This window comes from Streptomyces sp. NPDC039430, assembly GCF_055639435.1.
Genome location: NZ_JBVKAK010000009.1, coordinates 169,825 through 221,777 on the forward strand (window position 1 = coordinate 169,825; position 51,953 = coordinate 221,777).

The following is a 51,953-nucleotide window of genomic DNA, read 5'->3' on the forward strand; positions in this document are numbered from 1 at the left end:
TCAGACAACGCCCGCCGCCCGGGCACGCCGTGACACGCACTGCCGGAGCGCTCGCGTCACCCCGGGCCGTACGCGCGGACGCCGGGCATCCGGGTCAGCGGGCCTCCGGGTCAGGCCTCCCGGGTCAGCGGCACGGACCGTACGCGCCGACGGGGCCGTCCGGTACGGAGTCATGGCAGAGGACGAGCACGGCGGCGTCGTCCGAGTGACCGGTCAGCTCGGCCACCTTCAGCACCTCGGCGGCCAGCTCGCCGGGGTCCACCCCGGTGCGGGCGTCCTCGGCGGCCAGGACCGCTTCGGCCGTCAGCCGGGCCACCTGCCCGAGACCGTGCTCGACCGGGAACGACGGCCCCTCCACCACACCGTCCGTGACCAGCACGAACGCCCCGGTGTCCGTCAGCCGGCGGCGGATCACCGGATACGTCTCTCCTGGCAGGATGCCCAGCGGCAGACCGCCCGGGTCCTCATCGACGCCCGAGCTGCCGTCCGCCGCGGCCCACACCGAGGCCACATGGCCGGCGCGGGCGCTCTCCAGCACCCGGGTGACGGGGTCGAAGCGGAGAAACGTGCAGGTCGCGAAGAGGGTGGAGTCCACCGACAGCATCAGATCGTTGGCCCGGCTCAACACCTGCCCGGGGTCACCGGCCGCCGCGGCGACCGCCCGCAGACCGATCCGTACCTGCCCCATGATGACGGCCGCCTCGACATCGTGCCCCTGCACATCGCCCACACAGAACGCGAGCGCGCCGTCGGGCAGCACGAAACCGTCGTACCAGTCACCGCCGATGTCGAGACCATCCCGCGCGGGCGCGTACCTGGCGGCCGTCCGCAGCCCCGGTACCGCGGGCAGAAAGGGCGGCAGCATCGCCCGCTGCAGGGCCTCAGCCAGCTCCACCCGGGCATGCTGCAGCTCCACCCGCCGCCGCGCCTGGGCGGTGAGCCGGCCGAGTGTGGTCAGCAGGTCGTCGGCGCTCGCCGACCGGACGGGACGACGCCGGGTCATGCACCGCTCCGAGGTACGTCCGTTGGTGGACCGCTGTGAGTTGTTCCTCGCAACGGAGTACAGAGGGGCTCTCGCTCAAGCCTCACTTCCATCATATTTCCGACACGCGGCTTCCGCCGGATGAGCCGGACGTTCCGCGAAATACATACATGCGCGCCCCACGCAATGCGCAGCACGAACATGTGCCGGTCCGAGGGGACAGTCGCGACGGTCCCCCGCGGGGGCGGGGAATTCGGCCCCGCGCGCCCGTAAGCGGCAGCCGACAACCGGCAACCGGGCGGGACTGGCCGGGTCGGTTGGCCGGGTTGTCGAGCGATCCGGTGGGCAATTGATCCAGCTACGACGCCAAGGCGGCCCCACCGACCGCATGCCTCTGACAGCATGGAGGCGTGAGGACGCCTGATGGTCAAGCAACGGCAAAGCCCACCTAACACCGCAGGTCGAGAAGGGCGGTCCCCGCGCAGGCGGGGGTGTTCCGCGGGTCTTCCGATTGCTGATCGCGGCGGCGGCGTGGTCCCCGCGCAGGCGGGGGTGTTCCGGACAGCACCCTGGTCCTCATGCTGGTCTGGATGTGGTCCCCGCGCAGGCGGGGGTGTTCCGCCCGCGCTGACCTGCCCCTGCAGGAAGCCGGCGTGGTCCCCGCGCAGGCGGGGATGTTCCGACCACCCCGAACGCTGGGACTGCGGTCACTCCGTGGTCCCAGCGCAGGCGGACGACGAGAACGCCCTGGTCTTCGTGACCGCGAGCAATGACCTGTCGGCCGTCGCCCACACCCGCGGCTCCTGCTCCGCCCCTCAGAACGGGCACATCGACGAGTGGCTGTTCCCGGCGATCCTCGGAGAGGGGACGGGCGGTGACACGGACCGGCTCCCGGCCGGTGCACCGAAACCATCCCACCCCGGGCCGGGTCGGCCACCCGGTTCGAAGAACCGCCACGTGGCCACACGTCATGACGTCGGCAGAGTGCTCGCCACCGGCGAGGCATACAGCAGGCCCGCGCACCACGGTAAGTGTCCACTGGCTCGTGGTCACCAGCCCTCTCCTCGATTGGCTCTGCCGGCCGACAGAGCCAATCGCCCGACTCATCTCACGCCGAGGTTGAACGGCAGGCTCAGCGCGGCAGCATCGCGGCGAATGAGGTGTGGCTCTGCACCCACCAATCATCCTGACGGCGTATCAAGCGCCGTTCGGGTGGAGTACGACCTTGGTCCATCCGTCCTCACGCGCGTCGAACTTCTCGTACGCGGTGGATGCCTCGCTGAGGTCGAGTTCGTGGGAGACCAGGAAGCTCGGCTCGGCCTTCCCTCCGGCGATGAGGTCGCGCAGGGCGCGGTTGTAACGCTTGACCGGCGCCTGCCCGGTCCCCATCTTCTGGCCCTTGAACCACATCAGGCCGTAGTCGAGGGCGATCTTGCCCTGCGCTTCGAGTTTTCCCTGGGCTTCGGCGCCGCCGGGGTCCTCGGGCATGAACACACCGACCACTCCCAGCGATCCGGTGAACCGCACAGCGTCGATCAGACCGTTGAGAGTGAGGGCCGCGTCCTCCTTGCCCCGGGGATCGTGCGCCTGGTAACCGACGCACTCGCAGCCGTTGTCGGCACCCAGCCCGAGCGTCGCTTCCTTGACGACCTCGGCCGGATCCTCCCGGCTCGTGTCGATCGGGATAGCCCCGATCTCCTCGGCGATACGCAGCCGGTCGGGCTGGTAGTCGGCGACCCACACACGTCCCGCGCCCTTGAGGAGCGCCGAGTAGGCGGCCATCAAGCCGACCGGTCCGGCCCCGTAGACGATGGTCTGGTCCCCGGGCTTGACGTCCGCCATCTCGGTGGCGTGATAGCCGGTGGGGAAGATATCGGCGAGCATCACGTAGTCCACCTGCCGCTCGGCCGCGTCCTCGCCCAGCCGCAGGGCATTGAAGTCGCCGTACGGGACGCGCAGCAGCTCGGCCTGACCGCCTTGGTACGGGCCCATCTCCGCGAACCCGTACGCGGCCCCCGCGAGGGCGGGCTCCGGCTGCATGGTCAGGCAGTAGTTCGTCAGCCCCTTCTCGCACTGCTTGCAGAAACCGCAGGCGATGTTGAACGGGAGGACGACGTACTCGCCGACCTTGATCTTGCTGACCCCCGGCCCCACCTCCACGACCTGCCCCAGGTTCTCGTGTCCCAGCGTGCGCCCCGTCTCGAACGAGGTCCGCCCCTCATACATGTGCAGGTCGGAACCACAGATGTTGGTGCTGGTGATCTTCACGATAATGTCGCAGGGGTGGTCGATCTTCGGGTCCGGCACGTCTTTCACCGTGACCGTCCGCGGTCCTTCGTACACTGCTGCCCGCATGTCGATACCGTCCTTTCTCCTCTTCTGCTCACGGGCCCGCGCAGAAGCCGCGACCTGCTGAAGTTCACTCGCGGCGCGCCCCGGCGCCAGCCTGTTGACAACGCACGGCAGGACGCTCCGGGACCGCCGCTGGGGCGGCGACCCCTCGCGCACCGGATGGGATCCTCACTGGGGAGGCCGCCGAACCACGCGCCTCTTCAACCGTCCCACCGCAGGCCGCGCTGTCAAATCCACGGCATACGCATTGAGTGATACCGCATCGCTCACACTCGATCTGGTCGGCGTAGCTGATGTGCGCGTGAGCCGGCGCATCACGGCTCGAAGCAGGTCTCGAAGCAGGTACTGACTGTTCTGGAGCGGATCGAGGCCGAAGCTCAGCGCGGCAGCATCGCGGCGAATGAGGTGTGGCTCCACACCCACCAATCGTCCTGACGGTCCATCAGTGCGGTGTGTCCGCGGTGGTGATTGTAGGTGTGCAGCCAGTCGGGATAGGCGTCGCGTCGTTCCTGTTCTGAGCGGTAGGGCTTCGCGTAGGCCCATTCGTCGAGGAGGGTGCGGTTGAGGCGTTCGGCTTTGCCGTTGGTCTGGGGCCGGTAGGGCCGGGTTCGCTTGTGGGTGATCCCGGCCGCTGTCAGGGTCTCGCGCCAGAGGCGGGACTTGTAGCAGGAGCCGTTGTCGGTCAGGACACGTTCGACGGTGATCCCGCAGGACGCGAAGAATGCCTGGGCCCGTGTCCAGAAGGCGGTGGCGGTCTCTTTGCGTTCGTCGCCGTGGATTTCGCTGTAGGCGAGGCGGGAGTGGTCGTCGACGGCGGTGTGGATGTAGCTGTAGCCGGCTCCGGAGCGCTTCTTGCGGCCCGCGGGCCTGCCCAGCACCCTGTGGCCTCCGCCGTCGGGGATGCTGCCGGGCTTCTTGATGTCCACGTGGACCAGTTCGCCGGGGCGTTCGCGTTCGTAGCGGCGTATGGGCCGGCCGGTTGTGCGGTCCAGGTGTGTGAGCCGGGCCAGGCGGTAGCGGGTCAGGACGCGGTGGACGGTCGAAGGCGCCAGGTGGAGCAGGTGGGCGATGCGGGCCGGGCCCCAGCGGCGCAGGAGCCGGACCTTGATGATCCGCCGCTCGGTGCGGGCCGGGGTCTGCCCGGGGCTGCGGTGCGGCCGGCTGGAGCGGTCGGTCATTCCCGCCTCGCCGAATGCCCGGTAGCGGCCGGCCGGCCCACCGCTGGGCTGTTGTCGGCGAGACCTGGAAGCGCTCGGCAGCCCGTCGCAGAGCCCATCCGTCATCGACCACGCAGCGGGCCAGACGCAGACGCCCGGTCTCTGTCAGGGGTGCATTACGGTGGGGCATGAGGGCCTTCTCACGTCCAACCGCTTCCGCCCACGCTCCGACCGAGGCAGCAGAGGTCGGACGAACTCCCACTCGGCATCGGACAGTTCATGGCGACGTATCCCCGACCATGATCCACCACACAAGATCATTTGGAGCCACCTCCGCGAGGAGTCAGCTGATCGGCGGCGTGCTGTTCTCCTGTCGGGAGGCTGTGCCGAGCAATGTACGTGCGACGTCTTCCAGGGATCCGAGCAGCGGGTTCAGGTCGCCAGCGCGGGTGACGAGCACGAGCTCGCAGGGATCGATGTCGATGACGGGCACCAGGGCGATGTCCTCGCGCACAGCAGCGCGTCGATCGGCGGCAGGGAAGATCGCGACACAGTGGCCGGTGGCGATGAGTTCCAGCTTGTCCTCGTAGCTGTCGTCGATCGCGGGCGGGGGTGGTGCCGGGCGGTCGTCGACCGGCTTGGGCGTGCTCCAGACAACCGGAGTGCTGACGCAGGCCACCAGTTCCTCGTCCGACAGAGCCCGGGGGCTGACGGCTTTCTCGTTCGCCAGATGATGACTCGCCGATGTGGCGAGTACCCGCGATTCCTGATGGAGCTTGGTCACCCGGAAGCCGTCCGTGGGGAAGGGCAGGGGCCTGTACACAACGAGGGCGTCCACCCGCCCCTCGGCGAGGGCGCGCGTGTCCCGCCAGTCGAGGTGCCGGGTGCGGACCTGGCCGTCGGGGTGCCGACGGCGCAGTTCCTGCACACAGGCGGTGATGACCAGTCCTTCGGCGCAGCCGACGGTGACGGTACGGGGCTGGACGGCGGCTCTGGCCGTGCGAGCGGCTTGCTCGGCCTCTTGGAGCAGTATCCGGGCCCTGGGAAGGAATGCCTGACCGGCGTCGGTGAGGCTGCTGCCCTGCGGCGAGCGGTCGAAAAGCCGGACACCGAGCCGAGCCTCAAGTCGCTGGATCTGGCGGCTCAGCGACGGCTGTGCCAGGTGCAGCTTGGTGGCGGCCCGGCCGAAGTTGCCATACTCCGCCACGACTGTGAAATAGCGCACGAGCCGGAGATCGAGGTCCATTCGCTCAGGGTACGTCGCGCGTCGTCATACGCCTGGGGCATGCCGGCATACGGAACAGGCCTTGGACAGGGTGTGCGGGTAGATATTGGCTTGAGGGCATGACCACTTATGACGGCAAGAAGATCGTGATCACGGGCGGAAGCAGCGGTATTGGCCTCGCTACGGCCCGGTTGTTCGCGGACGGTGGGGCGCACGTACTGATCACCGGCCGCACCCGATCCACTCTGGACGCCGCGCTTGAGCAGCTGGGGGACAAGGCGGTCGGCGTCCGCAGCGACGCCGCGTCCCTGACGGACATCAAGGCGCTGGCCAGCACGGTCCAGGAGCGGTTCGGTGCGGTGGACGCGCTGTTCGTCAACGCCGGCGTCACCGAGTCCGCGCCGTTCGACTCGACGACGGAGGAGATGTACGACACGCTGTTCGACATCAACACCAAGGGCCCGTACTTCACGGTGCAGGCGTTGGCGCCGCTGTTGCGCGAGGGAAGCGGCGTGGTCCTCACCACGTCGGTGGTGAACGTCCTGGGCCTCGACACGCTCAGTGTCTACTCGGCGAGCAAGGCAGCCCTGCGGTCGATGACGCGCACCCTGGCCCGCGAGCTGCTGCCGCACAAGGTGCGGGTCAATGCCGTGAGCCCCGGCCCGACCGACACGGGCATCCTGGACCGCTCCGTCCCCGCCGACGTCGCCGAGACGATAAAGGACACCTACCGGAGCATCAACCCGATGCAGCGGCTGGGGACGTCCGAGGAAGTGGCCGCCGCGGTGGCGTACTTGGCGTTCGGTGCTACCTTCTCGACGGGAACGGAGTTCCCTGTCGACGGAGGAGCGTCGCAGCTCTAGGACTTGTCCGGTCGATCATGTGATTACTTCGTGTCTGGGTCGTTGACGTGGGCATGGGGCGGGGTGATCTGAGTGATGCGGAGTGGGAACGGCTGCGGCCGTTCCTGCCGGTCGGTAACGCGCGTTGTGGCCGGTGGCGGGATCACCGGCAGGTGATCGACGGGATCCTGCACCGGTCGGACATCGGGGCGAAACACCGTGGCAGAGCCTCATCGCCCTCATCGCCCGCCTGGTGGAGGTGGTGCGGGAGGTGAGGGACTGGGCCGCTCACGGGGCGGCTCCACGGCCAAAACTCCACCTCAGCGCGGACGGCAACCGCCGGCCCTTGTCCCTGACGGTCACGCCGGGCCAGCGGGCCGACTGCACCCAGTCCGGACCGGTACTGGAGAAGATCCGTGTTCCCCGGCCGGGGCCGGGCAGGCCACGCGGCAAGCCGGACAGTGTCTCGGCCGACAAGGCAGACAGCAACGGCCCGTGCCGGCAGTACCTGCGGCATCGGGGCATCCGGCACATCATCCCGGAGAAGGCCGACAGCCAGGCCGCCCGCCTGCGCAAAGGAGCACGTGGCGGACGGCCACCGGGCTTCGACGAAGAGCGGTACAAGAAACACAACACCGTCGAACGGGCCAGCAACAGGCTGAAACAGCACCGGGCCGTGGCCACACGCTACGACAAGCGCGGCTACGTCTTCCTCGGCACCGCAACAGCGGCAGCCCTCACCATCTGGCTCCGAACATGATCGACCGGACAAGTCCTAGACGGACGGCTCGAACGTCAGGATTTCGCCCCGCGCGTGACGCCCGTCCCACATGGGGTGCCCCGGTCGGGGCCCGGCGGTGGGGGGCGGGCGGCCGTCGGCCGTCTTCGCCGGAAGCCGGAAGGTCGTCACCGGCGTCGACGACGGCGATGGCGATGGCGATAGCGATGGCGACGACGGCAGCCGCCCGCCGCCGCCCGCCGCGTGTGCCGCCATCGGGCGGCGCGGATACCGTGCATCCGCGCCGCCCGATGCACCGAGGCGGGGCCCCGGCGCCCCGCTTACGCGTCCTCGGCCAGGCGTATCACCGCCGCGGGGCACCGGGCCGCGGCGTCGAGTACCACCTCGCGCTGTTCGGACGAGGGGCTGTCGTCGAGGACGACGACCAGTCCGTCGTCGTCCTGGTCGAACACCTCGGGGGCGGCCAGCACGCAGACCCCCGCCGCCACGCACTTCTCGGTCTCGGTGTGGACACGCATCAGAGCACCTCGTCCCAGGTGACCGGCAGTGCGCTGGGCCCGGTCACCACGCTGTCGGTCTTGAATTCGATCTGTTCGAACGGAACGGCCAGGCGCAGGGTCGGAATCCGGCGCAGCAGGGTTTCGAGTACGGTCTTCAGTTCGAGTCGGGCCAGTTGCTGGCCGGCGCACTGGTGCGGGCCATGGCCGAATCCGATGTGCCTGCCGGCGTCGCGGGTCACGTCGAGCCGGTCGGCCTCCGGGAACTGCTCCGGGTCGTGATTGGCCGACTGGATGGCGGCGATGACGAAATCACCCGCCGCGACGGGCTGTCCGCCGATCTCGGTGTCGCGGGTGACCTCCCGCATGATGCCCGTACCGACGCCGAGGAACCGCACCAGCTCCTCCACCGCGCCCGGTATCAGTGCGGGGTCGTCGCGCAGGGCCGTGAGCTGGTCGGGGTGGTGCAGCAGTGCCAGCACGCCGTAACTGATCATGCTGGCCGTGGTGTCGAAGCCCGCGACGAGGAGACCCGCCGCCGTCATGACCAGCTCGGTGTCGGTGAACGGCCGGTCGCCGCGGTCGCCCCGTTCGATCAGGTTGCTGAGGATGTCCTCGCCGGGCTCGCGTCGCCGCCGGGCCACGAGGGGGTGCAGGTAGCCGAAGAGCGCCTCGAACGCGGCGGCCCTCTCTTCCGGGTCGGCGGTCGCGGTGAAGAGCGCGGCCCCCGCCCTCTGGAACAGCGGGTGGTCGGCGGCGGGGACTCCCAGCAGTTCCGCGATGACGGTGGAGGTGAGCGGTACGGCGAACTGCTGGTAGAGGTCCACCGGCGGGGCCGACTCGCCGAGCGCGTCGAGCCGTTCGTCCACGATCCGCTGCACCGTGGGACGGAGCCGTTCGATGCGCTTGATCGTGGAGAGTTCGGGTCCAAGGATCCGGCGGAACCGCAGGTGCTCGGCCCCGTCCATCCGTGAGAACGAGCCCTCCGTCACAGGCGCGTCGGGCGGCATGTCGGCCAGGATGTGGGCCGCCTGCCCCGAACGGTTGCTGAAGCGCTCGGGGTCGCCGAGTACGTCGCGTACGTCGGCGTAGCGAGTGACCAGCCACGCCTCGATGCCCGTGGGGCCCACGACTCTGGCCACCGGGAGGTCGGTCCTGAATCCGGCGACCTCCGGCGCCGGACGGAAGGGGCATTCCCGCTCGCGTGGCAGCGGCAGCGGGAGCGGAGGTTCGGCACCGGAGAGGGTGCTGTGAGCGGAAACAGCCATGGCATTCCCGTCGGTCGTGGGGGTATTGATGCATGACATGCAAAATGTCTGCCACAGACAAATTAGCACTGGCGACCGCGCCCCGCACCCGTCCCTCGGAGGATGACCGGATCAGTTGCGGCGGAGAACGGCCGGGGGTACGTTGCGGCGACGCGTCACCCACAGGAAAGGTCTGGGCTGTTCGTGCGTACGAATGTCCCGGAGACGGCGGGGCTGCGGGAACGGAAGAAGCTGCTCACGCGCCGGGCGCTGATGGAAGCGGCGACCGACCTGTTCGAGCGCAAAGGCTTTCACGCGACGTCCCTGGAGGACATCGCCGCGGTGGTGAACGTCTCGCCCCGGACCCTCACCCGCTACTTCGGCTCCAAGGAAGGCGTGATCCTCGGGTACGAGGACGACGACAACGCCACCCTGCTGCGTGAACTCGCCGCGCGCCCGGCCGCGGAATCCCCGCTGAAAGCGATGCGGGCCGCCACCCTCGCCGTGCTCGACGGCAGTTCGGGCGAGGACGGCGCACGCTACCTGCGCGTCCAGCGCCTGATCCTGGCCAACCCGCCCCTGCTCGCCAAGAGCCTGGAACGGACCACGGAACACAGCTACGTCCTGGCGGGTGTGCTCGCCGGACGCATGGGTGTGGACCCCGACGCGGACATGTATCCGCGTCTGGTCGTCGGAGTGATCGGGGCGGCGGTGCAGACCGCGAAGGAGCGCTGGCTGCGCGTGCCGGGCGAGCCGGCGGAGCAGTTGCCGGACCTGGTCCGGGAGGCCCTCGACCTGCTGGAGCCGTAGGCCGGCACGTCAATGGCCCGACACCAGGGCCACGTGCTCCCCGCGCAGGCGGGGGTGTTCCGGAGGGCCTGGTCCGCGCCGGCAGACCCCGGCCGTGCTCCCCGCGCAGGCGGGGGTGTTCCGTGTTTCCTGGTCCTGGACCGGACGCTGGGGGAGTGGTCCCCGCGCGGGCGTGACCGGAACCGTACGCGGCCAGGACCTCCCGTACGGGAGTGCTCGGGCGCGTCGTCGCCGGGCAGGTGCCGGCTCAGGCGTCGCTCCGGGGCGCGGGGTCGTTGGCGGCTCCGCCCGCGCCCAGGAGGGTCGTGGGGATCGCCGCCGAGGCGGGCTCCAGGGCGGGCAGGGCTCTGCGCGCCCGGTGCGTCGCGGCGGACGGCAGGGCCGCGCGGAGGAGCTGGGCCGTGCGGAGCCAGGGCTGGGCGTAGATGTGGCGGGCGCGGCGTTCGATGCCCGTGGCGAGGCGGTCCACGGCAGGGGCCAGCGGGTACGTGCGGCTGGCGGGCCAGCGCATACGGGAGCGCAGCTCGCGGAGCGTGGAGTCCTGGTCGGCGCCGCGGACCATGTCGGTGTCCGTCCAGGTGAGATAGCCGACGCCGACCCCCACTCCGTGGTGCGCCAGCTCGGTGCGGAGGGTGTGCGCGAAGGACTCCGCCCCGGCCTTCGAGGCGCAGTAGGCCGTCATCATCGGCGCGGGGGCGAAGGCCGCGAGCGAGGCGACCTGGAGGTAGTAGCCGCGGGAGTCCAGCAGCGCGGGGAGGAAGGCGCGTGCGGTGTTGGCGCTGCCGATCAGGTTGACCTCGATGACGCGGCGCCACGCGTCGGGCTCCGAGTGACGGAAGAGGCCGCCCACCGCGACCCCGGCGTTGGCGACGACGACATCGACCGTACCGAAGCGTTCCTGGACGAGCCGTGCCGTGCGCAGCATGGCCGCCGCATCGGTGACATCCGCGTGCCAGTGGTCCGCCTCGCCCGTCAATGACGCCGCGACGCGGGCGAGTTCGGCCTTCTCCAGGCCGACGAGCGCCAGCCGGGCGCCCCGTTCGGAAAGGGAACGGGCGAGCTGCTCGCCGACGCCGCGCGCGGCGCCGGTGATGACGGCGGTACGTCCTCGGAGCGGCGGGTGCCTGCTGATGGTGGGCCTCCGGAGTGAGAGAGAAGTGAGGAGAGGAGGGAAGTGCGGGGAGGAGGGAAGTGCGGGGAGGAGGGAAGTGCGGGGAGGCCGCCCCCCGGCGCGTGGCTGGAGGACGGCATTCCATACGTCGGCGCATTGTGTGCGCCGACGCGATCCGTACAGCCGGCGCGGTCCGTGCGACCAGGGCGGCGAACGTACGGCGACGCGTACGGCGGTCCGTACAGCGTTGAGGAGGCGCTGCGTACGCGCGGTGCGTACCGCGCTACGCGCACCGCGCCGTGCCTGCGTGACGTGCGTGCGTGGCGTACGGCCGCGTGGCTCAGGCGCGTCGCAGCGCCAGTACCGCGTTGTGCCCGCCGAAGCCGAACGAGTGGCTGACCGCCCGGTCGATCCGCTGCCGCAGCGGCTGCTTGGTCACGCAGTCGATGTCGAACTCGACGGCCGGCGCGTCCAGGTTGGCGATCGGCGGTACGACACCGTGCTGGAGCGTCAGCACGGTCAGGCCCGCCTCGATCGCGCCCGCCGCCCCCATACAGTGCCCCAGCACACCCTTGGGCGCCGTCACCGGCGGCCGGTGCGGATAGACCCTGCTGATCAGCGCCGCCTCGGTCGCGTCGTTGAGCGGCGTCGAGGTGCCGTGCGCGTTGACATGCTCGACATCACCGGGCTGCCAGCCCGCGTCGCGCAGTGCCACCTCCACCGCGCGCTGGGCGACGGCGCCCGAGGGGTGCGGGCTCGTCGGGTGGTGCGCGTCGGTCGTGGCACCGGCGCCCGCCAGCAGCGCGCGCGGCTCCGCGCCGCGCGCCCGCGCGTCCCGCTCGCGCTCCAGCACCATGATCGCCGCGCCCTCCCCCAGGACCAGCCCCGCGCGGTCCGAGGCGAAGGGCCGGCACAGCGCCGCCGGGTCCTCGCCAGGACCCGCCAGCGCGGCGGCGCCCGAGCGCACGAACCCGGTTATGGCGACCGGGAAGACGATGGATTCCGTCGCCCCCGCGATGGCGATGTCGCACTGACCGGTGGAGAGCAGGTCCCGCGCCACGGACAGCGCCGTGACCCCCGAGGAACACGCCGTGCACGGCGCCATGCTGGGCCCGGTGGCCCGCATCTTGATGGCGATCTCGGCCGCCGGCATGTTGGGGATCGTGAGCAGGATGCCGGAGGGGGAGGTCGCCTCCGGCCCGCGTCTGTCGAGCGCGACGGACTGTTCCGTCAGGCTGGCGGACCCCCCGCTGCTGGTCCCGACCACGACGGCGACCCGGGTGCCGTCCCAGCTCGCCGGGTCGAGTCCGGCGTCGGCGACCGCCTCGCGCGCGGCGAGGAGCGCGAACTTCACGTACCGGCCCATCCGGAAGGCCGTACGCCCCCCGATCGCGGCATCGAGATCGATGCCCTCGACCGTACAGGCGAAGTCGACCGCACAGCCGCTCAGTTCGGGCACCCGGTGGGCCGGGGAGACCCCCGCGCACACGCCGCGCCAGGTGGAGTCGGTGTCGTTCCCGGCCGGGGTGATCATCCCAAGACCGGTGATGGCGATGGCGGGTCCGGTCATCGGCCGACGCCCACCGGGGCCTCGTTCGCCTCGCTGACGCCACTCGTCGTGCCGACCGAGTGAACCGCGTACGGCGCGTGCGCCGCGTGCACGGCGCGCACCGTACGCGCCGTACGCGCCCCGTTGAGGAACGTGGTGATCTCGGCCAGCGTGGCGCCCTTGAGCAGCGAGTCCGAGTCGGCGTCGATCCCCAGCGTCTCCTTGATGATGACGGCGAACTCGGCGACGGCGAGGGAGTCCATCTCCAGGCTGTCCATCGTGGCCTCGGGGATGATCTCCGCGGCGGGCACCTTGAACGTCTCCGTCAGCACCTCGGTGATCTGCGGGTGGATCTCGCTCATGGGAAGTCCTTTCCAGGGGTTGGGTCGGTTGAAGGGGTCCGTGGTTTCAAGCGGGTGCGGCGGGTGCGGCGGGTACGGGGGGTGCGCCTGCGGGTGCGGGGGGCGCGGGCGCGGGGTCTACGGGTGCGGGGGGCGCGGCTACGGGTACGGGCGGTGCGGCGGGTACGGCGTGCCACGCGCCCTCCGCGTCGTCATAGGCGTCCACGTAACCGGCTCCGGAAATAGGCCAGTCGGCCACCATCTCCTCCGGAAGCGCGAAGGACTCGACGAGCGCGGGGGCATGGCCGGCCAGCCGCGAGATGAGGTGTTCGACGGCCTCGGGCAGTTCGTCGAGATGACGGGGGGCCAGCCGCCCCGCGGCCAGCAGATCGCCGCTGTTCCGGTCGATCCACTGGAGCGCGAAGAGCCGGTGCAGCGAACGCAACAGGTCATGGGCCGACGGGGAGGAGGCGGAGGCGCGCGGCGAGCCGGGCGCCAGTCCTGCCACCGCCACCCCGTACGCCTCCGACGCGCGCCGGTACGCGTACGCCTCCACGGCGCGCAGCGCGGCTCCGGACGCCGCGTTCCACCGCGCCAGCGAGTCGCCGTGCGGCACCTGGCTCATCCGGCGGCGGGCCCGTGCCAGCCAGACGGCCTCGACAGCCACGAGCAGTCCGTCCAGGAACAGCGGATCGGTCAGCTCGCGGCCGGCGGGCCCATACGATCCGTCCCTCTGCCCGGAAGCCGCACCCCCGGCCCCAAACGGAGCCGAGGCCGGCGCCGTAGCACGAGCCTTAGCGTGAGCCTTAGCGGGAGCCTTAGCGGGAGCCGGGGCCGGGGCCGGAGCAGGAGCCGCCGAGAACAACATCTCCGCCGCCGCCTTCGCGTAGATCGCGACATTGTCGCCCTCCGCCGTGATGACGCCCTCGATCCCCGCCAGCAGCTCGGTCATACCGTTGTTCTCCAACAGCGCCTGCGCACCGCACCGTTCCCGCGACTCCACGATGACCTCGCGCGCCCGCCAGCTGATCCAGCCCTTGGCGACCGCCACCAGCCGCTCGGCCTCGTCCGTGTCCGCTTCCGTACGCGACTCCCAGGCGGCCAGCGCCGTACGGTGCAGCAGGGTCATCGCGAAGACCGTGGCCAGGGCTCCGACCAGCGGGCCGTGATGGCTGCGGTGCGCGAACACCGGTACCCGCTCCCCGCCTCTGGACCCGGAGATGTGCCGGTGCCCGCCGTACCGTACGGCGAGCGCCAGCGTGACCCGCGCCGAGCCGACCGCGCACGCGCTCATGGAGAGCTTCCCCGCCGTGACCCGGCCGATCGAGGTCAGGAAACGCCGTCGGCGGTTGCTCTGCTCGCTCCGGAACTCACCGTCCTCGCCGATCCGCCCCTGCGCGCCCCCCAGTAGCGCCTCGCGCGCCACGAAAACCCGGTCGAACGAGGTGAGACAGTGGTCCACCGGGCTGCCCAGCCGGGCGGGCAGCCTGCGCACCCGGACGCCCGGGAGCGCCCCGGCGGAGTCGGTCAGCGGCGTCAGGAACAGGAAGACGCCGTGATCGGTACCGTCCACGAGCAACCGGGCCGCCACGACACCGGACTTGGGGCCGCCCGCCGGGCTGGTGTTGGGCATGAACTTCTGCGCCCCGGCATGCGGCGTGCGCAGGACGAAGCCGTCCCGCTCCCGGTCGTAGGTGGCCGTGGTCTCCACGGCGACCGCGTCGTTTCCGTGCGCGACCTCCGTACAGAGGAAGGTGCCCACCCGGCGCAGCGCGAAGAAGTCGGCCAGCTCCGCCGTGCCGTCCGCCGCCGGGCCCTGCCGGCTCTCCGCGTGGTCGAGGAGGCTGCCGAGGAACAGGTTGTAGTGAATGCCCGCGACCGTCGTGAAGGCCGGATCGACCGGGCCCAGCCACTCATGCAGCGCGGCGAGCCCGCGCGGGTCGGCCACCAGCCCCGCCGGGCTGTCGAGCGTGTCATTGACCGTGCGCAGCCGCTCGTACGCCATCGCCAGCCGTTCCCCGGACGACGCGCCGGGCCGGCGGCGGAACGGCGGCGCGGCGGCGAGCCGACGCCAGGGCGCGTGCTCCCGGTCGAAGTCCTCCCCGAAGAGCACGCGCGCCAACGAGTCCACCGTCGAGGACAAGGAGCCCGCCGCGTCCGACGAGCCCGCCGGGCCCGCCGGACCCAGTGAGGCTGGGCCCAATGAGCCTGTCTGGTCGAATGACTTCATGGCAACGGCGTTGATATTTATACTCACGCCGGTATAACGATCAATCAATGGCGAAGAAACGACTCTCCCACCCGCAGAACCATGGGACATTCGTACGATCAGCTCCCTGATATGACCTGTCGTCAGGCCCGCCGGAACGCCAGCGCCACGTTGTGCCCGCCGAACCCGAATGAGTGGCTGACCGCCGTCTCCACCCACTGCCGCCGGGGTTCCTTCGTCACACAGTCGAGGTCGAACTCGACAGCGGGCGCGTCCACGTTGGCGATCGGCGGAATCACGCCATGTTCGAGGGTCAGCACCGTCGCCACCGCCTCGATCGCCCCCGCCGCCGCCAGCGTGTGCCCCACCACCCCCTTCGGCGCCGTGACCGACGGCCGGTGCGGGTACACCCGGTCGATCAGTGTCGCCTCCATCGTGTCGTTGAGCGGCGTCGACGTGCCGTGCGCGTTGACATGCTCTACGTCGTACGGGCTCCAGCCCGCGTCCCGCAGCGCCGCCTCCACCGCGACCTGGGCCCACCGTCCGTCGGGCGCGGGCGCCGTCGGGTGGTGCGCGTCCGTACTGGCGCCCGCGCCGGCCAGCAGCGCGCGCGGCGTCCGGCCCCGGGCCCGCGCGCCCGCCTCCCGCTCCAGGACGACCATCGCGGCGCCCTCACCGATCACGAACCCGTCGCGGTCCGAGGCGAACGGCCGTGACGCCCCGCCCGGATCGCCGGTACGCGTCGACAGCGCGCCCATCCGCGCGAAGGCCGTCACCACCAGCGGGGTCAGTACGGCCTCGGAGCCCCCGGCCACCACCACATCGCACTGGCCGCTCGTCAGCAGATCGCGGCCCACGGCGATCGCGGTGGCCCCCGACGCGCAGGCGGTCGCCGGGGCCAGGCTCGGTCCGCGCGCCTTGAGCGCGATGGCGACCTCTCCGGCCGCCGCGTTGGGGATCATCATCGGTACCAGCACGGGGGAGACGGCCTGCGGACCGTCCGCCTGGAGCTTCAGCGCGTTGTCGACGAGTACGGAGACACCTCCCACGCCCACGCCGAGCACCACGCCCACCCGGCCGCTGTCCCAGCTCGCGGGGTCGAGCCCGGCGTCCGCCACGGCCTGTCTGGCCGCGATCAGCGCCAGTTTCACGAACCGCGCCATCCGCCAGACCGACCGTCCGCCGATCACGGCGTCGAGGTCGATGCCCTCGACCGCACAGGCGAAGTCGACCGGCATACCGGCCAGTTCGGGGCGCTGCCTGGCCACCGAGCGCCCCGCGCACAGCCCCTCCCAGAAGGACTGTTCATCGTGGCCGGCGGGGGTCACCACCCCGAGCCCGGTCACCGCGACCGTCCCGCTCTCCCGCCGACACCCCTCCTCGTGTCCCTCCTCGTGCCCCTGACCGTTCCCCTGGCCGTTCCCCTGGCCGTTCCCCTGACCGCGTCCCCGCTCAGCCGTCGGCGTCATGATCCGTTCCTTCCGTCGAGGGCCGTGGCCCGTGAGTTCTCGGGCCGTGCGGCCTCGGACGTGGTCGCGGGCGTAGTCGCCTCGGGGGTGGTCGCCTCGGTCGTGGTCGACGCGAGCGCGGGTGCCTCGGTCATGGTCGGCACGGGCGTGGTCGACGCGGGCGTGGTCGTCACCGGCCAGCGCAGCGCGACCGTCCCCCAGGTGAGGCCGCCGCCGAAGGCGGTCAGCAGCATGCGGTCGCCCGCGCGGAAACGTCCCCGCGCGTCCGCGTCCGCCAGGGCGAGAGGGATGGAGGCCGCGCCGGTATTGCCCACCCGGTCGAGATGGGTGACACAGCTCTGGACGCCGATCCCCACCCGGTCGGCGACGGCCCGCAGGATCCGGGCATTGGCCTGGTGCGGTACGAAATGGTCGACGTCGGCGGCGTCCCAGCCCACCGCGCGCAGCAGGGAGCGGCACGAACCGGTCATCCGCTCGACCGCGTGCTGATAGACCGCCCGCCCCCGCATCCGGAAGAACTCGGCGCCGTCGGCGGGCGGTTCCGCCACCGACCTCGACCGCGCTCCGCCGCCTGGCACGGTGATCAGGTCGTATCCCGTGCCGTCACTGCCCAGATCGAAGGCGAGCAGCTCGCCCCGGTCTCCGGCCCTGCCCGCGCCGATCAGCGCCGCTCCGGCGCCGTCGCCGAACACCACGCCCGAGGAGCGGTCCCGGGGATCCAGCCAGGTCGAGTACACATCGGCGCCGACCAGGAGCACCCGCTCGTAGAGGCCGGAGACGACCAGGCCATGGCAGACGGCGAGGCCGTAGACGAAGCCGCTGCACACCGCGCCGATATCGAACGCGGGTACCGTGCCCAGCCCCAGCCGCGCCGCCAGCGCCGGCGCCGTGCCGGGACAGAGATGGTCCGGCGTCGCCGTGGCCAACACCACGGCGTCCACCCCCCGGTCACCGCCCGCCCGCGCCGAAGCCGCGCCCACGCGCGCGCCCGTGCCCGTGCCCGTGCCCGCGAGCATGCCCGCGCCCGCACCCGCACCCGTGGCCGCGAGGCCGGGCGCCTCCGGTACCAGCAGCCTCGCCGCCTCATACGCGAGGTCCCCCGTGGACATCCCCGGAGCGGCCCGATGGCGGCCCTCGATGCCCGTGCGCGTACGGATCCAGGCGTCATCCACCTCCCACTCCGCGGGCAACGCCCCATTGGGGACGGGCTCCCCCGGTACCCACCCGGCGACGGCCTCCAGTACCGCCGACCGCGGTTTCACCCCCTCCCGGCTCTTCTCACGCCCCCTCGCGCGCGGGCCTCGCGCCTCCGTGCGCTCGTACAGTGCGTTTCCACTCGCCACCCACGGCCCCCATCCGGTTAACGATCACATCGACCGGATGACAAACGGGCGCGCCCGTAAGCGAGTTACTGCGCCATTTGGGGCAAAGATCGCGCCGGTTCCCACCCAGGTAGGTGAATCCGTGCCGCGGAGGTGCCGAGCCCGCTCGGACCGGGCGGCAGCAGGCGGAGGTCACCGGCCCGCTCTTCCAGCAGTTCCGCCTCCTTGTACCGCTTGCAGCCGTGATGCCAGTTGAGAATCCCCGACAGCCAGTTCTCCAGCTCCTTCACATAGCCGTCGAGCACCCGGCGCGCGTCCGCGTCGAGGTCGAAGTCGTCGTACAGCGTGGGCAGTTCGTTGGCGACGACATGCCGGAACTGGCTCATCCGCGAGTTCATCAGGTCGTCGATGATCGCGAGCCCGGTCGGGTAGTCGCAGTTGAAGAAGTTCTGCACGACGAGCACACCGTTGTGCACCTCGCCCTCGAACTCGATCTCCTTCTGGTACGAGAAGACGTCGTTCAGCAGCGTCGCGTAGTCCTGGGCCGCGTTCTCCATGGACCTCATCGGGCCGGACCGGTAGATCTCGGGCGGCACCACCCGGCCGTGGCCCAGCCGGGACAGACTCATCGTCATGTCCGAGCCGAAGGTCTGCCGTCGCATCTCGATGTAGTCGACGGGATCGGGGATACGGTTCTGCACCTGATTGGCCAGCTCCCACAGCCAGCTGTCGGTCATGTCCACGACGGACTTACGGAAGACGCGGCGCGCCTGCGCGTCCATCGGGCCCGCCGTACGGACCCACAGATCGGCCAGCCCCCGCTCCAGCCCGGTCACGGGCACCGGCGTCTCGAAGCTCTCGACCGGCATGAACAGCGCGAGCCGGTCATTGCACGCCTTCGCGCCCGCCATATCGCGCGCGTTGCCGTAGACGACCGGGTAGTAGTCGTCGCCGTACGTCCCCCACGTCAGCCAGTCCGAGGTGAGATCGAGCCCCTCCGCCGTGGCGTCCGGATGGATTCCGGCCGCGCAGAGCGGCAGATCGATACGGCGCAGCCGCTCCTCGTCCCAGACATCCGAACCCGGGATCCCCGGCTGTGCCTCCAGGATCCCCATGCGGTGCGCCCACTCGACGGTGTGCTCCCGCGAGTGGTCCAGATGCGGGCTCATCGACAGCGCGAACGGCATCCGGAACTCAGGCAGCACGGAGGGACCGACCCGCTGGAACGGGACATGGCTGTGGCTCCGCACCCGCGCCGGCGCGCCCGCTCCGATCGTCTTCGCGATATCCGCCGCGGCCGTACCGAGACCGACCGGCACCATCGAGAACGACGCGCCCGCCCCGCCCGGCGCACCCCACAACCCGCCGACGCCCCCGCCCCCCGTGCCGGAAGCGGCCTCCGAACCGACTTCCGGACCGGCTTCCGAACCGCTCTCCGAACCAGCGCCGTTCATATAGCGGCTGGAGCGCATATGCCACTCATGGCCGCCCGACTGCCAGTCCTGCAGCCCCTTCACATAGGCGAGGGTGTCGGCGCACGACTGCGGATCCAGTCCCTTCGCGGCGAAGAGCGGCCCCAGTTCGGCCAGCGCGGTGTTCTCGAACTGCTGGATGCGCGAGGTGAGCAGATCGTTGACGGCGTCCGCCGCCTCCTGAGTCGTACAGCCGAGGAACGTCTCCAGGACGAGCACGCCATTGCTCAGCTCGCCCTCCTCCTCGATCTCCCGCTGGTACGAGAACAGGTCGTTGCGCAGGTGGACAGCGTCCGAGAACGTCTCCTTCAGGACCCGCAGCGGACGTGAGTCGGCGATCACCGCGGGCACTTCGGCGCCCGCCGCGTATTCGATGAGCCCCGCGGACCAGGGCGCTCCGCCGACCTTGCGGCGCATCTCGATGTACTCGACCGGGTTCGCCACCCGGTGCGCGTTGATGTTCGCCAGCTCCCAGTCGGACTCGTTGAGGAGATTCTCCGTGGACTCCGCGAACCGCCGCCGCCAGGCCATGGACATGCTCGGGACCGTACGCGCCCAGAGGTCCGCCAGCCCCGCCTCGACCGGATTGGTCGGCTCCGGGAATCCGTCGGCGAGATCCATCGGCATGAAGGCGGCCAGCCGTTCGAGATACGCCTTGCCGCCCTCCCGGTCCTGGGGCCGCTTGTAGACCTCCAGGAAGTGGTCGTCGAAGAAGAACACCCACACATACCAGTCCGTGACCAGCGACAACGCCGGACCGTCGCAGTCCGGATGCGTATACGAGCAGAGCAGGGCGTAGTCATGGGAATCGAGGTCGGCTTCCTCCCAGACCCCCGAACCCTCCAGCATTCCCCTGTCCCTGGCCCATTGCTTGGAGTGCGCCCTGGTCTCCTCCAGGTGCGGATTGAGTCGGGCCGGATAAGCCATATAGAAATCCGGCAATTCAAACGGCTGTGTCACGAGCGAGCGGCCTTTCCCGACAGTTCCGGTGGTTTTCCCTCGTGTCGTGATCTACCCCTCGCCCCACTCCCCCATCCGGACCACAAATTAGTCATATGAACACACGGCAAGCGCGTGGCGTACGCACATGGCGCCGCGGCCCGGGTGATCATCACTGAATGAGCACCACAATCCGGCTCGCACAACAGCCCGAGGCCGACGAGCTGCTCGGCCGCAGCCCGCTGGCCGCGCTCGTCGGCATGCTGCTTGACCAACAAGTCCCGATGGAGTGGGCGTTCTCCGGCCCGTACACCATCGCCGTACGCATGGGACACGACGACCTCGACGCACGCGAGATCGCCGCGTACGACCCCGAGGCGTTCGTCGCGCTGCTCACGGACAAGCCCGCCGTGCACCGTTATCCGGGGTCGATGGCCAGACGCGTCCAGCAGCTCTGCCAGTACCTCGTCGAGCACTACGACGGCGATCCCGCCGCGATCTGGCGTGACATCGCCACCGGCGCGGAGGTCCGGGAGCGGCTCAACGCGCTGCCCGGCTTCGGCACGCAGAAGTCCCAGATCTTCCTGGCGCTGCTGGGCAAGCAGTACGGGGTACAGCCCAAGGGCTGGCGCGAGGCCGCGGGCGCGTACGGGGACGTGGGCTCGTACCGTTCGGCGGCGGACATCACCGGACCCGAATCGCTGGCGAAGGTACGGGCGTTCAAGCAGGAGGCGAAGCGCGCGGCGAAGGCGGCGAAGCCGGCGCGAGCGCCCAGGACGGACTGACCGGCGGCCGGTCCACGCGACGGAATCCGCGCCCGATACGCGAGTGATCCCCCGCTACGCACCGTGAGCTGTGGCACAGCTGTTCCCAGGCGGCGCGGCGCTGGCTAGCTTTCCCTCACATTCGTTCGCACCGGAAGGATCCCAGCCCCTGTGAAGGCAACTTCCCGCAGACTTCTGGCAGTCGCGGCGACCGCCGCGCTCGCCGCGCCTCTTCTGCTGTCCGCCTCGCCCGCCTCCGCTCGCCCCCATGACCCGGCCGAGGACGCCGCCAAGGACGCGGCGAAGCTCTCCCGGAAGCTGGTGCGCGAGGCATCGGCCGGCAGCGCGTACCGGCATCTGGAGAAGTTCCAGGCCATCGCGGACTCCGCCAACGGCAACAGGGCGGCGGGCACGCTCGGCCATGACGCCTCCGCCGCGTATGTGTACAGCCAGCTGAAGAAGGCCGGTTACCAGGTCTCGTACGACACGTTCGACATCACCTATATCGAGACGCTCGCCGAGAAGCTCACGGTCACCGCGCCTTCGCCGCGCGATGTGGCGATCGTGGCCATGTCGTACACGACGTCCACCAAGGAGGGCGGCATCGCGGCCGACCTCGCCCCCGTCCCGGTCGACGCGACCACCGGCTGCGAGCCCGCCGACTACGCGGCCGGCGCCTTCACCGGCAAGATCGCGCTGATCCAGCGCGGCGGCTGCGACTTCGCGACGAAGCAGAAGGAGGCGGCGGCGGCCGGTGCGGTCGCCGCGGTCATCTACAACAACACCGAGGGCGCCCTCAGCGGAACGCTCGGCGGCCCGGACGCCGGGAAGATCCCCACGGGCGGCATCACGCAGGCCGAGGGCCAGGCACTCGCCGCCGAGGCCGCCAAGGGCGCGGTGAAGGTCTCCCTGGACATCCGCCAGCTCCAGGAGGAGCGCACCACCCGCAATGTGGTCGCCGAGACCAAGGGCGGCAGGGCGGACAGGACCGTGATGCTCGGCGCCCACCTGGACTCCGTCACCGAGGGCCCCGGCATCAACGACAACGGCTCCGGTTCCGCCGGGCTGCTGGAGGTCGCCCTCAAGCTCGCCAAGACGCACGACAAGCCCGCGAACAAGGTGCGGTTCGCCTGGTGGTCGGCGGAGGAACTGGGCCTGCTCGGCGCCGAGGCGTACGTCAACGGCCTCACCGCCGCACAGCGCGCGAACATCGCCCTCTACCTCAACTTCGACATGATCGCCTCGCCGAACTTCGCTCAGTTCGTGTACGACGGCGACGACTCCGACGGCGAGGGCTCGGGCGCCGGCCCCGAGGGCTCCGCCCAGTTGGAGAAGGGCATCACCGACTTCCTCGACAGCAGGAACGTTCCGCACGAGGGCACGGACTTCGACGGCCGCTCCGACTACGGTCCCTTCATCGACGCGGGCATCCCGTCCGGCGGCACCTTCACCGGCGCCGAGGGCATCAAGTCCGAGGACCAGGCCAAGAAGTACGGCGGCGAGGCCGGCGTCGCGTACGACAGGTGCTATCACTCCGCCTGCGACGACCTCTCGAACGTCAATATGAAGGCGTTCGGCATTAACATCGGTGTGATCGCCGACGCCGTGGGCACCTACGCCCACGATCTGAGCTCGGTGACCAAGCCGGCCGCGAAGGCCGAAGCGGCGCGGACCCCGCTCAAGGGCGCCAAGAACGAGACCGTTTCGCATTCACGCGGCCACACGCCCACCGCGTAGCGGGTCGCCTCGACGGCACAGCGCACCCCATCGCGATCAGGCGGTGGGGTGCGCGGCGGTTCTGGCACCGGAAACGAAAGTCGAGAAAACCGCTCTGCTGAATACGAGCACCGGGCCTTCGGTATTCTTGCTGTCACGTACGGGGATAATGCCCGGGATACCGGTGCCTATTTCCACGCAGTTTCCGCTGTTGTCGCCGCTGTAACTGCTCTTTACCCACGTCGTCGCTCTGAAATCGCGATTCATCATGGTGGCCGTACCCTTCCATCGCGTCATTGAGCAACGCGGCAGACTCGGAGGCGGACAGCGCATCCGCCCTCAGAACAGCATAGGTCTGTGCATGACGGCCGGTAACTGCCGGATCGTCGCTGAAATGTCCGCGGTCAAGCGATTCCGAGTACACCCAGACATGGCCATCCGAGAGGGTGATCAGAGACATGGACGTATTGGGACGCCAAATACCCGGGACACCCGCCGGGGCGACTTGAACACGGATGTTCGGCTGCTTTCCCACACGCAGCAGATGTGCGCACTGATCCCGCATGACGGCCGCGCTTCCGACGGTGTTCCTGATGCAGCTCTCATCCAGGACCATGAGCAGAAGCGGCCCCTCGGGCGAGAGGAATCTGTGTTGTCTGCTGAGCCGCGCGCGAACCCGCCTCTCCAGCTCATCCCCACTGGCCCGGCGCGAGAGCAACGCGCGGGCGTAGTCCTCGGTCTGCAACAGGCCCGGCATCATCTGGGTCTGGTACTCACGGAGCGCCGTCGCCTCGGCGTCCATGGCGGCACGGCGCTTGAACCAGTCCGGATGGTCCACTTCCGGATACCAGTCGATCTTGTGCCAGAGCTTCTGCAGGATGCCCCCGGTGCGCAGCACGATGTCGCACGTCTCAGCGAATTTCTCGTCAGGAACACGTGTTCCGGCTTCCACACGGGCAACGTAGGAACGATCGCAGGGGACTTCGCCAGCCAGTGCTATTTGCGTAACACCTATGGACTCACGGCAGTGCTTGAGAACTTCACCGAACACATCGGCCGTGCTGGCGCCTTTCTCCCCGCCCCCTGCGTTGCGTCGGCCCATGGCCGCTCCCCTCATGTCATGTGACAGATCTCGACTGGAACGCGTGCGATGTTGTGCGCCCGCCCCGCGCAACGCAACCCTTGTCCTGTGCAACGTAGTTGCATCGCCCTGAGGACGACAATGTGCGAGGAATCGAACTCAATGACACACCGTCCCCCTGAATTGGAGGCCGTGGTCCTCGGCACGACCATGCTCCGGTGGCGCCGGACGGAACAACTATCCGCCCAGGAGGGCACCAGAACGCGGCGCACGGAAAGGTGACCCGATGCCCAGGGCGACCTTGACCACCGTGCTGCTCTCAAAGACGGACTGCTGGTACTGCGAATCCTGCTGGATAAACAGCGTGGAGGCGGCACGCACCACCCAGGACGGCTGTATGGACTTGCTCTGCCTGAGCTGCGCCGAGGCCAATTTCCCAAGGCGCGTGGATATCTTTCCGCCGTTCGGAATCTTCGGGCTCTCGAACCGGAAGAGCAGAATCAGCAACGGAAAGCACGCGAAACCGGGCGGGCCCAAATTACCGCCCGATCCCGGACCGCACCCGCCGCCGAACCCGCGCCCGCAGTCCCCGCCGGGGACCCCGCCCGTCTGACGGGGCCGGCCGACGGGAGCCGGGGTGAGCCTGTCGCGCACCCCGCCGGACCCCTTTCGAGCGAATCAGCGGCACGGCCGCGTGGCCGGCGGCCGCGTTCGGGGGGCGTACCCGGGGCCATCCCCGTGGCGTTCCCAGGGCGTTCCTGGGCCGTTCCTGGCGCGTTCCTGGGAGTACGAGCACCGGACGGGTTGGTTCCACTCGCACTTCGCTCCCCCTTTGTGACCTAATACGACCTTTGCGCTCGGTCACCATGGCTGCGCCCGGAGCCGCTCGCCCGGTAGGCTTTCCGTGTGATCTTCAAGCGCATCGGTAACGGGCGGCCGTATCCCGACCACGGCCGGGAAAGCACCCGGCAGTGGGCGGATGTCGCGCCGCGCCCGGTCCGCCTCGATCAGCTCGTGACCACGAAGGGTCAACTGGACCTGGAGACGCTGCTCGCCGAGGACTCGACCTTCTATGGGGACCTTTTCGCCCACGTCGTGAAGTGGCAGGGCGATCTCTACCTGGAGGACGGGCTCCACCGCGCCGTCCGCGCCGCGCTCCAGCAACGCCAGGTGCTGCACGCGCGCGTGCTGGAGCTGGATCTGGGCTGATCCGGCCCGTAGGGCGGGGCTGCCCCGTACAGAGGCAGGATCCGCAGTCCGTACGGGGGCCGGAGCCGCAGCGGAGTCCGCGGCACAGACGGCCCTTCGGGTGCCGCGCACTTCGGACACTGAGCCCTTCGGGGTCTTTCCTCACCCGGACCGAGCAACCCATTGATCATTTAGTAGGAAACACCATCGGCGCGCACTACGCTGCGGCCATGAGCATGCTGACTCCCCCCGGCATGGGCGGAAAGTATCGCATCACGGGCAACAAGTACCCGCGCATGCGCCGCCCCCGTCATCGTCGCAGGATCGTGCTCGCGGCCGTCGCCTCCGTCGCTGCCCTCGGCCTGGCCGGCTGGGGAACGCTGCAGCTCATCGATGTCTTCACGGGAGGCGGCACGAAGAGCGCCGCCGCCGCCCGGAAGTCCGGCTGCGAGCATTCGTCCGAGCCCGTCAAGGCGCTCCCCAAGCCCGGCCAGATCACGGTCAACGTCTACAACGCGACCCCGCGAGGCGGACTCGCCATGGCCACCGCCGACGAGCTGAAGAAACGCGGCTTCGTCATCGGCAAGGTCGGCAACGCCCCCGCCGCGTACGACAAGAAGGTCCCGGGCACCGGGATACTGGTCGGCGCATCGAGGCCCGAGGACGGTTTCTTCACGGTTCTCGGCGCCCAGCTGAAGGGGGCCACGTCGAAGACCGACAGCCGGAAGACACCGGATGTCGATCTGATCCTCGGCACGGACTTCAAGGAGCTGAACGTACAGGAGGAGGCCGAGCAGGCCCTGGCCACCGCGTCGAGCACCGCGTCGGATCCCGCCTGCGGGGATCTGGGGGCGGCCCCGAAGCCCCCGAAAAACTGACCGCGCCTTCCGCCGGGGCCCGGTTCGCCTGCCGCGCGAACCGGGCCCCGGCGGCGTATCGCCCTACTAGACCGTCCCGTACCTCGCGTCGCCCTGCCCGGCCGTCCCGTACCTCATGTCGTCCTACTCGGCCGTCCCGTACATACGGTCGCCCGCGTCGCCGAGGCCCGGGACGATGTAGCCGTTCTCGTTGAGGCGCTCGTCGACCGCCGCCGTCACGACCGTCACCGGCGTGCCCGCGAGCTCGCGCTCCATCACCTCGACGCCCTCGGGCGCCGCGAGCAGCACGACCGCGGTCACATCGTCCGCGCCGCGCTTGATCAGCTCACGGATCGCCGCGACCAGCGTCCCGCCGGTCGCCAGCATGGGATCGAGCACATACACCTGACGTCCCGAGAGGTCCTCGGGCATACGGTTCGCGTACGTGGACGCCTGAAGGGTCTCCTCGTCGCGGATCATCCCGAGGAAGCCCACCTCCGCCGTCGGCAGCAGCCGCACCATGCCGTCCAGCATGCCGAGACCGGCCCGGAGGATCGGGACCACCAGCGGGCGCGGATACGAGAGCTTCACGCCCGTCGTGCCCGTCACCGGTGTCCGGATGTCGACCTGTTCAGTCCTTACGTCCCGGGTGGCCTCGTACGCGAGCAGGGTGACCAGCTCGTCGGCGAGACGCCGGAAGGTCGGGGAGTCGGTGCGCCGATCGCGCAGCGTGGTGAGTTTGTGCGCCACCAGCGGGTGGTCGACGACATGAATCCGCATGGCGACACAGTAACCGGGGGCCAAGGCTGTACGCGCTGCCACCGCTCAGCTGGCATCAACCCCCGTCGGCGAGGGAAGGTGTCAGAAGGCGCCGGTACGACCGCGGAGCCGAGTACGCAGCCTGAGGTGGTGACGCAGCCATGCCGGACGAGGATCGGGAAGACCGGGACCCGCGCGCCGCCCGGACCGAGGCCGACGCGCCCGCCGAGGCGGGGGACGAGCCCCGGCCGGAGCCCTCGGCAGCCGCGCAGGAGAGCCGGGCCGGTCACGAGAGCCAGGCCGCCCAGGAGAGCGAGGCGGAGCGGCGTCGCCGGCGCGCGCAGTTCCTGCGGGAGCTGAACGAGGCCAAGGCCCTGCGCGAGCGTGTGAAACCCCGCCAGGCCCGCGCCGCGCGGATGCGCCAGCAGATGCGGATGCGTACGTTCCGGTGGTGACCGGCGGTAGCCGCGCCCGGCGCGCGACGTACCCCGCCTTCGTCCCGCATGCTCATGGAAGGCATCCGGCGCCCGGGGCCGAACAGGGGCCTAATAAAATGGCCCGACGACGCAACGGTGGAAGACCTCTCGCGAAGCGTTCGTTTCTGCCACGATTCCGAGTGGGCGGGGCAGATCAGCGCACCGCCGGATCGTCACACCTCTGACCAGTGGGAGAGTCACGGTGTACTTCGCCGCACTGCTCGCGCGCACCGAAGACGGGTGGGAAGCGAGCGACACAGAGCTCGACGATGTGGAGACCTTGTCGGACCTGACCGACTTGGCCCGCGAAGCCTCGGTGGACGAGGACACGGTGCTCGTGTTTATCGAGCAGGAGGATGCCTGGTTCGGCATCCTCCGCGTGGAGGGCGAGGAAGATCCTCGCATCTACGTCTCCGACGCGGCCGCGGCCGCACGCTCCTCTTACGGGGAGATCCTCATTGATGAACTGCTCGGCAGGGACGACGACGACCCGGCCGACGACTTGGACACGCTGGACCTCGACGGTACGGAGGACGGCGAACCGGACGAGAACGACGAGGAGGAAGTGGACATCCCCGTGAAGAACGGGGAGACCGTGCCCGCGGGAGCCGTCGGCGACCGCGAGATTCTCACCGACCTCGGCCTGTCAGAGGCCGATCTGCTGGCGCTGGATTCCGACGCGATGGCCGAGATCGCCGAGGCGCTGGGAGCCGCCGAGGTGCTGGAGACCGTCCGCTGAGGCAGGCCCATGTGATCCGGCACGACCCCGTGCCCGACCCGGTACGCGCACCGTGGCGGGCGGCCATGCGCCTCGCCCTCGACGAGGCGGCACGGGCCGCCCTGTCCGGTGATGTGCCGGTCGGCGCCGTCGTGCTGTCCCCGGACGGCACGGTGCTCGCCGCGGGCCACAACGAACGCGAGGCCACGGGCGACCCGACGGCGCATGCGGAGATCCTGGCGATCCGCAGAGCCGCCGGGAAGCTCGGAGCCTGGCGGCTCACGGAATGCACGCTGGTGGTGACCTTGGAACCGTGCACGATGTGCGCGGGCGCGATCGTCCAGTCCCGGCTGGACCGTGTGGTGTTCGGCGCGCTCGACGAGAAGGCGGGGGCGGCCGGCTCGCTCTGGGATGTCGTACGGGACCGACGGCTCAACCACCGGCCCGAGGTGATCCACGGCGTTCTCGCGGAGGAGTGTTCCGAACTGCTGACGTCGTTCTTCCGGGATCGCTGACCTGCCGTCGGACAGCCGCCGACCAGCCGTCCGGCGGCCGGCGGACAGTCCCGGGGATACCGATTTCGGAGCACGGCCCACCTTGGGCTAAGCTCTCTCTCGGTAGCGTGTCCGAGCGGCCGAAGGAGCTCGCCTCGAAAGCGAGTGTGGGGAAACTCACCGAGGGTTCAAATCCCTCCGCTACCGCTCTCACACCCTTCTGATCTGCGGAAACACGATCAGGAGGGTGTTTTGCCGATATCTCAGGCCGATCCTGGTGCATGACAAGTGTCGGCCCCGCGCCCACGGGTTCAATCGCGGTGTCCGTGGCAGGCCCCGGCCTCGGCCGAGGGCCGTTCAGCCGGTCCACGCGGCCAGTAGGGCCGCCGCCCTCCGAGGGATGGGGTGGTCGGAGCGGCCGAGCTGTTCGGCGGCTCGCAGGACTTCCGCGAGGGTGTCCGGGTCGTGGGCCTGGACCCCGAGCACCAGCAGCGGGTCGAGCCGGCCGGCCCAGGCCGCCCGGACGGCGGCGGGGGCGGTGGCGGCGGTCGTGGAGACCTCGCGGGCCCAGGCGCGCACGCGGGCGGGATCCGCGGACGGCATCAGGGGGCCGCTGGGGCGCCGTGCGGGACGCTTCCGGTCTCTTCGTACGGTGGCCGCCAGGGCCGCCGCCGTCGTCGTGTGGTAGCAGGTACCGAAGAGGTACGCGGTGGCCTTGTCGCCCTGGAGAGCGGCCAGGACCTCGGGGCGGTGCACGGGGCCGGGCACGGCACCGTCCGGCCGGGCCGCGCGGGCCAGCGCGTTCCAGCCCTCTCCCGGCAGCGGGTCCATGACGGGCCCTTCGCCCAGGGCCGCCTCGCACAGCAGCATTTCGGCCAGGAGGTCCAGGCTGCCGCGCGCCAGGTGCACGCCGAGCAGGACGCGTACGGTCTCGCGGAGGCGGGCCGTCGGCTCGGGTCCGCCGAGATCGAGGGGCCGGTGGCCGAAGTCCGTCGCGTAGAAGACGACATGGGTGAGGGCGTAGGTCTCGCTCTCGCTCAGCTGGAGGACGTCCGGGTCCAGTGCGGCGATGCTCTCGCGATGGAGCGCGCGGGCCTCGGGCAGGCACGCCGGGGCGGTGAAGCCGCCGCGGTCCACGAAGTAACGGAGTTCGATCCGGTTGAGCACCGGCTTGTACGGCTGGGCGTGGGCGCCCGCGTCCGCCGCGAGCAGTGCCTGGCACGCCGCGCAGGACTCGGCGCGGGGGCGTCCCAGCAGCTCCAGCAGGGCGATCAGATTGAGGTGGTACGGGAAGAAGGCGTCGCCTGCGCGCAGTCCGCGCGTGAAGGACGCGTCGGAGGCGGCCCGTTCGGCGAGGTCCAGGGCGCCTGTCGCGAGCGGGGCGTCCTTGGCGAGGACGCCCGCACGGGCCAGGACCCGGACCAGGCCGAGGAGTTCGAGGAGCGGGCCGGGGCGGAAGGGGCGACGGGGCAGGAACTCCTCCCACCGCTCGGGCGCGAACCACTCCAGCCGGTCCTCGATCCACCGCAGGGCGCCCGCCAGAACCTGGTCGGCCGCCTCGTCCTCGGCGAGTGACGGCGCCGACCGGGCGCCGCTCATCGCGCGCTCCGGACGCGCAGCACGGCCAGAACCGCGACCAGGATTCCGGCGAGGGCGCCGAGGTCCCCCCACCACGGCAGCAGGCCGCCGTCGCCCAGCAGGGTCTGGCGGGCCAGGTCGACGGCGTACGTCATGGGATTGAGGTGCATGATCCAGGCCAGCCAGTCGGGGGCGTCCCGGGCGCTGAAGACCGACCCGGAGAGGAACAGCATCGGGAACATGGCCAGTTGGACGGCCGCCTGGAGCGTCTGCACCCGCTTGATGACGGTGGCCAGGCACAGCCCGATGACGCTGAACACGACCGCGGCGAGCGCGTAGGCGCCGACCGCGGCGGTGAACCGGCCCGGCGTCAGCTCGACCCCGGTCAGGGGGGCGAAGGCGAGCATCACGACGCTCTGCGCCGTCACCATGCCCGCCCCGGCGACCACCTTGCCCAGGGGCAGACAGATCCGGGGGACCGGGGCGACGAGGAGTTCGCGCAGCACGCCGTACTCGCGGTCCCAGGCGTACGTCTGGCCCGAGGCGACGCCGATCGACACGACCTGGATGGCGATGATGCCGGGGAAGACGTACGCGCTGAACGACACGGAACCGACCGAGCCGATCATGCCGTTGAAGCCGACGGCGTAGACGAGGACGAAGAAGAGGATCTGCACGCCCTGGCTGACGAGCATTCCCGGGCGCTTGACCTGCCGGAGCAGATCGCGGTGGGCGATGACGCCGATGGCGCGCAGTGCCACGGTCAGGCGGCCGTCCTCGGAGCTGGACTCATGGCTGCCGGACTCATGGGCGCCGGGCTCATGGGCGAGGCCGGGGGCGGGGGTCGTGGTCACGGCGTGCTCCCGCCTTCCTGCCGGCCGTTCTCCTGTCGGCCGCTCTCCGGCCGGCCGTCACTCTCCCGTACGGCCGCGGCCGCCAAGTAGACATCGTTCATGGACGGGTGGTGGACGGCGACGGTCAGACCGGGCACGTCGAGGGCGCGCACCACCTCCGCGATCCGCGCCTCGGGATCGGCGCAGTGCACCGCGACTCCGCCGGGTTCGTGCAGCGGAGCGAAGCCCGCGGCGCGCAACTGGCGGGCGGCGGCCTCGTCGTCGGCGCAGGACACCACGATGCGGGAGGAGTCCAGGCTGTTCTTGAGCCGTTCCAGGCTGCCCTGCCGCACGACCCGTCCCTGCCGCAGGATGACGATCTCGTCGGCGTACTCGGCCTCGTCCATGTAGTGGGTCGCGTACAGGACGGTGACACCCAGCCGGTCGCGCAGACGCAGGAGATCGGCCCACACGGTGGCCCGTACGGAGGGGTCCAGACCGTTGGTGGGCTCGTCGAGAACGATCAGGCCGGGGCGGTGGAGCAGGGCGCGGGCGATCTCGACCCGCCTGGCCAGCCCGCCGGACAGCTCCTCGATCGGCCGGCGACGCCGGTCGGTCAGTTCGAACAGGTCCAGCATGAGGTCGATACGGGCGCGGGCGTCGGCCCGTGTCATGCCGAACAGCCGGGCATGGAACCACAGGTTGCGTTCCACGGAGAGTTCCTTGTCGAGGGTGCGCTCCTGGAAGACGAGGCCGAGCCGGCGGCGGGCAGCCATCGGGGCCGTCAGCACGTCGTGCCCGAAGACGCGGACCGTGCCGGAGTGCGGCCGGGAGGCCGTCGACAACACGCCCAGCAGGCTGGATTTCCCGGCGCCGTTGGGGCCGAGGAGCGCGGTGATACGCCCCGGGGGAGAGCTGACCGAGACGCCGTCGACGGCACGCACCTTGCCGTAGCGCACGACGAGGTCCCTCAGCTCGAAGGCCGCCGGTGCGTCGGAAGGCAGGCCGGAAGACAGGCCGGTGGACACCTCGGTGGACAGGTCGGCGGACACCTCCGTGGACAGGCCGGTGGACACCTCCGTGGACAGGTCGGCGGACAGGTCGGTCGGCAGGTCGGCGGACAGGTCGGTCGGCACGTCGTTTTCCTCGATTCGTTCGGTGTCCGGAATCCGGAGGTTCAGACCAGTCCCAGCGTGCGGTCCCACGGCAGTGGCCCCTCATCGACCGGCAGCAGGGACAGCGCGACTCCCGCCGCGCCCTCCAGCAGCCCCGCCGTGTTCACGGCCCGGTGCGGCACCGGTGAGAGCGCGGCGGCCGGGAAGCGCATGAGGTGGCGGAAGCCGAAGGGGGCGTCCTCGTCGGCGCAGTCGAGGACCTTGGCGGTCAACCGGACGCGACCGGCGCGCAGTCCGGGGTCGCCGGTGGCGTGCGCGGCCCTGGCCACGACGCGCAGCAGTCCGGCGTGGCCGTGGCAGACGGTGGCGCCCTCGATCGCCCACTTGGACTCGTCCCGCCGCAGCGCCGCGTGCAGTGCGTCGACGGCGGCGGTGCGCCAGGCCGGCCGGTCGAAGGCGGTCCCGGCGTGGAAGAGCGCGGCGGCGACGCCCGGGGCTCCGTAGCACCAGGCTGTTCGGGTGAACAGCTCGCGCGGCCGGTCGACGGCCAGTTCGTCGTCCCAGCTCACCCGGGCCGGCCAGTACGGTCCGGCCTCGTCGTGCAGCGTCCAGCCCAGCAGCCAGTCGGCGATCCGGTGCGCGGCGCCGTGCAGTCCTGGCACCCGCTGACCGGCGGCGTGGGCGGAGCCGAGCACCGTGAGCGGTCCGGCGATGCCATGGGCCAGGCCCAGATTGAAGTCGCCGCGGGGATAGGTGTGCCGGTCGCGTGCGCCGAGCTGGAGTGCGGCCGGTACCCACCAGCCGGGGACCTCGTGGCCGTCGACCCGGACGGGTTCGGTGAGGCGCACGAGGTGGCGGAGGGAGTCGGCGAGGGCGGACTCGACGCCGGGGCCGGTCTCGGCCGGGTCGGCCGCCGAGTCCAGGAGCAGGCGGGTGACGCCCGAGACCCCGTTGATCAGGTCGTACGCGGCCCAGTCGACACCGGTGCCGCCGTTCGCGGCGCGCTCGCGGAAGACGTGCAGCCGCTCCCGCTGGTCCCGGGCGACCCAGGCGGCCAGTTTCCGGCGCAGTGAGCCGTAGTGGCCGGCCGGACCCGCGCAGCTCTGGGCGGCGGCGAGCAGCGCGGCGGGGCCGGAGAACAGTCCGCGGCTCGGCGCGGAGTTCATCGCGCGTCCCGCGGCGGCGATGTACCGGTGGGCCACCTGCCGCCAGGCCTCGTCGGTACGGGCCAGCTCCGCGTAGAGGAGCGCGGTGCCCGTCAGGCCGTTGGCGAGGGTCATCGGCCCCCACATGACGGAGTCGTAGACCGGGTCGCGGTTGTCGTCGCGGGAGGCGACGGCGGCGACGTGCGCGGGGTCGGCGAGCCGGTCGGCGACCAGGGCCACCGCCTCCCGGGCCCCCAGCATGGCGGTGTTCACGAGGTATGGCTCCGGCGCTGGAAATTGTCCTGGACGGCGCCCCGGGCGATGCCGAGGACGGTGCGCTCGCGGGCGCTCTGGCCACCGAAGAGGCGGTTGCAGACCATGTGCAGCAAACTACCGACGACGCGGCCCTCGGGCGTGCCGCCGGAGTCCCGTACGGCGTCGGCGAGTTGACGGACCGCCGCGTCCCGGGCGCGCAGGGCCGCCACGGCGGCGGCGCCGGCGGGGTCCAGGCGGGGCCAGCCGCCGTAGGGGTCGAGGGTGCGGCGCCAGTGGGCGGCCCGGGTACGGAAGGCGGCGGGCAGGTCCCGGCGCGAGCCGGTCATGGAGAGCCAGGCCGCCGCCGCGTCGTCGCCGAAGTCCGCGGTGAGCAGGGGGTGGTGGGGCGGGGGCGGTCCGAAGGCGTGGGCCAGCGCGGCGCAGGAGAGGGCGGCGAGGTCATCGACCGTGTGGGGGTTCGCCGGGTCCTTGGCCAGACGCAGCAGGTCGAGGGCGGCCTCGCTGTCGTACTGGAAGACCCGCTCGGCGAGCCGCTGGGCGGCCGGGCCGCCGTAACGCTCGGTCTCCGGGTCGTACTGGGCGACCGTGTGGCCGCGCAGCAGGCCCTGCTGGCGCCAGCGCTCCAGCAGGGCGCCGAGCGGGGGCGCTACCGAGCCCCACAGGACCTCGGGCCGGGAGCCGTGCAGGCGCAGGCGCAGGTGGTGGCCGGCCTCGTCGGTGTAACGGATGAAGAACCAGCCGTCGGCGCCCTTCCCGGCGGCCAGCGCCACCAGTTCGGGGACGTGGCGGCACAGCAGGTCGTCCTGGGCGCGGGCGGAGCCGTGCAGTTTGACGTACAGCCACTCACCGCCCAGGCCGTGCACGGTACGGGTGGGCTGATGGCGTCCGGCATACGGCCGCAGCCGGGGCAGGCCCCTCTCGCGGCGGGCCAGCGGGACGACCAGTTCGACGGTGTGCCCGGCGAGCGGGCTCTCCAGCCAGCCCTCGTAATCGCCGGGGACCTCCTGGGCGATCAGGTCGGGGTGGCGCAGCACCTGGTCGCGCAGCAGCTCACGGTGCCAGGCGTCACCGAGGTCGAGCAGCAGGCGCTGGTCGGCGGTGACGGCGAGGATCCGGCGCGGTACGTCCCAGGCTTCACGCCAGTCCGCGACCGCGCGGTCCCAGTCGGCGCCCCGCGCGTCCGCGGCAGACGCGCGGGGTTCGTCCAGCCGCCACACGGCGCAGGCCAGCACGAAGGCGCCGTACCGGACGCGGGGGACGAAGGGCGCGTCGGCCAGCGGCCCCCAGTTCCATGGCTCCCACAGCCGTTGCCCCTCCAGGCCGATCTCCCACAACAGCCGTACGGCGTTGGGGGCCTGGGCGGGCGCGCTGACCATGTTGCCCAGTACGGGCACGATCTCGCGGCCGGTGGGCAGATGGACGGCGGTGAGCCGGTCGAGGGTGGCGCCGACGCCGATGTCCGACAGGCGCAGTTCCTCCGTGCCGGACACATCGGGCACGCCGACGCTGATGCGGCGGCCGGTGGCCGGAGTGGTGTGCGCCAGGTTGGCGGCTCTCCCCGAGCGGGTGCGGAAGGCGAGGTCGACGGCGACGGCGTCCGCCACGTGCACCGGGTTGTCCCGGTGCAGCGCGGCGAACTCGGCACGCCAGGCGGGGTGCAGGTCGGCGAACCGGGCGAAGGTCGACCCGGCCCGGTGCGACCCGGGCGAGGGCGACAGGAAGACGAGGATGTCCCCGTCGTCCAGGGCCTCCAGCGAGTCCGCGGCGACCTGCACCGTCACCTCCGCGGAGCTGGGCAGCTCCGCGGGATCGGCGCTGTCGTGGCACAGCTCGTCGAGGTCCGCGTCACCGAGGACCGCCTCGCGCCGCCCGGCCCGCTGCGCCGCGGCCACCAGCCGGGCCATGGCCCGGTCCCGGCGTGCCGTCCGCGGGGTGTCGGGCGCGGGGCCGGGCGGCGTGTCGCCGTTGGGCCAGCCGTAACCGGCCGGGGCGCCGAGGCCCGTGGACTCGTCCAGGAGATCCAGGACCGGTACGAGGCGGTCGGCGCCGTACACGTCGAGGAACCGGCGGTGGTAGTCCCGCAGTGCGAACAGCCCCAGCTTGGGGCGGGACAGCCGCCACATCACGTCCGTGGCACGCTCGATCACCTCCCGTACCGCGTACGGCAGATGCAGGGCGCTGTCGAGGCGGGTGTCGATGTGCAGGGGGGTGTCGTCCGGCTCCGCCGAGCGCGCCGTCTCCAGCAGCCGGCCGAGTCGCTCGCGCCCGGCACCGACGTCCACTGCGTCGTACGCCTGCCGCTCGCGGTCCACCGCCAGCAGCGCGGTGCGGAGGCGGCGGGTCTCCTCGGACGCCTCCGCCACGGGTGCGAGCAGGTCCAGTACGTGCCGCAGTGGGTCGCCGCCGTCCAGGGGCGGACGTAATCCGGTGATGAGGATCTCCTGCCGCACCAGCTCGCCGATCAGCGCCCGGATCTTCTCGACGGGGGCGCCCGGGAAGGCGTCCGCGAGGCGCCCGGCCAGTTCGCCGTACGGCAGTGGCGCCGCGGCCTCGGTCACGGCGCGCTCGACGACGGGTGTGTGGGATACGGAGACCGTGGACCGGGTCTCGCCGCCCTCGGTGAGGCGGACGCCCTGAGCGGAGGACGAGGTGAGGACCAGCCGGTTCCCGCGTACGGCCAGGGCCTGGTGGGCCTGGACGGTGAGGGTGGACAGGACGGCCGGGTCCTGTTCGAGGCGGTGTACGAGCCGGGTGAGCCACTGCATGTCGGCGTGGGTGCGGGTGCGGTGTGCCGTGCCGCGCTGCAGCTTGGCGGTGGAGTCGAACTGGCCGGTGGCCACGCCGGCGAAGAGGCCGAAGGGGGTGGGCCGGGTCCGCATACGGATGTCGTAGCGCAGCACCGCGAGGGCGGCCCGGCGCAGCTGTCCCGCCTTGATCCCGCGCGGGCCACGCTCCGTGACCCGGCGGACCATGGCGCTGAGGCTGGGCGAGGCCAGGTCGAGCGCCTCGCTCAAGGCGGGGTCGGCGTGGACCGAGCCGAGCAGGGCGGCGCAGGCGTCCAGGTCCTGGGGACCCGCCGTGGGCAGGGGCAGGCCGGGGGCGTGCGGTGCCATGGGCGCCCGGTACAGGAAGATGTCCCCGGCCTCGAACAGGTGCTCCGGCCGGCTCCGGTGTTCCGGTGACGATGCCCCCATGGTGTGCTCCTCCTTCTCGTCCTGCCGTTCCGGTCCGCGTGCCGGGAAAGGCCCATGGGGCGGGGCGGGTCCCCGCCCCATGGCTCCTGTCGTGTCGTGTGCCGTCAGCAGCAGTGGCTGCAGCCGGAGCCGCCGCCCTCGCTGGTGCAGCCAGGGGTGCACCACGAGACGCTGGTGATGGCCGGACCCGCGACCGACTTCTCGACGCCGATCTCCAGGTCGAGGTCGAACAGGTCCGTGTCCTTGGCGGACAGGACGGGTGCGTTGATGCTGCCCATGCGGATACTCCTTCGCAAGAATCGGACGAATGTGTGTGAATCGCGATCCAGTCATCACCGAACCATGGGCGTTCGCGGCCGGACAACAGCTCCGGACCGGAATGGCAGCGATGGCAGTCCTGTGGCAGGGGCATCTTCGAGGGGCGCTGAGGGGCGCGTTTGACGGGCGCGTTTGAGACGGGGGCAGCGCCGGTCGAGTTCCGGCCAGAATCGTCAGGAACGGCACAATCCGTGAACCGGACCGGCTCTTTTGGATACGTATGGGGTGTGTGTCCGGACGAAGCCCTGCTCGCCGCCGTTGCCGCCGGCGACCAAACCGCCCTGCGTGTCCTCTACGAGAGGCATGCCGCCGCCGTGCTCCGTCTCATCCGCAGACTCACCTCCGACCAGGGCGTGGCGGAGGAGATCCTGCAGGAGACCTGGCTCGCGGTGTGGCGCTCGGCGACCGCGTTCCGCGGCGAGTCCTCGGTCAAGGGGTGGGTGATGGGCGTGGCCAGACGGCAGGCCCACAATCAACTGCGTCGCGCCCGGCCGCGGTTGACCGACCTGGCCGAGGCCAGGGACGTGCCGGATCCGGCACCGGGCGTGGAGGACCAGATCATGCGGGACGCCGAGCGCGCCGAGCTGATGACCGCCGTGGCGGCACTGCCGGAGCATCTGCGCGAGGTGCTCACGCTGGTCCTGGTCGAGGAGCTTCCCTATCCGGAAGTGGCCACCGTGCTCGCGATCCCGGTGGGCACCGTCAAGAGCAGAATGTCCCAGGCGCGACAGCGGCTGGGCCGCATGCTCGCCGCCGGGCGGCTGGAAGGAGCGGAACGACGATGACGACAGAACACCTCACGGACGACGCCCTGGCCCGCCTGGCGCACACGGCACCGCGCGACCCGCTTTCCCCGGGGCACCTGGCCGGATGCGCCGACTGCCGTACCCGAATGGCGGCGTGGCGGGAGATCGGCGCGGCGGTGCGGGCGGAGGCGGCGGAGCGCACCGTGTCCCCGCCCTCGTTCGAGGTGCTGTTGGGGGGCGTGCTGGCGGGGGCGGAGGCACGGACCGCCGCGGCGCCGGACGACGCCAACGCCGGAAACGTTCCGGCTGTCGTGCCGGGAAGCCGTGCGGCCACCGCACCCCCCACCCCGCGCATCGGGGACTCCGTGCGGACGACCTGGCAACTGGTCGTCCGGCAGGCCGCGTTGATGCCGAAGAGCTGGGCGCCGCTCAGCGCGGCCGGCTTCGTGGGGGCGGCGCTGCTGGCGTCGGCGCAGGTGCACGAGCGGTTCGGGCTGCGGCTGTTCGCCGCGGTGGCGGTGCTGCTGGTGATGCTCGGTGCGCTGATGGCGGCCTCGCCCCGCTGGGACCCGCGACGCGAACTGCTCCTCACCCTCCCGGTCCCGCCCACGGCCGTGTTCCTGGCCCGGCTGACGGTGGTGCTCTGCGTCGACGTGGCGCTCGCCCTGCTCTGCTCCACCCTGGTGGACGGGCCGCCCGGCTGGTCGCGGGTGGTCTCGGCCTGGCTCGGGCAGTCCCTGCTGGCCGCGTCCTGCGCCCTCGCGGTCTCCGTCAGGTTCAGCCCGGCGGCCGGGGCGGCCGCGGGCGGGACGATATGGCTGCTGGGCGTGGTGAGCGGCCCCCAGGGGATCTTCTCCACCCCGCTCGACGCCCTCCTCGGTCCCCTGCTGTCCACGACTCCCTGGACGCCGGCCCTGGCCGTGGCCCTCCTGGGCTGGGCCGTCGGCGCCATGCGGACCTTTCCGGACGCCACCTCGCGGTAGCCGGCCAGATGCGCACCCGGCGTCCACCCCCTGTGCCATGAACCTCGGGGCGCTCCGCCGCTACGTACAGGGTGTACCGCCACCAGGGCGTGTTGCGGTAGTCGCGCCGTCCGCCCGCGGGCCAGGCGGGACTTCCGCGACACGCCCCAGGGGCCGGCGCCTCCGTAGCCGACCGCGAACGGCGGTACGCCACCCGTGCCATCGGGGGGCCTGACGACAGGAAGGGAGCAGCGCACGGGAAGCCGGCCACCCGGCCACAACCCGCCACGGGCACAACAACGAGAAAGGAAAACGGGGTCAGGAAGATGGTGGAGCCGTGACATGACCGCTGCGACACGGTGGACACACGAGGCACGCCGCTGCGGGAGACAGGCCTTCCTCCTCCCGGTACTGGCGGCACTCCTCGCCTACCTCACCAGTACGACCGGTTCCGGCGCCGGCGTGCTGCTGGGCCGCTCCCTGCTGAGCTGCGCCCTGCCCGCTGCCACGGCACTGGCCTGCGCGGCCGTGGTGGCACGCGAGCAACTGCTTGAGCTGCACCTGTCGTTGCCCACCCGCTACCCGCTCGCCGTGGCCCGCCGCCTGTCCTGGCCCGTCACCGTCGCGGCCCTCGCGGCGGGGGTGCTGGTGACGCTGCTGGCCCTCACCGGGCCCCGGGAGTTCGACCCGGCGGCCGTCCTGCTGGAACTGACCGGACTGACGGTCCTGCTCAGCGGCGGCGCGGTCTGGGCCACGGTCCGGTTCGGGTCCGCCGCCCCCGCCACCGGCCTGGTCGTGGCAGCCGTCCTGGCCAAGCTGATGCTGGTCGACCGGATCGTGCCGGACGGGACCGCACAGGCCCTGCTCGCCCTGCCGGCCGGTGCCCTGCTCACCGTACGGGCTCTCAGGGCCCTCGAACCCGGGCGGGCGGGCGCCCGGCTCGACCGGGGCACCGCCCCGTACACCTCCGACGGGGAGACATGATGGGCGCACTGCTGTGGACCCTGCGGTACGAGGCGCTGATGGCCGCCCGACGCAAGATCGTCTGGGGCGCCGTGGTGCCCCTCGCCCTGCTGAGCCTGCTGCTGGCCGTGTCCTCGCCCGCCATCATCGGGCACACCGACGCGACCGCCAGAACCGGCGCCGCCGCGGTGCTCGTCAACACCTTCTGCACGCTCGGCGTGGGCATCGCGCTCGCCGATCTGCTGCGCAGGACCCTGGAGACGCGCGGCATGGCCGAGCTGCTCACCGCCACCCCGGCCGCGGCGGCGGCCCGCACCGCCGGGACCCTCGCCGGTCCGCTGCTGACCGCGCTCGCCCCGGTCGCCGCGCTGTTCCTGCTGTACGCGGGGGCGGTCGCGGCCACCGAGGGCTCCCCCGCGCCGCTCGGCTCGGCGGTCCTCGCGCTCCTGACCGCCATCCTCCCCGCGGCGGCACTCGCCACAGCGCTCGGCGGGCTGCTCGGCCTGCTGATGCCGGTGGCCGTCGCGCGGGCCGTCCTGGTCATGGTCTGGCTGTGGGCCTGCCACTTCCCGCCGTCGTTCTCACCGGTGCCCACGGTCACGGGCACCGTCCTGTCACCGCTCGGCGGCTATCCGCTCGTCGCCTGGGTGCATGCCCCGACCGTATGGGCGACCCGGGAGGGCACCGGAGCCCTCCGCCCCGCCGTGAGCGACACCACCGCGCTGCTGAACCTCGCCCTCGTCCTCGCGACGGCCCTGGCCTGCCACGCGCTCGGCCATCTCGTCGCCCGTACCCGACGACACGGAGCATCATGAACATCACCACGGAGCAGCTGACCAAGGTCTACCGTGGCGGGCGCCGTGCGCTGGACGCTGTCGACCTGCACGTCGACAGCGGCACCGTCGGCCTGCTGGGCGCCAACGGGGCGGGAAAGACGACCCTGTTGCGCATCCTCACCGGCGTCCTGCGGCCCACCTCCGGCCGGGTCACGGTCGCCGGCCACGACCTGTCGACGACCGCCGGCCTCACCGCCGCCAAACGCGCCCTGGGCTACCTGCCGCAGGAGCTGTCCCTCTACCCCGACCTGACGGCACGCGAGTTCCTCGACTACATCGCTGTACTCAAAGGCATCCACGACAAGCGGGAACGCCGCCGCCAGGTAGCGGAGCGGCTCGCCGAAGTCGGCCTGGAGGACCGGGCGTCCGAGCGACTCGCCGGCCACTCCGGCGGCATGAGACGGCGTATCGGCATCGCACAGGCCCTGCTGGGCGACCCGTCCGTACTGATCGTGGACGAGCCGACCACCGGACTCGACCCACACGAACGGATGCGCTTCCGCGCCCTGCTCGCCGGACTCGGCGGCGGTCGCACCGTCCTGCTCTCCACCCACATCCTCGACGACGTGGCCCAGACCTGCTCGGAGGTGGCCGTACTCGCCTCCGGCCGGCTGGTCTTCCACGACACCACCGCCGCGCTGATCAGCCAGGCCGCGGGCCACACGTACGTCGTCCGGGCGGGCGGGCCGGGGTCCGGGCCGCCCCCCGGCGCACAGGTGGTCAGCGCGGTCAACACGGCCGGGGAGGCCGAGTACCGCATCGTCACCGCCACGCCGGCGCCCGGCGCCCGCCCGGTCGAGCCGTCCCTGGAGGACGGCTACGCCGCACTGCTCGCCGCCGACAGCACGACCCGAGACAACCGCACGCTCCGAGACGAAATGACCGGCACATGATCGCGAAAGCCCGAACCCGCACCACCGTCACCGCATCCGCGCTCACCGGCCTGATCCTGCTGGCGCTCACCGCCTGCTCGGGCTCCGGTCGCAGCGACCCGGCCACCGGGGATCCGGTGCCGCTGCCCAGCCCCACCACCACGAAGCAGGCGATGAGCGAGAAGAACCTCGGCTACATGTGGCCGCTGAACGTCGATCACGGCACCGCCGAGTGCCGCGACGGCGACCAGGCTGTCTTCACCGTCCCCGACGGCACCACCTACGCGCTCAACGACCGTGCCCGAGAAGCGGGGTACGCGGACATCGGTCCGGTACGCGCCTCCGGCGACGGAGGCGGCAAGGTGAGTATCGGTGTCCTGCTCAGCCGAACCATGAAACTCTGCGGGCCCGCCTGACCAGCGGACCGGCACACGGACAAGACCACCACGCCGACAAGACCACCGCACGGACAGGACCGACGACCGCGACAAACAAGAGGGATCCACAACACACGGGGGAACAACGCAGTGCACGAGTCCCAGCCTTTTCATGTATTGGTCCATGCCGGCCTCAGGAGTCATTTCGACTCGGCGGGTTCGGCGGACTCACCGTTCGAGACGCTCCGCCGCAGCCTTGACCACGTCGACTTCGTCGACGAAGAGGAACTGAACGCTCCCGGTGGGCTCAGCCTGCCGGTGCTGCTACCGGTCAACAGCGAGTTCCAGGCCGAGGAACTGCGCACTCTGCGGGTACGGCACCCGCTGTCCCTGCTCATCGCCGTCACGAACGACCTCTCGGGCCACCACACCTACTACGCCATCCGCTCCGGCGCGAACTTCGTGTTCAACGTGGCCATCTCGGGCGAGAGCCAGATCGGCATGGTGCACGCGCAACTGCGGGCCCATGCCATCACCCATGCCTACACCCGCACCATCACCCACGCCGACGGTCCGGCCGCCGTCCCCGCCGACGCCCGGCCGGCCCCCGTACGCGTCACCGAGCAGAGGGTCACGCGGCCCGTGGCCCTCCCCGGCCTGCACGCGGCGGGAGCGCCGACGGTCCCGGATCTGCACCGGGCCGACCGGGAACTGGTCCGCCAGCTCCGCACGTCCATGACGGTGTCGGAGATAGCACGCCGTCACTACTGTTCCGAGCGGTCCATGTACCGCCGCATCCGCAGGCTCTACGACGAACTCGGCGTCCGGGGCCGTGCCGAACTGATGTCCGTCATCCCGGCACCCGCCGATACCGACGACCGCGTCCGGTCACAGGCCGGCTGAGCGGCCCGCCGCACGGCGGGGCCTGCCGGGTCATGTCCTCCGGCCCCGATGACGTCTCCGGCCCCGGGATGTGCCGGAGGCGTCCCGGAAAGGGTCGGTGCCGGAGGGCTGTCCCCGGAGCCGGGCGGCCGGTGAGGGAGCTGCCCTGGAGGGGGTTGCTCCGGAGCTGGAGAGGGGTGCCCCGGAGCGGAGGGCGATACCGGACCTGGCCGTACTGGCCACGGCCGCCGTACCGGACCTGGCCGGACCTGGCCGGGCCGGACCTGACCGGACCTGGTCGGGCCGGACCTGGCCGGACCGGACCTGGCCGTCCCTGAAGGGGCCGTTCAGCGCACGCCCGCATCCGCGGTCTCCAGCAGGCGGAAGAACCCGGCCTCCAGGTCACCGTCGTCGGCGAGCCCGGCCAGCGGACCCTCGTACTGTGTCCGCCCCGCCACCAGGACCTGCACCCGGTCACACACCTGGGCCACCTCCGCCAGCTGATGGCTGGCGATCAGTACCGCCACGCCCTCGCCGGCCAGCGACCGGATGATCCCGCGCATCTCCCGGATGCCCACGGGATCGAGCCCGTTGGTCGGCTCGTCGAGGATGATCAGCCGCGGTCGCGCCAGCAGCGCCACGGCGATGCCCAGCCGCCATCGCATCCCGAGGGAGTACGCGCCGACCTTGCGGTCACGCGCCCCGGTCATCCCCACCAGGGCGAGGGCCGGCTCGATCCATTCCTTCGGGACACAGCGCAGCGAGGCGTGCAGCCGCAGCGTCTCGTCGCCCGTCAGCGTCGGCCACAGACCGGGTACCTCGATCAGCGCGCCGACCCGCGCCAGCGCCTCTCGCCCGACCGGCCCGCCGAACAGCTCGATACGGCCCGACGTGGGACGCTGCAGACCCAGCACCGTCTTCATCAGGGTCGTCTTGCCTGCGCCGTTCGGCCCGAGCAGGCCGTAGACCTCTCCCTGCGACACCGTGAGGTCCACGCCGTCGAGGGCACGGTGGCTGCCGTAGTGCTTGTGCAGCCGCCGGATGGACAGCGCGGAAGTAGCCGTCGTCGGCATGGTCAGATCTCCTTACGGCTCATGTGCGCGCTGCCGACGACCAGCAGGACCGCGGTCAGCGAGACGGCGAGGGCAACGGCGAGCGGGATCGCCGACATGGCGGTCACAGGACTGCCCTCGGGCAACGGCACCCCGTTGGGCCCGATCCCGGCCAGCGGCAGCACCACTCGCATGGGCCAGGCGAACGGAACGGCGTACCAGAAGTCCTTGTCCGAGACGAGCGCCCCGCACAACAGCCCCGCGACACCCACCCCAATACTCGGGCCCGTGCCCCACATCACCGCGACCAGCACGGCCAGGGCCGTCATCGACAGCCCCACCAGCCAGGGCAGATAGACCGCCGCGACCACCGTCCCCATCGCCCCGGGGAACTTTCCGCTGATCATCGCGCCCAGTGACAGCATCACCAGCAGCACCGTGGAGGACACAAGACCGAGCACGCCCAGGGCGGCCACCTTGCCCATGAAGTACCGGCGGCGCGGGACACCGTACGACAGCAGCAGCCGCCAGGCGTCCTGGTCGGCGCGGACCGTCAGCGCCGCGGCGAGCCCCGCCGTCATCGGCACCAGCACGCCCCAGAACTCCAGCGTCACATTGCGGAACACCTCGAAGGTCTGCCCGGCCTTCGCCTCGGAGGAGCCGAGCGCCCCGAGGAACAGCGGAACGGTGATGACGATCGGCGCGAGCAGGTGGTACCAGGGCACGAATCCCCGCTTGTTGCGGGCCAGTTCCGTGCCCACCACGGTCACCAGCGAGGGGTTGTCGCGCTGCCCCGTCAGGGGCGGGTGGGCCGTGTCGTACACCATGGGTCTCCTCCGGGGTCGTGGTCGCTACGACCAGTACGTAGCGGTGGAGGCCGCGTCGGTTCAGAGCTCGGCGCGGACCGTACGTCGTTGGCAGTCCGTGGCAGGTCCGCCGGTGTGGCAGTCCTGCGGCTGCCACCCTGCCGACGCACTGCCAACCCGGCTGTCAGCCGATGCGTTCGGCGGGTGCGGGTGCGAGGGTCGGAGGCGCTGCGGCTGCAAAGAACGCACGTCCCGTGCCGCACCGAACCCAGGAGGACCCCGTGAAGAAGTTCCGTACCGCGCTGACCGTGGGGGCGATGACCCTCGCGCTCGGCGGCCTCGTCGCCCCCGCCGCCTCCGCCACGGCCTTCCCCGAGGCCGCTCAGCGGGGCGGCATCTCGATCCAGCGCACCTGGCACGCGACGGTCCAGTGCCAGATTGTTCGCATCAGCGACAACAACGCCGTCGGCTACGACCGCGCGGACGGCAGCGGCAACTCCAAGCAGGCCGCGATCAACGACGCCAAGCGCAACGTCCCCGTTCCGCCCAACCACTACAAGCGCCACTGCGACGCGAAGCGCGTCTGGTAGCGTCCAAAAAGATCGTCCGAAAAGGGCGGGAGGCGCCCGATTCGCCCCCGCCCCCTTTTGTCCACTTCTTCATTCACTTCAACGAGTGTCAGCGGGAAGGCCGGCGTGTCCGAAGAGCGGAGCATCTGGGAAGTGCGGCTGGGCGTGTACGCCACGCGGCAGCAGGCCGACGAGATCAAGGAGCAGATCACCAGAATCCTCTGCCCGGACCCCGACCACGCCCCGCCCTGTCCGGTCCCATGGTCGGTCATGACGCTGCACGGGTCGGACCTGGACGAGGAGGACCCGTATCCGGAGCTGGTGGAGCAGGCAAGGATCGAGCAGCCGGGCGGGGACGGGCCGAAACCGCAGAAGTAAGCAAAAGCAGCACCGACCCGCATAACCTCCCGGGTCAGCTCCGTGGTCCCCGCGCAGACGGGGGTGGTCCCCGAGCATCTCCGTGTTCATTGGACGCGCGGGCCCGCCCCGTCGGCAAACGATCGTCGCCGACAGGGCGGGATCCGATCGGAATGTTCCTGGGCCGGCACGGTCAACGGCGTTGGCCGCACGGCGATTCGGCGCGGCCGAAGCGTCGGTTCCGGCCCGGCCAGGGCCATGTCAGCGCCCTGCGAGCGGTTTCAGCGGAACGCGGCGGCATTCCTGGCGGCCCAGTCGGCGAAGGGGCGCGGTGCGCGGCCGAGGACTCGTTGGACATCCGGGCTGACACGCAGCTCGGCCGGGCTCGGGGAGCCGAGGATGTCCAGAGTGTCGTCGGCGAGCTCCGCCGGCATGCTCTGGGTCATGGCGGCCTTCGCCTCGTCGCGGGTGAGCTCGTGGAACCTCACCGGCGAGCCCAGCGCGGCGGCGATCGCCTCCGTCTGCTGGCGCGGAGTGATCACCTCCGGGCCGGTCAGCTCGTAGGCGCCGCCGGTGTGCCGGTCATCCAGCAGGCAGGCCGCCGCGACCGCGGCGATGTCCGCCGGGTCGATGATCGGCACCCCGACGTCGCCGAAGGGTGCGGCGACGACCTGTTGCACGCGGACGGACTCGGCCCACCACAGGGCGTTGGAGGCGAAGCCGCCCGGCCGCAGGATGACCCACTCCAGACCGGACTCCCGCAGCGTGTCCTCCAGCGCGCGCATCGCGATCCGCGTGGTGCCGGAGGGCCTGGTCACCACGCCCAGCGTGGAGAGCAGGACGACCCGGCGGACCCCGCCGGCCGCGGCTTCGCCGATGATGTCGGCAGGGTTGGCGCCAGTGGCGTGCAGGTCGCCGGACAGCAGCAGGAACAGCGCCTTCGCCCCGGCCAGCGCGGACTTGAGGCTGTCCGGCTCGGCCAGGTCCGCCACCACATGGCGGACGCCGTCCGGTACCGCCGACGCGTGCCGTGACACCGCCGTCACCTCCTGGCCCGCCTCGGCCAGCGCCTGCGTCAACGGCCGGCCGATGTTCCCGGTGGCTCCGGTCAATACGATCATGATCTGCTCCTTGGCGGATGTCCTCTGTGGCCGTCACGCTAGGAGCACGGACTAACTATTGGTAAGGACATACCTTGAGGTAAGCTCATGACATGGCGGGAGGCGTGCAGCGCAGACAGGCCGAGGTCGGTGAGCGGTATGACGTGTTTCACACCGACTGCCCCGCGCGCGACATGGTCGACCATGTGACCAGCAGGTGGGGCATCTGGGTGCTGATCTCCTTGCGGAGCAACGACCTCCGGTTCTACGAGCTGCGCGAGAGCATCCAGGGCATCAGCGAGAAGATGCTCGCCCAGACCCTGCGCGCGCTGGTTCAGGACGGCCTGATCTGGCGGGAGGTCGAGCCGACGTCGCCGCCCCAGGTCACCTACGGGCTGACCGAGTTCGGCCGGGACATCGGCGAGCCGCTGACGGAGCTGTTCGACCGGATCACACGGCGGCTGTCGCCGACCACCGCGGGATAGCGCGGTTGCGGGCTGGTGCACATCCGCGGCGAGTGCACATCCGCGACTGACGCACATCCGCAACAGGTGCACATCCGCGACGCGAAGGGTGACGTGCTGAGCGGTTGATCAGGTCCGCCGGACGGTTCGCCGGCGCTCTCGCTCTCGCGCCTGGCGGTCAGGATGGCCGTACTTCGTCCTGGACTTCGTCGAAGAGGGCGAGGGCTTCGGCGGGGTCCGGGCTCACGAGGCGTTCCAGGCCGGTCGTCGTGATCTTCGCCCACCCGCCGGCCCGTGCCCACATCTGTTCCTCGAAGGCACGGACGGCCTCGTCGAGATCTCCGGGGCCTGTGGCGATGGACTCGGCGAGTTCGGCGCCTTCCAGCATCGCGAGGTTCGCGCCCGCCCCCAACGGGGGCATCAGATGGGCGGCGTCGCCCAAGAGCGTCACCCCGGGGACATGGGCCCAGGTGTGGGACACGGGCAGGGCATAGAGGGGACGGTGGACAAAGGCGCTGCCGTGGCGGAGGAGGTCGAGGACGGGAGCGGCCCAGCCGTCGAACAGGGCCAGCAGACTCGATCGCGCGGCCTCGGCGTCGGCCAGGTCCAGGTCCAGATCCAGGCTCTTGTGCCAGTCCAGGTTCTCGTGCCAGTCCAGCGGCGCGCGGAACTGCGCGTACACCTTGACGTGCCCGCCGCTGTTGCGCTGGGCGACGAGCGCTCGGTTCACGCCGTACACAGCCACGGAACCGTCGCCGATCAGCCGGGCGAGATCGGGGTGGCGGGTGTCGACGTCGTCCAGGGCGGTCTCGACCAAGGTGACGCCGGTGTAGTGCGGCGTCACCGACGAGACCGCCGGACGGATCCGGGACCAGGCACCGTCCGCGCCGACCACGAGGTCGAACGTCTCCTGCCGCCCGTCCGCGAAGTGGACCAGTACGCCATCGCGGGTCCCCGGCACCACCCGCGTCACGCCCTGCCCCCACCGGACGTCAAGAGGGCCGAGCAGCAGGTCACGGAGTTGCCCGCGGTCGATCTCGGGATTGGCCCGGTCATCCGGCTGGGGCCGCCAGTCGCGCAGGACCGTCCCGGCCGTGTCCAGGATGCGCATCGCCTGCCCCTCGGGACGGGACAGCGTCCGGAACTCCGCCAGCAGCCCCGCCTTCTCCAGCGCGAGTTGGCCCAGCCCTTCGTGCAGGTCCAGCGTGCCGCCCGGGGGGGCGGGCGTCGGGGGCCGGATCGCGTTCGAGGACGGCGACGGGGACGTCATGGCGGTGCAGGACGCGGGCGAAGGTAAGGCCGGCAGGACCGCTCCCGACCACGGCGATGCGATGTCTCATGTCGATACACTGTATTGATTCATTACGATGCATCGCAACCGTACGATGTGAACCATGACTGTGTGGGACCGGCCGGAGCCGCCGACTCGCCCCGTGCCGCTCGACCGGGAGCGGATCGTCGCCGCCGCCATCGCGCTGGCCGACGAGGACGGGCTGAAGGCGGTATCGGTGCGCAAGGTCGCCGCCCGGCTGGACGCCGGTCCGATGCGGCTGTACGGATACATCGCCACCAAGGAGGAGCTGTTCGACCTCATGGTGGACGAGGTCCACGCCGAGATTCTCCCCGAGGAGGAGCCCGGCGACTGGCGGGAGGCGCTGCGCGTCCTCGCCCACCGCACCAGGCAGACCGCTCTCCGCCATGAATGGCTGGCCGACCTGCTCGGCGGCCGCCCGACCCTGGGCCCGAACGGCCTCGCCGTGGCCGAGTCCACGCTGGCCCCCCTCGACGGCCTCGCCGACATCGACACCGTCATGCGCGCCGTGGAGACCGTCAGCGCCTACTTCACCGGCGCGATCAGGCGTGAGATCGCGAACCTGCGGGCCGAGCGCGCCACGGGCCTGTCCAAGCACGACTGGCAGCGCGCCTCCGGGCCGCATCTGACGAGAATGCTGGCCACGGGCAGCTTCCCGGTGCTGACCAAAGCCGTGTACGACGGCACGGACGTGGACGCCGAGGCATCCTTCGCGACCGGCCTGGACTGGGTCCTCGACGCCGTGGCCGCCAAACTCACCCCGCCGCCGGTGTGACGCCCGGCTCTTGCCGAATCTGAGCGAGGTCGCGGCCGGCGTCCACGGGCCGTGCGGGCTCGCGCCGCCCCCACTTCATGGCGTCGGTGGTGCCATCGGGGCGCCGGGAGCGTCCGCTTCCAGGTAGCGCATGTTCCACCGCACCACGGCGGGGAGCGGGCCCGAGATAGGCCCGTGGGCCCTAGGAATGGGGCCTTGCGCGTACGTACCGTGCCGACGTATACGGCACGGCTGGACGCCTGGGCCGGACATCTTGAGCGGTTCGGCTGGAAGGGTTTCCCCGTGTCGGAGTCACAGGACTTGGCGTTCCGGGCCGGCATACCAACGCACCGTTGGGAGTTGCCGAGATCACTCGCCGTGACCCGGTTTCTGCTCTATCTGATGTGCGCCCTGACGCTGCTGGGCGGCATCGGCGTGCTGAACTCGCTGCTGGAACTGGGCACTCGCGTCACGCCGACGCTCTCTCTGCTGGCGCTGTACGCGGTGGCGCCGGGTATCGCCGCCGTGATCCTGGCGCGGCGCCTGTGGACCGGTGGGAAAGCCGTCTGGCTCGCGTTGATCGCTCTCCAGGCATGGCTGCTGATCGGCAGCATCGTCAATCTGTACGGGGGCTCGGCGCGCGGGCTCAGCCAACTGCTGCTGCCGGGTGCACTGCTGGCGCTGGTCGGTGCGGGTACCAGCCGGGCCTGGTTCGAACTGCCCGCGGAACAGAGGGCGGTGAGGCCGCGATGGACGCGCGAGCGGTTGCGCCGGGACGCGATCCCGTCGACTCCGCACGTGATCGGCTGGCGCCGGAACCGCGGTCAGACGACGGCCGAGTACGCGGGCATGATCGGCCTGGTGGCCCTGATCATCGGCGCGCTTGTTCTCAGCGGCGTGGGACCCCAAATCGCGAACGGCCTCCAGACAGCGGTCTGCAACATCCTCGGCAGCTCCTGTGAAAGCGACACGGTCGCCGGGGGCGGCGGCGAGTCGGGCGGCGGCGAGTCGGGCGGTGGCGAGTCGGGCGGTGGCGGTGACTCCGACGGCGGGAACAACGGCGGTGGTGACTCGGGCGGCGGCTCAAACGGCGGGGGTTCGGACGGTGGGTCCGACAGCGGAGGCTCGGACGGCGGAGGGTCCGACGGGGGCTCCGACGGAGGCGGGTCGGACGGCGGGGGGTCCAACGGTGGTTCCGACGGCGGCGGGTCCGACGGTGGGGGGTCCAACGGCGGAAGCTCGGACGGTGGGTCCGACGGCGGAAGCTCCAACGGCGGCGGGTCCAACGGCGGAGGAAGTTCCAACGGCGGCTCCAACGGCGACGGGTCTGACGGAGGCGGGTCCAACGGAGGCGGCTCCAACGGAGGCGGGTCGGACGGAGGCGGGTCCAACGGAGGCGGCTCCAACGGAGGCGGGTCGGACGGCGGAGGCTCCGACGGCGGGGGCTCCAACGGAGGCGGGTCGGACGGCGGAGGCTCCGACGGCGGGGGGTCCGACGGAGGCGGCTCGGACGGCGGCAGCTCTGACGGCGGTGGGTCCGACGGCGGTTCGGACAGCGGCGGGTCCAGCGGCGGCGTTGAGTGCAACCCCGTCATGGCCCCCTGGGGCATCATGCAGAGCTGCACAGAAACAAACACCGGCGGCTCCGACAGCGGCGGAGGCTCCAACGGCGGAAGCTCCAACGGGGGCGGCTCCAACGGGGGCGGCTCCGACGGCGGTGGGTCCGACGGCGGAAGCTCCGACGGCGGAAGCTCGGACGGCGGAAGCTCGGACGGCGGAAGCTCGGACGGCGGCGGATCAAACGGCGGCGGATCAGACGGCGGTTCAGACAGCGGCGGGTCCAGCGGCGGCGTCGAGTGCAACCCCGTCATGGCCCCCTGGGGCATCATGCAGAGCTGCACAGAAACAAACACCGGCGGCTCCGACAGCGGCGGAGGCTCCAGTGGCGGCTCGGGCGGAAGCAGCGGCGGCAAGAACGACGACAAGAAGGATGACAACAACAAAGACGACAACAAAGACGACGACCAGGACGACGACAAGAAGAATGACTGCCTGAACGGTTCCAAGGTCGCGTTCTCCGGCCCGGTGAGCACGGGCGCAGCCGGTGATGGGCGCTACACGCTTGCCTCGGCTGCGGTTCGTACGCGTGTGGGCGCCGGGGGTGTTGTCGTCAGCGGCGTCGCGCTCGCGGCCGATCCCGGAAGCGCTTCGGCGATGGACATGGTTCAGTCACTGTCCGGATTCTCTATCGCTGGCGTCGATACGTACCAAGACGCGGAGGACAGGCTCCGCAACGCTCTCGGGCTCACTGATGAGCCGAGGCCAGAGCCGGAGCCCGAACCGGAGCCGGAACCGGAGCCAGGTGGGGGAAATTGCTCCGAGCGCCCGAACCCGATGACCGCGCTGGACGACGTCCCGAAATACGGCTCCACCGACAGGAAGGACTGGGCGCAGAAGGTCGAGGAGATCGCTCGCCAGAACCCGCTGACGAAGGACTTCACCGCCCAGGACGCGCTCATCGTCGCCGACTACACCGGCTCCTGGGCCGAGGACGCGAACAAGTACCTGCGTGGTCAGCCGATCCCCGGCAGCCGTGCGAATTCGGTCCCGAAGTTCATCGAGCGCATGGACCGCGCTCTGGACCATCTGCCGCCGGTCGATGGGACGTTCTACCGGGGCACGTTCATGCCGGACGAGTTGCTGGAGAGGTTCGCCAACGGTGACGAGGTCGAGATGCCCGAGTACCTCAGCACGTCCAGCGACCCCGCCAAGGCCGACCGCGCCGCCGAAAACGCGAAGAGCAACGGCAGGAAGGGCGAGAATGTCGTGCTCGAAGTCACTACGGACAACGGCCGCAACATCGATCCCCTTTCCCGCTACCAGGGCAAGGAGTCGGAAGTCCTCATCCCGCGCGGCGGCAAATTCGTGAAGACGGGCGAGAAGACGAAAATCATCGGTGGCAAGGAATACAAGGTCATCGAGGTGAAGCAGGTCGGTTGAGCCTTGCGTACGGCTCTGTGCGGTGGCCGGCCGGTCACCGCACAAAGACGTACGCCACCAGCGGCCGACTTTTCAATCGGCGATTCACCACCCCGGGTTAACCGACCATCCCAACACCACCACCAC

Annotated in this window: 46 protein-coding genes, 1 tRNA gene and 4 pseudogenes (1 of these 51 running past the window's edge); 24 read left to right on the top strand and 27 right to left on the bottom strand. The window is 71.0% G+C overall.

The annotated features are described in order from the left end of the window. From ACZ7LS_RS23175 to ACZ7LS_RS23195, 5 genes and pseudogenes are all read right to left on the bottom strand, one after another. Position 1 carries a 1-nt sliver of an MASE1 domain-containing protein gene (locus ACZ7LS_RS23175; RefSeq protein ID WP_382529628.1) on the bottom strand. Its footprint begins 1,007 nt before the window's first position, so a 1-nt sliver of its 1,008-nt coding sequence is all that appears in the window; the start codon is cut by the window's left edge — 1 of its three bases falls inside, at position 1; the stop codon falls past the left edge of the window. A gap of 123 nt (positions 2 to 124) precedes the next feature. Further along, complete coding sequence (locus tag ACZ7LS_RS23180) at positions 125 to 1,003, bottom strand: PP2C family protein-serine/threonine phosphatase (protein WP_382529625.1); 879 nt, start codon at positions 1,001 to 1,003, stop codon at positions 125 to 127. A 1,176-nt stretch (positions 1,004 to 2,179) separates the two neighbouring features. Then, positions 2,180 to 3,337: a glutathione-independent formaldehyde dehydrogenase gene (locus ACZ7LS_RS23185; protein WP_382529622.1), complete on the bottom strand. Its 1,158-nt coding sequence runs from the start codon at positions 3,335 to 3,337 to the stop codon at positions 2,180 to 2,182. 374 nt (positions 3,338 to 3,711) lie between these two features. Then, a pseudogene (locus ACZ7LS_RS23190) lies at positions 3,712 to 4,681 on the bottom strand (IS481 family transposase). 153 nt (positions 4,682 to 4,834) lie between these two features. Further along, positions 4,835 to 5,737, bottom strand: a complete 903-nt coding sequence (locus ACZ7LS_RS23195) for a LysR family transcriptional regulator (protein ID WP_385130701.1) — start codon at positions 5,735 to 5,737, stop codon at positions 4,835 to 4,837. A gap of 98 nt (positions 5,738 to 5,835) precedes the next feature. Here ACZ7LS_RS23195 and ACZ7LS_RS23200 point away from each other — a divergent pair, with 98 nt between their 5' ends. Both ACZ7LS_RS23200 and ACZ7LS_RS23205 read left to right on the top strand, forming a co-directional pair. Beyond that, positions 5,836 to 6,579, top strand: a complete 744-nt coding sequence (locus tag ACZ7LS_RS23200) for an SDR family oxidoreductase (RefSeq protein WP_382669783.1) — start codon at positions 5,836 to 5,838, stop codon at positions 6,577 to 6,579. Between the two features lie 53 nt (positions 6,580 to 6,632). Beyond that, positions 6,633 to 7,318: pseudogene (locus ACZ7LS_RS23205) on the top strand (IS5 family transposase). A 299-nt stretch (positions 7,319 to 7,617) separates the two neighbouring features. On the opposite strand, the gene ACZ7LS_RS23210 reads toward ACZ7LS_RS23205, so the two are convergent. Continuing rightward, positions 7,618 to 7,815: a ferredoxin gene (locus tag ACZ7LS_RS23210; protein ID WP_382522778.1), complete on the bottom strand. Its 198-nt coding sequence runs from the start codon at positions 7,813 to 7,815 to the stop codon at positions 7,618 to 7,620. After that, on the bottom strand, positions 7,815 to 9,062 hold the full coding sequence (locus ACZ7LS_RS23215; RefSeq protein ID WP_385130704.1) for a cytochrome P450: 1,248 nt from the start codon (positions 9,060 to 9,062) through the stop codon (positions 7,815 to 7,817). Before ACZ7LS_RS23215 ends, ACZ7LS_RS23210 begins: the two co-directional genes overlap by 1 nt. Positions 9,063 to 9,245: 183 nt before the next feature. Between ACZ7LS_RS23215 and ACZ7LS_RS23220 the strand changes: the two genes are divergently transcribed. Then, positions 9,246 to 9,851, top strand: coding sequence for a TetR/AcrR family transcriptional regulator (locus tag ACZ7LS_RS23220; protein WP_382522772.1), 606 nt, complete (start codon positions 9,246 to 9,248; stop codon positions 9,849 to 9,851). 247 nt (positions 9,852 to 10,098) lie between these two features. On the opposite strand, the gene ACZ7LS_RS23225 is transcribed toward ACZ7LS_RS23220, so the two are convergent. The 7 genes and pseudogenes from ACZ7LS_RS23225 to ACZ7LS_RS23255 all read right to left on the bottom strand — a co-directional run bounded on the left by ACZ7LS_RS23225 (position 10,099) and on the right by ACZ7LS_RS23255 (position 20,284). Next, complete coding sequence (locus ACZ7LS_RS23225) at positions 10,099 to 10,983, bottom strand: SDR family oxidoreductase (protein WP_385130977.1); 885 nt, start codon at positions 10,981 to 10,983, stop codon at positions 10,099 to 10,101. Positions 10,984 to 11,302: 319 nt separating this feature from the next. After that, positions 11,303 to 12,532, bottom strand: coding sequence for a beta-ketoacyl-[acyl-carrier-protein] synthase family protein (locus ACZ7LS_RS23230; RefSeq protein ID WP_382522766.1), 1,230 nt, complete (start codon positions 12,530 to 12,532; stop codon positions 11,303 to 11,305). Between the two features lie 116 nt (positions 12,533 to 12,648). Further along, positions 12,649 to 12,873, bottom strand: a pseudogene (locus ACZ7LS_RS23235) (acyl carrier protein); the annotation flags it as partial. Between the two features lie 46 nt (positions 12,874 to 12,919). Next, positions 12,920 to 14,983: an acyl-CoA dehydrogenase family protein gene (locus tag ACZ7LS_RS23240; protein ID WP_385130979.1), complete on the bottom strand. Its 2,064-nt coding sequence runs from the start codon at positions 14,981 to 14,983 to the stop codon at positions 12,920 to 12,922. 221 nt (positions 14,984 to 15,204) lie between these two features. After that, positions 15,205 to 16,530, bottom strand: coding sequence for a beta-ketoacyl-[acyl-carrier-protein] synthase family protein (locus ACZ7LS_RS23245; RefSeq protein ID WP_385130709.1), 1,326 nt, complete (start codon positions 16,528 to 16,530; stop codon positions 15,205 to 15,207). Further along, positions 16,527 to 17,792 (bottom strand): beta-ketoacyl-ACP synthase 3, encoded by a 1,266-nt coding sequence (locus ACZ7LS_RS23250; protein WP_385130712.1) that lies wholly within the window; start codon positions 17,790 to 17,792, stop codon positions 16,527 to 16,529. The genes ACZ7LS_RS23245 and ACZ7LS_RS23250 overlap by 4 nt, the downstream gene beginning before the upstream one ends. Positions 17,793 to 17,938: 146 nt before the next feature. Continuing rightward, on the bottom strand, positions 17,939 to 20,284 hold the full coding sequence (locus ACZ7LS_RS23255; protein ID WP_385130715.1) for a family 2 encapsulin nanocompartment cargo protein terpene cyclase: 2,346 nt from the start codon (positions 20,282 to 20,284) through the stop codon (positions 17,939 to 17,941). Between the two features lie 158 nt (positions 20,285 to 20,442). Between ACZ7LS_RS23255 and ACZ7LS_RS23260 the strand changes: the two genes are divergently transcribed. After that, on the top strand, positions 20,443 to 21,048 hold the full coding sequence (locus ACZ7LS_RS23260; RefSeq protein ID WP_382522753.1) for an HhH-GPD-type base excision DNA repair protein: 606 nt from the start codon (positions 20,443 to 20,445) through the stop codon (positions 21,046 to 21,048). Between the two features lie 174 nt (positions 21,049 to 21,222). Next, positions 21,223 to 22,764, top strand: coding sequence for a M28 family metallopeptidase (locus tag ACZ7LS_RS23265; protein ID WP_382522813.1), 1,542 nt, complete (start codon positions 21,223 to 21,225; stop codon positions 22,762 to 22,764). A gap of 36 nt (positions 22,765 to 22,800) precedes the next feature. On the opposite strand, the gene ACZ7LS_RS23270 is transcribed toward ACZ7LS_RS23265, so the two are convergent. Both ACZ7LS_RS23270 and ACZ7LS_RS23275 read right to left on the bottom strand, forming a co-directional pair. Next, entirely contained in the window at positions 22,801 to 22,941 is a 141-nt protein-coding gene (locus ACZ7LS_RS23270) for a DUF397 domain-containing protein (RefSeq protein ID WP_240045375.1), read from the bottom strand. Next, entirely contained in the window at positions 22,898 to 23,845 is a 948-nt protein-coding gene (locus tag ACZ7LS_RS23275; RefSeq protein ID WP_382522749.1) for a helix-turn-helix domain-containing protein, read from the bottom strand. The genes ACZ7LS_RS23270 and ACZ7LS_RS23275 overlap by 44 nt, the downstream gene beginning before the upstream one ends. 265 nt (positions 23,846 to 24,110) lie before the next feature. On the opposite strand from ACZ7LS_RS23275, the gene ACZ7LS_RS23280 reads away from it, so the two are divergent. The 3 genes from ACZ7LS_RS23280 to ACZ7LS_RS23290 all read left to right on the top strand — a co-directional run bounded on the left by ACZ7LS_RS23280 (position 24,111) and on the right by ACZ7LS_RS23290 (position 25,890). After that, a complete protein-coding gene (locus ACZ7LS_RS23280; protein WP_129767401.1) occupies positions 24,111 to 24,437 on the top strand; it encodes a hypothetical protein in 327 nt (108 codons plus the stop codon). A gap of 293 nt (positions 24,438 to 24,730) precedes the next feature. Continuing rightward, positions 24,731 to 25,033, top strand: a complete 303-nt coding sequence (locus ACZ7LS_RS23285; protein ID WP_023540426.1) for a type II toxin-antitoxin system VapB family antitoxin — start codon at positions 24,731 to 24,733, stop codon at positions 25,031 to 25,033. A gap of 209 nt (positions 25,034 to 25,242) precedes the next feature. Continuing rightward, a complete protein-coding gene (locus ACZ7LS_RS23290; RefSeq protein ID WP_382522744.1) occupies positions 25,243 to 25,890 on the top strand; it encodes a LytR C-terminal domain-containing protein in 648 nt (215 codons plus the stop codon). 123 nt (positions 25,891 to 26,013) lie between these two features. Here ACZ7LS_RS23290 and upp read toward each other — a convergent pair whose 3' ends face one another. Continuing rightward, on the bottom strand, positions 26,014 to 26,649 hold the full coding sequence (gene upp, locus ACZ7LS_RS23295) for a uracil phosphoribosyltransferase (protein ID WP_356509148.1): 636 nt from the start codon (positions 26,647 to 26,649) through the stop codon (positions 26,014 to 26,016). Between the two features lie 140 nt (positions 26,650 to 26,789). Here upp and ACZ7LS_RS23300 point away from each other — a divergent pair, with 140 nt between their 5' ends. The 4 genes from ACZ7LS_RS23300 to ACZ7LS_RS23315 all read left to right on the top strand — a co-directional run bounded on the left by ACZ7LS_RS23300 (position 26,790) and on the right by ACZ7LS_RS23315 (position 28,523). Next, positions 26,790 to 27,083, top strand: coding sequence for a hypothetical protein (locus ACZ7LS_RS23300; RefSeq protein WP_385130720.1), 294 nt, complete (start codon positions 26,790 to 26,792; stop codon positions 27,081 to 27,083). Positions 27,084 to 27,306: 223 nt separating this feature from the next. Further along, on the top strand, positions 27,307 to 27,843 hold the full coding sequence (locus tag ACZ7LS_RS23305; RefSeq protein ID WP_129767397.1) for a tRNA adenosine deaminase-associated protein: 537 nt from the start codon (positions 27,307 to 27,309) through the stop codon (positions 27,841 to 27,843). A 65-nt stretch (positions 27,844 to 27,908) separates the two neighbouring features. Beyond that, a complete protein-coding gene (tadA, locus tag ACZ7LS_RS23310) occupies positions 27,909 to 28,337 on the top strand; it encodes a tRNA adenosine(34) deaminase TadA (protein WP_382522811.1) in 429 nt (142 codons plus the stop codon). Between the two features lie 101 nt (positions 28,338 to 28,438). Then, a tRNA-Ser gene (locus tag ACZ7LS_RS23315) sits at positions 28,439 to 28,523 on the top strand. A 150-nt stretch (positions 28,524 to 28,673) separates the two neighbouring features. Here the strand turns inward: ACZ7LS_RS23315 and ACZ7LS_RS23320 are convergent. The 6 genes from ACZ7LS_RS23320 to ACZ7LS_RS23345 form a co-directional block, all read right to left on the bottom strand. Next, positions 28,674 to 29,915, bottom strand: a complete 1,242-nt coding sequence (locus ACZ7LS_RS23320; RefSeq protein WP_385130723.1) for a DUF6895 family protein — start codon at positions 29,913 to 29,915, stop codon at positions 28,674 to 28,676. Then, positions 29,912 to 30,748 carry an ABC transporter permease gene (locus tag ACZ7LS_RS23325; RefSeq protein WP_385130726.1) on the bottom strand — a complete coding sequence of 279 codons (837 nt, stop codon included), beginning with the start codon at positions 30,746 to 30,748 and terminating at the stop codon, positions 29,912 to 29,914. Before ACZ7LS_RS23325 ends, ACZ7LS_RS23320 begins: the two co-directional genes overlap by 4 nt. Next, a complete protein-coding gene (locus ACZ7LS_RS23330; RefSeq protein WP_385130729.1) occupies positions 30,745 to 31,863 on the bottom strand; it encodes an ABC transporter ATP-binding protein in 1,119 nt (372 codons plus the stop codon). Before ACZ7LS_RS23330 ends, ACZ7LS_RS23325 begins: the two co-directional genes overlap by 4 nt. Positions 31,864 to 31,904: 41 nt before the next feature. Beyond that, complete coding sequence (locus tag ACZ7LS_RS23335; protein ID WP_385130732.1) at positions 31,905 to 33,260, bottom strand: lanthionine synthetase C family protein; 1,356 nt, start codon at positions 33,258 to 33,260, stop codon at positions 31,905 to 31,907. Continuing rightward, positions 33,257 to 36,457: a lantibiotic dehydratase gene (locus ACZ7LS_RS23340; protein ID WP_385130735.1), complete on the bottom strand. Its 3,201-nt coding sequence runs from the start codon at positions 36,455 to 36,457 to the stop codon at positions 33,257 to 33,259. The genes ACZ7LS_RS23335 and ACZ7LS_RS23340 overlap by 4 nt, the downstream gene beginning before the upstream one ends. A 104-nt stretch (positions 36,458 to 36,561) precedes the next feature. Beyond that, positions 36,562 to 36,735 (bottom strand): gallidermin/nisin family lantibiotic, encoded by a 174-nt coding sequence (locus tag ACZ7LS_RS23345; protein ID WP_365744204.1) that lies wholly within the window; start codon positions 36,733 to 36,735, stop codon positions 36,562 to 36,564. A gap of 267 nt (positions 36,736 to 37,002) precedes the next feature. Between ACZ7LS_RS23345 and ACZ7LS_RS23350 the strand changes: the two genes are divergently transcribed. From ACZ7LS_RS23350 to ACZ7LS_RS23380, 7 genes are all read left to right on the top strand, one after another. Continuing rightward, entirely contained in the window at positions 37,003 to 37,560 is a 558-nt protein-coding gene (locus ACZ7LS_RS23350; protein WP_382669829.1) for an RNA polymerase sigma factor, read from the top strand. Beyond that, on the top strand, positions 37,557 to 38,504 hold the full coding sequence (locus ACZ7LS_RS23355; RefSeq protein ID WP_382873693.1) for a hypothetical protein: 948 nt from the start codon (positions 37,557 to 37,559) through the stop codon (positions 38,502 to 38,504). Before ACZ7LS_RS23350 ends, ACZ7LS_RS23355 begins: the two co-directional genes overlap by 4 nt. A gap of 321 nt (positions 38,505 to 38,825) precedes the next feature. Beyond that, positions 38,826 to 39,467 carry a hypothetical protein gene (locus ACZ7LS_RS23360; RefSeq protein WP_385130739.1) on the top strand — a complete coding sequence of 214 codons (642 nt, stop codon included), beginning with the start codon at positions 38,826 to 38,828 and terminating at the stop codon, positions 39,465 to 39,467. After that, positions 39,464 to 40,261 carry a hypothetical protein gene (locus ACZ7LS_RS23365; RefSeq protein WP_382669838.1) on the top strand — a complete coding sequence of 266 codons (798 nt, stop codon included), beginning with the start codon at positions 39,464 to 39,466 and terminating at the stop codon, positions 40,259 to 40,261. Before ACZ7LS_RS23360 ends, ACZ7LS_RS23365 begins: the two co-directional genes overlap by 4 nt. Continuing rightward, a complete protein-coding gene (locus tag ACZ7LS_RS23370; protein WP_382522713.1) occupies positions 40,258 to 41,175 on the top strand; it encodes an ATP-binding cassette domain-containing protein in 918 nt (305 codons plus the stop codon). Before ACZ7LS_RS23365 ends, ACZ7LS_RS23370 begins: the two co-directional genes overlap by 4 nt. After that, positions 41,172 to 41,570, top strand: coding sequence for a DUF2511 domain-containing protein (locus ACZ7LS_RS23375; protein ID WP_382522710.1), 399 nt, complete (start codon positions 41,172 to 41,174; stop codon positions 41,568 to 41,570). Before ACZ7LS_RS23370 ends, ACZ7LS_RS23375 begins: the two co-directional genes overlap by 4 nt. 111 nt (positions 41,571 to 41,681) lie before the next feature. Then, complete coding sequence (locus tag ACZ7LS_RS23380; protein WP_385130743.1) at positions 41,682 to 42,434, top strand: helix-turn-helix transcriptional regulator; 753 nt, start codon at positions 41,682 to 41,684, stop codon at positions 42,432 to 42,434. A 326-nt stretch (positions 42,435 to 42,760) separates the two neighbouring features. On the opposite strand, the gene ACZ7LS_RS23385 is transcribed toward ACZ7LS_RS23380, so the two are convergent. Together ACZ7LS_RS23385 and ACZ7LS_RS23390 are read right to left on the bottom strand one after the other, a co-directional pair. Then, complete coding sequence (locus tag ACZ7LS_RS23385) at positions 42,761 to 43,486, bottom strand: ABC transporter ATP-binding protein (protein WP_382669849.1); 726 nt, start codon at positions 43,484 to 43,486, stop codon at positions 42,761 to 42,763. A 2-nt stretch (positions 43,487 to 43,488) separates the two neighbouring features. Beyond that, complete coding sequence (locus tag ACZ7LS_RS23390) at positions 43,489 to 44,292, bottom strand: lantibiotic immunity ABC transporter MutE/EpiE family permease subunit (RefSeq protein WP_382873705.1); 804 nt, start codon at positions 44,290 to 44,292, stop codon at positions 43,489 to 43,491. A gap of 260 nt (positions 44,293 to 44,552) precedes the next feature. Between ACZ7LS_RS23390 and ACZ7LS_RS23395 the strand changes: the two genes are divergently transcribed. Beyond that, positions 44,553 to 44,861 carry a hypothetical protein gene (locus tag ACZ7LS_RS23395; RefSeq protein WP_385130747.1) on the top strand — a complete coding sequence of 103 codons (309 nt, stop codon included), beginning with the start codon at positions 44,553 to 44,555 and terminating at the stop codon, positions 44,859 to 44,861. 105 nt (positions 44,862 to 44,966) lie between these two features. Beyond that, positions 44,967 to 45,218 (top strand): hypothetical protein, encoded by a 252-nt coding sequence (locus ACZ7LS_RS23400; protein ID WP_382522695.1) that lies wholly within the window; start codon positions 44,967 to 44,969, stop codon positions 45,216 to 45,218. 260 nt (positions 45,219 to 45,478) lie between these two features. Here ACZ7LS_RS23400 and ACZ7LS_RS23405 read toward each other — a convergent pair whose 3' ends face one another. Then, the gene (locus ACZ7LS_RS23405; protein WP_385130750.1) at positions 45,479 to 46,318 is read right to left on the bottom strand and encodes an SDR family oxidoreductase; all 840 of its coding nucleotides are present in this window, start codon (positions 46,316 to 46,318) and stop codon (positions 45,479 to 45,481) included. 92 nt (positions 46,319 to 46,410) lie between these two features. Here ACZ7LS_RS23405 and ACZ7LS_RS23410 point away from each other — a divergent pair, with 92 nt between their 5' ends. Then, positions 46,411 to 46,782, top strand: a complete 372-nt coding sequence (locus ACZ7LS_RS23410; RefSeq protein WP_385130753.1) for a winged helix-turn-helix transcriptional regulator — start codon at positions 46,411 to 46,413, stop codon at positions 46,780 to 46,782. Positions 46,783 to 46,939: 157 nt separating this feature from the next. Here the strand turns inward: ACZ7LS_RS23410 and ACZ7LS_RS23415 are convergent. Beyond that, positions 46,940 to 48,101, bottom strand: a pseudogene (locus ACZ7LS_RS23415) (FAD-dependent oxidoreductase). Between the two features lie 54 nt (positions 48,102 to 48,155). Between ACZ7LS_RS23415 and ACZ7LS_RS23420 the strand changes: the two are divergent. Then, positions 48,156 to 48,848 carry a TetR/AcrR family transcriptional regulator gene (locus ACZ7LS_RS23420; RefSeq protein ID WP_382669864.1) on the top strand — a complete coding sequence of 231 codons (693 nt, stop codon included), beginning with the start codon at positions 48,156 to 48,158 and terminating at the stop codon, positions 48,846 to 48,848. A 195-nt stretch (positions 48,849 to 49,043) separates the two neighbouring features. After that, positions 49,044 to 51,827, top strand: coding sequence for an ADP-ribosyltransferase (locus tag ACZ7LS_RS23425; protein WP_385130756.1), 2,784 nt, complete (start codon positions 49,044 to 49,046; stop codon positions 51,825 to 51,827). Positions 51,828 to 51,953 lie beyond the last annotated feature (126 nt).

What these genes read in the sequence shown, in the direction of transcription:
- ACZ7LS_RS23180 (WP_382529625.1), bottom strand. Translation starts at nt 1,003, where the DNA reads ATGACCCGGCGTCGTCCCGTCCGGTCGGCGAGCGCCGACGACCTGCTG.
- ACZ7LS_RS23185 (WP_382529622.1), bottom strand. Translation starts at nt 3,337, where the DNA reads ATGCGGGCAGCAGTGTACGAAGGACCGCGGACGGTCACGGTGAAAGAC.
- ACZ7LS_RS23195 (WP_385130701.1), bottom strand. Translation starts at nt 5,737, where the DNA reads ATGGACCTCGATCTCCGGCTCGTGCGCTATTTCACAGTCGTGGCGGAG.
- ACZ7LS_RS23200 (WP_382669783.1), top strand. Translation starts at nt 5,836, where the DNA reads ATGACCACTTATGACGGCAAGAAGATCGTGATCACGGGCGGAAGCAGC.
- ACZ7LS_RS23210 (WP_382522778.1), bottom strand. Translation starts at nt 7,815, where the DNA reads ATGCGTGTCCACACCGAGACCGAGAAGTGCGTGGCGGCGGGGGTCTGC.
- ACZ7LS_RS23215 (WP_385130704.1), bottom strand. Translation starts at nt 9,062, where the DNA reads ATGGCTGTTTCCGCTCACAGCACCCTCTCCGGTGCCGAACCTCCGCTC.
- ACZ7LS_RS23230 (WP_382522766.1), bottom strand. Translation starts at nt 12,532, where the DNA reads ATGACCGGACCCGCCATCGCCATCACCGGTCTTGGGATGATCACCCCG.
- ACZ7LS_RS23245 (WP_385130709.1), bottom strand. Translation starts at nt 16,530, where the DNA reads ATGACGCCGACGGCTGAGCGGGGACGCGGTCAGGGGAACGGCCAGGGG.
- ACZ7LS_RS23260 (WP_382522753.1), top strand. Translation starts at nt 20,443, where the DNA reads ATGAGCACCACAATCCGGCTCGCACAACAGCCCGAGGCCGACGAGCTG.
- ACZ7LS_RS23275 (WP_382522749.1), bottom strand. Translation starts at nt 23,845, where the DNA reads ATGGGCCGACGCAACGCAGGGGGCGGGGAGAAAGGCGCCAGCACGGCC.
- ACZ7LS_RS23280 (WP_129767401.1), top strand. Translation starts at nt 24,111, where the DNA reads ATGCCCAGGGCGACCTTGACCACCGTGCTGCTCTCAAAGACGGACTGC.
- ACZ7LS_RS23290 (WP_382522744.1), top strand. Translation starts at nt 25,243, where the DNA reads ATGAGCATGCTGACTCCCCCCGGCATGGGCGGAAAGTATCGCATCACG.
- upp (WP_356509148.1), bottom strand. Translation starts at nt 26,649, where the DNA reads ATGCGGATTCATGTCGTCGACCACCCGCTGGTGGCGCACAAACTCACC.
- ACZ7LS_RS23300 (WP_385130720.1), top strand. Translation starts at nt 26,790, where the DNA reads ATGCCGGACGAGGATCGGGAAGACCGGGACCCGCGCGCCGCCCGGACC.
- tadA (WP_382522811.1), top strand. Translation starts at nt 27,909, where the DNA reads ATGCGCCTCGCCCTCGACGAGGCGGCACGGGCCGCCCTGTCCGGTGAT.
- ACZ7LS_RS23320 (WP_385130723.1), bottom strand. Translation starts at nt 29,915, where the DNA reads ATGAGCGGCGCCCGGTCGGCGCCGTCACTCGCCGAGGACGAGGCGGCC.
- ACZ7LS_RS23340 (WP_385130735.1), bottom strand. Translation starts at nt 36,457, where the DNA reads ATGGGGGCATCGTCACCGGAACACCGGAGCCGGCCGGAGCACCTGTTC.
- ACZ7LS_RS23345 (WP_365744204.1), bottom strand. Translation starts at nt 36,735, where the DNA reads ATGGGCAGCATCAACGCACCCGTCCTGTCCGCCAAGGACACGGACCTG.
- ACZ7LS_RS23355 (WP_382873693.1), top strand. Translation starts at nt 37,557, where the DNA reads ATGACGACAGAACACCTCACGGACGACGCCCTGGCCCGCCTGGCGCAC.
- ACZ7LS_RS23360 (WP_385130739.1), top strand. Translation starts at nt 38,826, where the DNA reads ATGACCGCTGCGACACGGTGGACACACGAGGCACGCCGCTGCGGGAGA.
- ACZ7LS_RS23365 (WP_382669838.1), top strand. Translation starts at nt 39,464, where the DNA reads ATGATGGGCGCACTGCTGTGGACCCTGCGGTACGAGGCGCTGATGGCC.
- ACZ7LS_RS23370 (WP_382522713.1), top strand. Translation starts at nt 40,258, where the DNA reads ATGAACATCACCACGGAGCAGCTGACCAAGGTCTACCGTGGCGGGCGC.
- ACZ7LS_RS23375 (WP_382522710.1), top strand. Translation starts at nt 41,172, where the DNA reads ATGATCGCGAAAGCCCGAACCCGCACCACCGTCACCGCATCCGCGCTC.
- ACZ7LS_RS23385 (WP_382669849.1), bottom strand. Translation starts at nt 43,486, where the DNA reads ATGCCGACGACGGCTACTTCCGCGCTGTCCATCCGGCGGCTGCACAAG.
- ACZ7LS_RS23390 (WP_382873705.1), bottom strand. Translation starts at nt 44,292, where the DNA reads ATGGTGTACGACACGGCCCACCCGCCCCTGACGGGGCAGCGCGACAAC.
- ACZ7LS_RS23405 (WP_385130750.1), bottom strand. Translation starts at nt 46,318, where the DNA reads ATGATCGTATTGACCGGAGCCACCGGGAACATCGGCCGGCCGTTGACG.
- ACZ7LS_RS23410 (WP_385130753.1), top strand. Translation starts at nt 46,411, where the DNA reads ATGGCGGGAGGCGTGCAGCGCAGACAGGCCGAGGTCGGTGAGCGGTAT.
- ACZ7LS_RS23420 (WP_382669864.1), top strand. Translation starts at nt 48,156, where the DNA reads ATGACTGTGTGGGACCGGCCGGAGCCGCCGACTCGCCCCGTGCCGCTC.